This is a genomic window from Candidatus Ozemobacteraceae bacterium, assembly GCA_035373905.1.
GTDB lineage: Bacteria > Muiribacteriota > Ozemobacteria > Ozemobacterales > Ozemobacteraceae > MWAR01.
In genome coordinates this window covers 1-57,671 of record DAOSOK010000024.1, presented here as the reverse complement: position 1 = coordinate 57,671, position 57,671 = coordinate 1, and the positions used below count along the sequence as shown (strand labels likewise).

At 62.3% G+C, this 57,671-nt stretch carries 43 protein-coding genes and 1 other RNA gene (1 of these 44 running past the window's edge); 14 read left to right on the top strand and 30 right to left on the bottom strand.

The genetic code is table 11. The annotated features are described in order from the left end of the window. The 7 genes from PLU72_12820 to PLU72_12790 form a co-directional block, all read right to left on the bottom strand. Positions 1–9, bottom strand: the start of a protein-coding gene (locus tag PLU72_12820; GenBank protein HOT29060.1) for a methyltransferase domain-containing protein. It extends 657 nt beyond the left edge of the window; 9 of the gene's 666 nt are visible here — the first part of the coding sequence; the start codon lies at positions 7–9; its stop codon lies beyond the left edge, outside the window. A gap of 251 nt (positions 10–260) precedes the next feature. Continuing rightward, positions 261–1,424, bottom strand: a complete 1,164-nt coding sequence (locus PLU72_12815; protein HOT29059.1) for a hypothetical protein — start codon at positions 1,422–1,424, stop codon at positions 261–263. Positions 1,425–1,862: 438 nt separating this feature from the next. Continuing rightward, positions 1,863–4,838: a HAMP domain-containing protein gene (locus tag PLU72_12810; GenBank protein HOT29058.1), complete on the bottom strand. Its 2,976-nt coding sequence runs from the start codon at positions 4,836–4,838 to the stop codon at positions 1,863–1,865. Beyond that, a complete protein-coding gene (locus PLU72_12805; protein HOT29057.1) occupies positions 4,835–7,765 on the bottom strand; it encodes an adenylate/guanylate cyclase domain-containing protein in 2,931 nt (976 codons plus the stop codon). Before PLU72_12805 ends, PLU72_12810 begins: the two co-directional genes overlap by 4 nt. 273 nt (positions 7,766–8,038) lie before the next feature. Then, positions 8,039–8,698: a response regulator transcription factor gene (locus PLU72_12800; GenBank protein HOT29056.1), complete on the bottom strand. Its 660-nt coding sequence runs from the start codon at positions 8,696–8,698 to the stop codon at positions 8,039–8,041. A gap of 226 nt (positions 8,699–8,924) precedes the next feature. Then, entirely contained in the window at positions 8,925–10,901 is a 1,977-nt protein-coding gene (locus PLU72_12795) for a PAS domain S-box protein (GenBank protein HOT29055.1), read from the bottom strand. Continuing rightward, on the bottom strand, positions 10,882–12,903 hold the full coding sequence (locus tag PLU72_12790; protein ID HOT29054.1) for a PAS domain S-box protein: 2,022 nt from the start codon (positions 12,901–12,903) through the stop codon (positions 10,882–10,884). Before PLU72_12790 ends, PLU72_12795 begins: the two co-directional genes overlap by 20 nt. A gap of 204 nt (positions 12,904–13,107) precedes the next feature. Between PLU72_12790 and PLU72_12785 the strand changes: the two genes are divergently transcribed. Then, on the top strand, positions 13,108–13,908 hold the full coding sequence (locus PLU72_12785; GenBank protein ID HOT29053.1) for a TlyA family RNA methyltransferase: 801 nt from the start codon (positions 13,108–13,110) through the stop codon (positions 13,906–13,908). A gap of 123 nt (positions 13,909–14,031) precedes the next feature. Here the strand turns inward: PLU72_12785 and speY are convergent, their stop codons facing one another. The 19 genes from speY to lexA form a co-directional block, all read right to left on the bottom strand. Next, positions 14,032–15,225, bottom strand: a complete 1,194-nt coding sequence (gene speY, locus PLU72_12780) for a deoxyhypusine synthase (GenBank protein ID HOT29052.1) — start codon at positions 15,223–15,225, stop codon at positions 14,032–14,034. 46 nt (positions 15,226–15,271) lie between these two features. Next, the gene (locus tag PLU72_12775) at positions 15,272–16,177 is read right to left on the bottom strand and encodes a GAF domain-containing protein (GenBank protein HOT29051.1); all 906 of its coding nucleotides are present in this window, start codon (positions 16,175–16,177) and stop codon (positions 15,272–15,274) included. A 59-nt stretch (positions 16,178–16,236) separates the two neighbouring features. Next, positions 16,237–17,478, bottom strand: a complete 1,242-nt coding sequence (locus PLU72_12770) for a glycosyltransferase family 4 protein (GenBank protein ID HOT29050.1) — start codon at positions 17,476–17,478, stop codon at positions 16,237–16,239. Further along, positions 17,462–19,132: a heparinase II/III family protein gene (locus PLU72_12765; GenBank protein HOT29049.1), complete on the bottom strand. Its 1,671-nt coding sequence runs from the start codon at positions 19,130–19,132 to the stop codon at positions 17,462–17,464. The genes PLU72_12770 and PLU72_12765 overlap by 17 nt, the downstream gene beginning before the upstream one ends. Further along, positions 19,125–21,266 (bottom strand): bi-domain-containing oxidoreductase, encoded by a 2,142-nt coding sequence (locus PLU72_12760; protein HOT29048.1) that lies wholly within the window; start codon positions 21,264–21,266, stop codon positions 19,125–19,127. Before PLU72_12760 ends, PLU72_12765 begins: the two co-directional genes overlap by 8 nt. 15 nt (positions 21,267–21,281) lie before the next feature. Further along, positions 21,282–22,796, bottom strand: coding sequence for a radical SAM protein (locus tag PLU72_12755; GenBank protein HOT29047.1), 1,515 nt, complete (start codon positions 22,794–22,796; stop codon positions 21,282–21,284). A 37-nt stretch (positions 22,797–22,833) separates the two neighbouring features. Continuing rightward, positions 22,834–24,027, bottom strand: a complete 1,194-nt coding sequence (gene wecC, locus PLU72_12750) for a UDP-N-acetyl-D-mannosamine dehydrogenase (protein HOT29046.1) — start codon at positions 24,025–24,027, stop codon at positions 22,834–22,836. A 7-nt stretch (positions 24,028–24,034) separates the two neighbouring features. Then, positions 24,035–26,254 (bottom strand): 1,4-alpha-glucan branching protein GlgB, encoded by a 2,220-nt coding sequence (gene glgB, locus PLU72_12745; protein ID HOT29045.1) that lies wholly within the window; start codon positions 26,252–26,254, stop codon positions 24,035–24,037. 121 nt (positions 26,255–26,375) lie between these two features. Then, complete coding sequence (locus PLU72_12740) at positions 26,376–27,968, bottom strand: oxidoreductase (protein ID HOT29044.1); 1,593 nt, start codon at positions 27,966–27,968, stop codon at positions 26,376–26,378. A 21-nt stretch (positions 27,969–27,989) separates the two neighbouring features. Further along, positions 27,990–28,313, bottom strand: a complete 324-nt coding sequence (gene trxA / locus PLU72_12735) for a thioredoxin (GenBank protein ID HOT29043.1) — start codon at positions 28,311–28,313, stop codon at positions 27,990–27,992. Positions 28,314–28,478: 165 nt separating this feature from the next. Continuing rightward, the gene (locus tag PLU72_12730) at positions 28,479–29,042 is read right to left on the bottom strand and encodes a hypothetical protein (GenBank protein HOT29042.1); all 564 of its coding nucleotides are present in this window, start codon (positions 29,040–29,042) and stop codon (positions 28,479–28,481) included. 67 nt (positions 29,043–29,109) lie between these two features. Then, the gene (locus PLU72_12725; protein HOT29041.1) at positions 29,110–30,594 is read right to left on the bottom strand and encodes a hypothetical protein; all 1,485 of its coding nucleotides are present in this window, start codon (positions 30,592–30,594) and stop codon (positions 29,110–29,112) included. Continuing rightward, positions 30,591–31,160 (bottom strand): RNA polymerase sigma factor, encoded by a 570-nt coding sequence (locus PLU72_12720; GenBank protein HOT29040.1) that lies wholly within the window; start codon positions 31,158–31,160, stop codon positions 30,591–30,593. The genes PLU72_12725 and PLU72_12720 overlap by 4 nt, the downstream gene beginning before the upstream one ends. Before the next feature lie 63 nt (positions 31,161–31,223). Further along, a complete protein-coding gene (locus PLU72_12715; GenBank protein ID HOT29039.1) occupies positions 31,224–34,148 on the bottom strand; it encodes a SpoIIE family protein phosphatase in 2,925 nt (974 codons plus the stop codon). Between the two features lie 28 nt (positions 34,149–34,176). Beyond that, positions 34,177–35,847 carry a hypothetical protein gene (locus tag PLU72_12710; protein HOT29038.1) on the bottom strand — a complete coding sequence of 557 codons (1,671 nt, stop codon included), beginning with the start codon at positions 35,845–35,847 and terminating at the stop codon, positions 34,177–34,179. Then, complete coding sequence (locus tag PLU72_12705; GenBank protein HOT29037.1) at positions 35,844–37,346, bottom strand: diguanylate cyclase; 1,503 nt, start codon at positions 37,344–37,346, stop codon at positions 35,844–35,846. Before PLU72_12705 ends, PLU72_12710 begins: the two co-directional genes overlap by 4 nt. Before the next feature lie 176 nt (positions 37,347–37,522). After that, positions 37,523–38,476 (bottom strand): hypothetical protein, encoded by a 954-nt coding sequence (locus PLU72_12700; GenBank protein ID HOT29036.1) that lies wholly within the window; start codon positions 38,474–38,476, stop codon positions 37,523–37,525. A 535-nt stretch (positions 38,477–39,011) separates the two neighbouring features. Next, entirely contained in the window at positions 39,012–39,371 is a 360-nt protein-coding gene (locus tag PLU72_12695; GenBank protein HOT29035.1) for a hypothetical protein, read from the bottom strand. Between the two features lie 15 nt (positions 39,372–39,386). Next, entirely contained in the window at positions 39,387–40,007 is a 621-nt protein-coding gene (gene lexA / locus PLU72_12690) for a transcriptional repressor LexA (GenBank protein HOT29034.1), read from the bottom strand. Positions 40,008–40,306: 299 nt separating this feature from the next. Between lexA and PLU72_12685 the strand changes: the two genes are divergently transcribed. Together PLU72_12685 and PLU72_12680 are read left to right on the top strand one after the other, a co-directional pair. Then, on the top strand, positions 40,307–41,725 hold the full coding sequence (locus PLU72_12685) for an SH3 domain-containing protein (protein HOT29033.1): 1,419 nt from the start codon (positions 40,307–40,309) through the stop codon (positions 41,723–41,725). Then, entirely contained in the window at positions 41,722–44,013 is a 2,292-nt protein-coding gene (locus PLU72_12680) for a hypothetical protein (GenBank protein HOT29032.1), read from the top strand. Before PLU72_12685 ends, PLU72_12680 begins: the two co-directional genes overlap by 4 nt. An 11-nt stretch (positions 44,014–44,024) precedes the next feature. Here the strand turns inward: PLU72_12680 and PLU72_12675 are convergent, their stop codons facing one another. The 3 genes from PLU72_12675 to PLU72_12665 all read right to left on the bottom strand — a co-directional run bounded on the left by PLU72_12675 (position 44,025) and on the right by PLU72_12665 (position 47,969). Continuing rightward, complete coding sequence (locus PLU72_12675; GenBank protein ID HOT29031.1) at positions 44,025–46,325, bottom strand: AAA family ATPase; 2,301 nt, start codon at positions 46,323–46,325, stop codon at positions 44,025–44,027. Between the two features lie 22 nt (positions 46,326–46,347). Beyond that, complete coding sequence (locus tag PLU72_12670) at positions 46,348–46,815, bottom strand: YbjN domain-containing protein (protein ID HOT29030.1); 468 nt, start codon at positions 46,813–46,815, stop codon at positions 46,348–46,350. 290 nt (positions 46,816–47,105) lie between these two features. Next, entirely contained in the window at positions 47,106–47,969 is an 864-nt protein-coding gene (locus tag PLU72_12665; GenBank protein HOT29029.1) for a radical SAM protein, read from the bottom strand. Positions 47,970–48,787: 818 nt separating this feature from the next. On the opposite strand from PLU72_12665, the gene ssrA reads away from it, so the two are divergent. The 11 genes from ssrA to PLU72_12610 all read left to right on the top strand — a co-directional run bounded on the left by ssrA (position 48,788) and on the right by PLU72_12610 (position 56,743). Beyond that, positions 48,788–49,150, top strand: a transfer-messenger RNA (tmRNA) gene (gene ssrA, locus PLU72_12660). Positions 49,151–49,312: 162 nt separating this feature from the next. After that, positions 49,313–50,524, top strand: a complete 1,212-nt coding sequence (locus PLU72_12655) for an integrase arm-type DNA-binding domain-containing protein (GenBank protein ID HOT29028.1) — start codon at positions 49,313–49,315, stop codon at positions 50,522–50,524. A 124-nt stretch (positions 50,525–50,648) separates the two neighbouring features. Beyond that, positions 50,649–50,882 (top strand): hypothetical protein, encoded by a 234-nt coding sequence (locus PLU72_12650; protein ID HOT29027.1) that lies wholly within the window; start codon positions 50,649–50,651, stop codon positions 50,880–50,882. 64 nt (positions 50,883–50,946) lie between these two features. Further along, a complete protein-coding gene (locus tag PLU72_12645) occupies positions 50,947–51,498 on the top strand; it encodes a hypothetical protein (protein ID HOT29026.1) in 552 nt (183 codons plus the stop codon). A 103-nt stretch (positions 51,499–51,601) separates the two neighbouring features. Continuing rightward, positions 51,602–51,817, top strand: coding sequence for an AlpA family phage regulatory protein (locus PLU72_12640; GenBank protein ID HOT29025.1), 216 nt, complete (start codon positions 51,602–51,604; stop codon positions 51,815–51,817). Further along, entirely contained in the window at positions 51,814–52,236 is a 423-nt protein-coding gene (locus tag PLU72_12635; protein ID HOT29024.1) for a hypothetical protein, read from the top strand. Before PLU72_12640 ends, PLU72_12635 begins: the two co-directional genes overlap by 4 nt. Positions 52,237–52,342: 106 nt before the next feature. Then, positions 52,343–54,886, top strand: a complete 2,544-nt coding sequence (locus PLU72_12630) for a BT4734/BF3469 family protein (protein HOT29023.1) — start codon at positions 52,343–52,345, stop codon at positions 54,884–54,886. Beyond that, on the top strand, positions 54,883–55,566 hold the full coding sequence (locus PLU72_12625; GenBank protein HOT29022.1) for a hypothetical protein: 684 nt from the start codon (positions 54,883–54,885) through the stop codon (positions 55,564–55,566). Before PLU72_12630 ends, PLU72_12625 begins: the two co-directional genes overlap by 4 nt. A 102-nt stretch (positions 55,567–55,668) precedes the next feature. Next, positions 55,669–55,926, top strand: a complete 258-nt coding sequence (locus PLU72_12620) for a hypothetical protein (protein HOT29021.1) — start codon at positions 55,669–55,671, stop codon at positions 55,924–55,926. Between the two features lie 104 nt (positions 55,927–56,030). After that, positions 56,031–56,501, top strand: a complete 471-nt coding sequence (locus PLU72_12615; GenBank protein ID HOT29020.1) for a phage terminase small subunit P27 family — start codon at positions 56,031–56,033, stop codon at positions 56,499–56,501. After that, positions 56,501–56,743: a hypothetical protein gene (locus tag PLU72_12610; GenBank protein ID HOT29019.1), complete on the top strand. Its 243-nt coding sequence runs from the start codon at positions 56,501–56,503 to the stop codon at positions 56,741–56,743. The genes PLU72_12615 and PLU72_12610 overlap by 1 nt, the downstream gene beginning before the upstream one ends. A 732-nt stretch (positions 56,744–57,475) precedes the next feature. Here the strand turns inward: PLU72_12610 and PLU72_12605 are convergent. Continuing rightward, the coding region (locus tag PLU72_12605) for a hypothetical protein (protein HOT29018.1) at positions 57,476–57,671 on the bottom strand (196 nt) is incomplete at its 5' end.

Below are 57,671 nucleotides of genomic sequence, written 5' to 3'. Positions count from 1 at the left end.
AAGTCGCATATCACCTCATCTGTAACCGGTCTGTGGAAACCGGACGGCAATTTTCGAACAGGAAGGATTCCGGGGCTCAATGTAACAGGTCGCCCCGAATTCCTCAATTATAAATTCATCCATATAGATAAACAGTGAGAATCCCAAAGGTGGAACCGCTGGACTCAGGAAGATGCGTTCTCGCTCGCCAGGATCGGCACGAACGAAATCCGAGCGGCCAGTTTGCAATCCGACTGCAACACAGCCGGTCCCGGCCTCGACTACTTCGAGGTTTCCAGGTCGCGGATGCGCCAGAGGCCTTCGTTTGTGGCGATGAGGGTGACGCCGTCGGGGGCTTGGACGAGGGAGAGAATACCGGGCGAGAGAAGACCGGGGCGGAAGTCGAGGGAGACAGTGTCGGGGTCGGCCAAGCCGGGAGAGAGGCGGGCGAGGCGGTGGGGGCCGCTCGCGTGGGCGCATTCGAGCCAGAGGGTTCCGGAAGCGGCCGGCCAGATGTTGCGGATTTCGCCGTCGGGGAGTCGGTAGGCAAGCTCGAGGGATTTTCCGTCCCATGTTTTGAGTGTACCCGCGAAGTCGGTCACCCAGAGAACTCCGGAAGAGGGATCGACGGCGAGGTCCTGGAAATGGCCTTCGGCGAGGGTGTCGAACCGATCGTTCCGCCACCGGACGAGCTTTTTGCAGGCGCCGATGAAATACACGCCGCCGTCGGGGGCCATCGCAGCGTCGTATATCCAGAGCGGGGGCATGCGGCGTTCGGCCGAGCGGCCGCGGGCGGGACTGGCAAGGGGCGTCTTCGTCCAGTCGAGACGGCGGAGCTTTCCACCCTCGAGCATCACGACATCCGTCGACAGGACGATCAGCACCCGGCCGTCCGGCAGTTCGAACACGTTCAGAAGGTCACGGGAGAGGGCTGCCTTTTTCGTCTGCAGCCGCCATCGTTCGATCGGACGGCCGGACCGGTATCGGGCCAGAACCAATCCGCCATCATCGGCCGAGCCGGCGGCCAGCAGGGAATTCCCGGCCCCGGGCGCCAGGTGCGTGAGGCGATCGCCGTTCGCGTGCACGTCGATCCGACCGTCGGGCGTGACAATGCGGAGCCCGTCGTCGGTCGCGGCGGCGATTCCCGCGCCCGGCGCGGCTCTCAGGGCATGCACGCGCCGGACCGACAGGCCGGCGGCGGGAAAAAGCGTCGGAGAAGCCGTTTCGAGGCGGGCGATTCCCCAGGAGTCGAGGCCCTGCTCGTTCATAAACGAGGCCCAGAGACGGTTTTCAGAATCGAGCGCGAGAGTTCGGGCGTAGCGCGTCGGTTTGTCGGTCACGATCTCGGCGATCAGGTCAGCGGCAAAGGCGCGACCATCCAGGCATCCGAACAGGATGAACGCGCTCAGGACGGCCAGAAAATGCAATGTGCGAATTTCACTCATCAGGGGATTCCCCTACCCGGTCAAATGGGGTTATTTTCGCACATTGTCGAGAAAAAAAGAACCCCGGCTTAAAATAGCCGGGGCGAAAGTGAGAGGATCTTTTGAGAGGATACTTGAATCGTCGAAAGTGCTGCGACCCACAAGAACGATTTCCGGGCCCGGAAAGCAATGGTGGGTATGTGATACGAACGTTCATGGCGGTTGCGGTGGCTCTGGTGCGGCATGCTGCATCATACGGCGTGACCGGACGTGACAATTCGAACAAGCTCGCGCAGCGATTGTTCTGCGATACATCTGCAGATGTTAATCAAGGGGCCCGAAAATTGTTTTCAATGAACTGCGGTTATATATGCAACTGACGTGCCAAGTTGAAAACGGCTCTGAGAGCCGTTTTTCGTTTTCGGGCGTATGAGTCTTTTTCACTCTCGCGTGTGTTTTTCACACATCCTCGAGCATCAGCCAGGCCTCGACCTCCTGGGTCTTGCCTTTCACTTTCCTGAAGGGCAGCTTCTCGGCGTTCGGCGGCGTCTCGCAGGCGGCAAGAAACGCGCCCGAGAGGACGGTCCGGGTTCCCTCGGTCATGTGCGCGAGCAGAGCCAGTCGCGAGGCGAGGTTCACCGGGTCGCCGATGACGGTGTGGTCGAGCCGCACCGAGGTCGCGCCGAGAATGCCGGAGATGACCCTGCCGGTGTTGACGCCCATCGCCGTTTCGAGGCCGGCTGCAGCCATCCGGCGCCGGACGCCGTTCACGACGGCGAGAACGGCGGCGGCGGCCCGGGCATTCCCGCCCAGTCGCTCGTGGTCGAAGACGACCAGGATCTTGTCGCCGATGACCTTGTCGATCTCGGCCCCGGCGGCGAACGGCTCAAGTTCGGCGTTCAGAGCGCCCAGGTGAGCGCCGAGCGTGTCGAAGACCTGTGCCGCGTTTTTTTCGGCGCAGACCCGGTCGAAGTGGAACAGGCATGAAAAGAGCACGGTGACCTCCCGGTGCTCGCCGCGGCCGCTCTCGTCGGATTTTCGATCGCGCACGGCGCGCCGGACGGCCCCCGAGACGAACCGGCCCAGAATCGCCGCCTCTTCCAGAGCGCGGGCCATCGAGTTGAACGCGACGGCCAGCGTTCCGAACTCGTCCGAACGGTCCACTGGAATCCGGATCTGGTCGCGCCCCTCGGCGATCCGGCCCATGGCGAGGCGCAGGCGCTCGAGCGGCTCGAGCAGCCAGCGGCGCCCTTGCCAGGCGAGCACGAGAGCGATGACCACGAGGCCGACGGCAACGATGTTGCCGGCCGTCTGCAGACGCTGAACCCGGCGCTCGATCGAGTTCGTCTCGACCTGGCCGGCCAGAATGAACCGGGAGAGGTGATTCCCCAAAAATGCCTCGAAGACGGGCCGTCCGGGCGCGGCCATGTCACGCCCGGTCTGGATGATACCGGAGTTTCGGGCGCGCTCGATGGCTTCCTGCATGGCCTTCGGCATTCGCGCATGGCCGGGGGCGATCCAGCCGCCGAAGATGTGCTCTGCAAGTCCTGTAATGACCCATATCTCGGGCGCGTCGGGCTCGTCGTCGGGCGTCCCCGAGGCCTCCGAAACGGCCAGCCTGTGCCAGGCGCCGAAACGGCCCGAAAACCGTTCTTCAAAGACCCGACGCACGTACGCCAGCTCTTTCGAATCGTCCCAGATCGAAAAGAGCAACCAATCCGTGGGAATGCCAGTCGCCCGGAACACACGCAGGCCGATGATGAAAATGCGCATGAACGAGGTTTTCACGTCGATCAGTTCTTCCGGAAAGCTGATCTGACTGATCAGGGCGTCGATGCCGAAGATGGCGATGTACAGGTCGTACAGCATGTCGGATTTCATGGTTTCCCGGAGCTTTGTCGCTTCCGATACGGGTTCTCCGGGCGCCTCCTCCCTCCAGCTCCGCTTGATGCCGTCGCGCATTTTTTTCACGAGCGGACCGAAAACCTCGAGGAGAGGACGTTCCGAATTGGTGACGCTTTCCGAGTTTTTCGTCAATCGGCTGACGATGCTCGTCCGATCGTCGGGAGCCACGCAGAGAAGCAGGTCCGGCCCGTTCAGGTCGGGATATTCCCCCTCCAGGTCGCATGCGTCGATGAGGAAGCGCAGCGCGCTCCGCAGAGTGACCGGCGAGTCGCCTCTCTCGAGACGGGCCAATGTATCCGGGGTTCTCGAAAGACGGCGCAGCATGCCGATCAACGTCGCATGCAGCCTGTTCCCGCCGTTGTCGAGGTTCGTCAGATCCCGGTGAAGATCGTCGACTTTCGCTCGCAGTTCGGCCCGGCCGTATTCGGCAACCGCTCGTTTCACCACGACCCAGCCGGCGCCGGCGGGCACGATCGACATGCCGAGGCATGCCCCGAGAAGCATCCAGCCGACGGTCGCACGACGGCTGATGAACGCGGCCGTGCCGAGAAGCGCGAGAAAGAGCCCCGAGGCGAGAAGCGCGGCGAACGGCGTCGGTTGCAGACCGGACGCACGACCGATACCGGTCGTTTCGGGCCAGGGAACGGTCACGACGATTCTCCCGGCCATTCCCGACGGGGGAAGGGACGTCATCACGAACCGGCGTCCCACCACGGCAACGGCAGGCAGTTTGCCGCCGCCGAGCTTTCGGAGACGCTCGATGAGGCGATGCCCCCCCTTGCGCCATTCCCCGCCCCCGACGATCGGCCTGGCGCGATCGTCGGTGAAAATGACGCCCATCCCCGGCCCTCGCACCTGGTTCGCCATGATGTTCATGCCGAGATGCTCATCCAGGCCGGTCAGATCGAACCACGCGACGAGCCTGCTCGTCTGCAGCTTTCTCCAGTAGAAGCCGTTGATGCCGGACGTTCCGAGATACGACTGAACCTTGCCGCTCTTCGTGCCCGCCTGCAAGTCGAGGTTCATCGGCGACCCGATCAGTTCCGAAAGCATGGACGAGGTTCTCGCGCGCCGGAGCATTTCGGAGGAATCGGCCCATCCCCAGGAGAGGAAGAGATCCGGAAACTCCGGCGGGAACCGGCGACCATGCGCCGCGTCGAATCGAAGCCCCTCTGAGGCGGCCATGCCGCCACTCCATCTCATGCTCAGAGCGTGAGGGGGAAGCCAGCGCCTGACCAGGTTCGCATACAAGCGCTCCAGCCTTCGCCGTTTCAGGTCGACGTCCGCGCCGGGTTGTTCCGAGATCCGCTCGGCGCCGTCCTGGAATTGCTGCAGAATTCGGGCGACACCGTCCCTGGGAAGCGCGCACGACTGTGCCTCGAGCGTGAGTTCCCTCGCCCTCGCCCTGGCTTCGGCTCGTTCCGAGGCGAGCTTCAGGGCGAGACGCTCACTCCGGCCGATGCCGAGAACGAGGAACGGCATGAGGAGAACGAGCATCCAGAAGACCGTCAGCCATCGCGACGTTTTCATGCACCGTCCTCCGGCGGCAGTTCGACGAGCTCCCAGCCGTCGCTTCCCGGGATTTGTTCCCACCCCGTTGCCGGATTTCCGAGAAGGCGCATCATTTCGGAGGAAAGAACGATCGTCGTATACCTGCCTTTCTTGGAATCGGCCTCGAGACGTTCGGCTTCGTCGCGTGGCACGCCGAGCACGGCACGCTCCATCCGCTCCGCCGTTCCGAACGAGCCGACGAGGAGTTTCCCCGCGTCGATGCCGACGCCCATGCCGTAGGCGAACGCTCCCGCGGCCCGGCGCTCTTCGATGCGCCGCTCGTGGGCTCGCCGCATCGCGACGGCGGCGTTCAGGGCTCGGCGGGCGTTCTCGGCCGGCGGATTTCCGTAAAACGCGGCGATCACGGCGTCGCCGATGAATCTGTCGATCTTGCCGCCGGCCGTATGGATCGCGCCGGCCATCGCCTCAAGATGCGCGTTCAGCATGCCGACGACCTCTTCGACGGGCCGGGTCTCGGAGATCGTGGTGAAACTCCGCAGATCCGATACAAGAACCGCCCCGTCGACCTCACGCGGGCCGGCGAAGGTTTCGCGCTCCTGCGACACGTCCTGGTCGAGGGTCGCGGAGACAAACCGACCGAGCGCGCGCCGTTCGCGGAGACCGTCGATCATCCGGTCGAAGGCGTTCGTCACCTCGCCGATCTCGTCGGGCCGCTCGAGGCCCACCCGGGTCTCGAGATCGCCGGCCGCGGCCCGTTTCAACCCGGCCTCGAGCCCGGAAAGCGGCTGGAGGAGATGCCGGCCGACACCCAGACCGATCAGAAAAAGGATAGACACAATAATAGACAATATACATTCCAGCCGTAGCAGGGTTCCCGCCGCATCGCGCCGGATAGCGGCCGTTGAGAATTCCAGGCCGACGATGAAGCCGGGCATGCGTTCGCAGGGGCGGGCGATGAAGATCCGCTCGCCGCTCCGGGAGATCCTCATGTTCCCGGAGCGGGCAGCGTCGTTCAGGGTGCGCTCCAGGTCGGGCGAGGGCGCCATGCCGGCACCGCCGAACGGCTCGAAGCCGCCGGGCATCAGCTTCCCCCAGGCGATCCGGAACCCCGGGAGCATCATCTTCCATCGGGCGAGTTCGTCGCGGAGCAGAGAGGCGAACTGGCCGCCGGCGCGCGTCGCGAAAATCACGCCCAGCTGGAACTTCGACGCGTCGGCGATGATGTCGTAGGTCATGAAGAGCGGCTCGTTCGAGCCGCGGAACAGGTGCCCCCGCCGCCGGACGTCGTAGTAGTATCGCCCGAACTCGTCGGAGAACACGGCCCTGAATCCTTCGAATGAGAGACGCTCGCGTCCCTGCAGCGCCTTCGTATAATATTCGGCATTTTTCGGGTCTCCAAAGACGGCGGTCATGTTGATCATACCGCTCTGCAACTGGAACAGGGCCCGGTTCGGCCGGTCGCTCGCTCCTGGCGCCGTCGCCATGAACGAGTCGCGGCCGGGCCTGAACACCTGCATATACTCGGCGGGAAGGCCTGCGGCCCGGAGGGCGGCGAGCTCGCGATCGATTTCCCGCTGGCCGGCGTCGCCAGCCGGGGCGTCGACGAGTCGTTTCAGAAGAGACGAGTCTTCGAGGGCCCTGCCGCAGGTCTCCGCGAACCGGTCGACTTCGCGAATGCTCATCAGGTCGAGGCGCACAAGCCGTTCCTCGGCCATCCGCTCCATGTCGCCGGCGCGTCGCGCGGCGTTGGCGGAGATCCACCATGACGAAAGCACCCACACGATGCCGAGCGGAATGACCCCCGCAAGCACGACGTATCCCGTGAACCAGATCCGAAGCGACAGGTCGCTCTGCCCCGGATGCATCGCCCTGCGCGCGACGAAAACGAGAAAACCGCCGAACAGGGAGGCATACAACGCCTTTTCCCAGGGCGGAAGCGTCTCCCGGCGGGCCTGAGGGGGAACGGGACCGACCATCCAGAGTTCGAACGGGAGAGTGTTTGCGATAATGTCGCGCATCATCCAGAGACCGGGGATGGTCGTTCCGACCGATCCCGGGGGGGCAATCGCGTTCCGGCTTCCGCAGCCAGCGATCGCGCCGGAAATCCGCCGGAGTGTTGTCGCGGGAACCGTTCCGGAGGCGACGCGCAGCCGCACCCTGCCGCTTTCGGGATACAGCGGCACCAGCACCGGCCACATCCTGCCGCGGCACCTGGCGGTTCCTTTTCTGAGGGCGAGATCGACGGGCTTGGCGGCAATCGAGGCTTTTCGGGGGAACTGAGCCAGCCAGAGAATCGTACCGCGCGGGGTTTCAGCGGCGTTCCAGATCATCAGATAGTCGCCGCCGCGCCACCGTGAGCCCGTCAGCCGCCCTCGCCGCAGCCTCGCGAGAACGTCGAAGCCGATCAGTTCGCCGAACAACCCCGACGCCTGCCGGTCGAGCGACGGGCGGCGCGCCTGAGAAACCGCATCGGGGGCTAGAGCAGCGACGAGAAGGCTTCCGACGAGCCGGCTCATGGCCGATTCGAGCCCCGGCCCCTTCAGGGTCTCGTGAACTCCGGACGGATCGACCCGGAAGGCGAACACCTGCGTCCCCTCCGGCCGGTGCGAAGCCGGAAGGGCTTCGCGAAACAGTTTCGCGAACGTCGCGCCGGTCAGTTCCGAACGTTCGTCCAGCACCGCGGCGACGCTTCGCCGGAGCCGATCCATCGCCGTCTCGACCTGGAGAGCGTAGGTCCAGCCGCCGCGGAACCGCTCGATCTCGGCCCGCGCCTCCTGACGCCAGCGGCTCTCGGCGCTCATCGCGTCGAGTCGGGCCTGCTGCCAGCCGTACAGGCGGGCCAGCAGGGCTATCGCCAGACAGAGCACCAGCGGCCCGAGCAGTTCCCACCGGCTGCCGCCGAATCGTTCCCGGCTTCCCGGCGCAGGCTGTTCACCGGCCGGCATGATATGCACGTGTCACGCCCCCTGACGAGGAATGTACAGAACGAACGCAGGTGAGCAGTATAGCCGTTCACCCACCGCCGTGAAAACAAATTCCCCCCCTCGGAAGAGGGGGGGGAGAAAAATTATGAAGCTCCTAATGGGCACAGAACCAGACGATGCCTGATCCTGCTTCCGTATTCAGCATATCGAATCGGCTTCAAGCGCGGAATCGGGCAATTTCCTGATTTTTCATCGGGGAAATACCCGAATCTATAGATTCATTGGTGAAGCGGATCAGCGATGGGTGTTGCTGTTCTGGCGGATCGCTTGTCGCGACAACTCGCGCATCGTCTTCACGCCGAGCTTCAGTTTCAGATTCCCGCAGTGCGTTTCGATCGTCTTGTGGCTCAGCGAGAGCTTGCCGGCGATTTCCCGGATGGAAAAGCCCTCGCCGAGGAGGTTGAAAATATCCTGTTCGCGTTTCGAGAGTTGCGGCGTTTCGGCGGGTTCCGTCTTGTCGACGATCGTTTCGACGAGCTTGCCGGCGATAGACTCGCTGTAGAAGCGTTTTCCCGCGACGACCGCCCGGATCGCGTCGACCAGGTGGGTCGAGGCGTCGTCTTTGGTAACGTAGCCCTTCGCCCCGGCCGCCACGGCTTTCCTGACGTACAACGGGTCGTCGTACATCGAGTAGACGATGAGGCTGACGTCTGGAACGGCGGTACTGAGCTGTTCCAGAAGCGCCATTCCGTCGTCCCGGCCGAGCGAGAGATCGATGAGCGCGACATCCGGCCGGACGACGGCGATCCTCGACAATGCGTCTGCGGCCGTTTCGGCCTCGCCGGACACTTCGAAACCGCGCCTGACGAGGAGCTGCCGAAGCCCCATCCGCATGACGCCGTGATCGTCGACGAGGAAAACCTTGATTCCGATGTGCTGTGGCCCCGCGAACACTGTAACCACCTCTATGTATTGAGGTTTATTATAGCGGACTGAATGACCTTGCACCATTCTACCGTTTCAGCGCCGAACATTCAACTGTCGCCCCGCCTTCGGCTCTTTCGATGATCCGGAACGTCCCGAACATGTCCCGCGCGCGGCGAGACAGCCGCAGCAAACTCAGCCTCGACGCGCCTGATCGACGTTCCGGCTTCGTCGATACTCCATATACATGAAGATGTCATCTGGCGGGTTGCCGCCTCGGCGCCGAGCAATCGATCAGCACCCCGCCTTCTGCGCGGTCGATCACCCGGAGCGTTCCCGACATGGCCTGCATTCTATAGGCCATGATCTTCAATCCCATGCCCTTCGGATTTACCGGGGTTCCTCCACGCCCGATGCCGTCGTCCGCCACGCTCAGCCTCACGTATTCATCGTCGCCGCCGAGTTCGATCTCGATATTCCGGGCTTTTCCGTGACGAATTGCGTTATGGACGGCTTCCTGGGCGATGCGATACAGATTCAGCGCCTGATCGGGATTGCCGATGCCAATCTCGCTCGAGGAGGAAAAACGGCACCGGACGTTGAACAACTCCGATGTTTTCTCCGCGAGAAGACCGAGGGAACAGTCGAGGCTGCGAGGATCGGCCAGCAGGGGGTTCAGCCCCTTCGCCATCCCCCGGGCCTGCCTGACGGCGTCGGCGAGGAGATCCAGAATACTGGCGATGTCTTCGTTCGCGACGGCGTCGCGTCCCTGGAGGTTCTCCCTGACCACTTCGCAGAGGCACATCATGCCGACCAGTTCCTGGCACAACCCCTCGTTCAACTCCCTGCCGATCAAGGCCCGGTCACGCTCGGGGTGATGGAGCATGAAATGTTCCATCTGCTTTCGCCGTTCCATCTCGATGTTCAGCAGGGTGTTGATGTAGGAAAGTTTTTCGGATCTGTCCGCGATGCGACGCTCGAGTTCGCGCTGGGTCCGTTTCATCTCCTCCTCGACCGATTTTCGCTCGGTGATGTCGCGAGTGGCGCCGCAGATTCCGAGAAGCCGCCCGGAATCGTCCCGGTATCCGGTGAATACGAGTTCCCCCCGCACCAGAGCGCCGTCCTTTCTTCGGAAGGTCAACTCGCATCGCACCGTGTCATCGAAACCGTGAGAGGCCGGCTCCCGCTCGAGATACTCCCTGATCGCCGCCCGGAGCTGCCTGAAGGACTCAGGAGCCAAGGTCGAACCCGGAGCGAGGCGGAACATCTCCTCCGTGGTATAGCCCAGCATTTTGAAACAGGCGGGGCTCGTATAGACGAGCCGGAAATCGAGATCGAGAATCCAGATGATATCCGTGGAAAGCTCGATCATCATGCGATACCGCCGTTCGCTCTCCCGGATGGCGTCCTGGACGTCCTTCAACGGCGTGATGTCAGCGGCGGATCCTATGATGGAGGATACTGTATTCGTCTCGTCCGAAAGGAAGGTGAGCTTTTCGTACAGCCACCTGTATTGCCCCTGGTCGTTCCGCCGTCGGTATTCGATCGTGATGGAAGATTTCGCCGCCACCGGAGGATTCATGGCCTTCCGAATCAACGGGGCGATTCGCCCGATGTCGTCGGGATGGATATCGCACGTCAGCTTCCCGAGCGGGTCGCCGGGCTCCGGGCGTTCCCGGAATGCCGGAAATTGCTGGGCCGAACGGTTGGAATACCTGAAACTGCCGTGCTTCAGATCGAACCGGTAAAAGAGCACCGCCGCATTGTCGAGCAGTTCCCGAAACTGCCTCGCGCGCTTCCCGAGTTCTCCGATCTTCGTGAGCTTGCCGGTGATCTCATATCTGATCCCGACGGCGATATCCGGGGCTCCGTCTTCCGCCCTGGATGTGACGACCCCGTCGATCCTGAGCGTTTTGGGAACCATGCTCGCCCCGCCACCCTCCCTGATATCGGCCTGAAAGGTCGAGTCCTCTCCTGACAGCGCCGAAAGCGCATGTCGCAGGGCGGAGGCGTCACCGGTGTTTGCCGTCGCGAACACCGGCTCTTCGCCACGGCCCACGTGGAAGATGTCGATCCCACCACGCTCGGCAAGAAGCCCGGCATGCCTTTTCAGCGTTTCCACGACCGCGGCCGCCGCCATGCTCTCGTCGCGAACGACCGCAATCCTCCGCCTGAGGTTTTCCAGCCGGGCGACCTCTTTCTCGTGCATCGACTCAGACGTTCGTTGCGCCATCGTTCCCGTTCTCCTTGCGTCGAAGCGGCGCAACGCATCTCACGACCGTTCCGCCGCCGCGGCGATTTTTCACGATGACGCTTCCCGACATGATTCTCATGCGGTAATCGATCATGCAATGGCCGTATTCGGAAGAGGCGATCGATGTCGCCCGCGGAGAGCCGTCGTCGCTGACGATCAGGCTGACCGACTTTGAAGTGGTCTTCAGCAGGATGTCGACATGCGCGGCATTGCCCTCGTGAACGGAATTCTGAACCGCCAATCGGGCGATCCGGTACAGGCTCAGGGCCTGCTCCGGCTCCTCGACACGAGATTTCCCAAGCTGGGTAAAGCTGCATGAGACGCGGTACATTAGCGGTAGAGAGGAGGCAAGCGCCTCGAGGGAGTCGGACAACCCGTTGACGTCGATGAAGAGAGGGCTCAGACCGCGCGCCATATATCGCGCGTAGCGCACGGCGTCTGCGAGCAGGTCATGAATGCGTCCCATCTGGATCGCGTCGATGCTTCCGATCTCCAGAAGCCTGTCGCGAGCGGCCTCGCAGAGGCACATGACACCGGCGAGCTGCTGACAGAGACCGTCGTGCAGTTCGTGCCCGATCGTTCGCTGCTCCGCCTCGCTCATCTCGAGCAACGCCGTCTCGACCTGGCGCCGCCGCTCAATTTCCCGGCGAAGAACCTCGTTCGCGCGAAGCAACTCAGCCGTCCGTTCCAAAACGCGGTTTTCCAGCATTTCGCGTTCCGTCCGCAAGGCTTCCTTCATGTGATGAAACTCGGTGATATCGCGGGTCACCCCGCAAAATCCCTCGAGTCGTCCAGATTCGTCATGAACCACCGAAACGGCGACTTCCGTCAGAACGGCCATACCGTTTTTGTGCCGCTGCCAGAGCTGGACATAGCGGGGTATGAACGAACCCGGTCGTTTCGCCTCCTGCAACCGGATTTCCTGCGCCAGCCGTACGACCAGCCTGTAGGATTCCGGCAGTAATGTTTTCCGCGGCCCAAGCGCGATGACTTCTTCAGCAGTATATCCAAGCATATTCTTTACACCCAGACTGCAGTACCGGAAGTTCATTTCCAGATCCGTGGTCCAGATGATGAACGAGCTGAGGGTCGTCACCAGGCGGTATCGCTCCTCGGATGCACGGAGCGTCGCTTCGGCCTCTTTCAGGGCCGTGATCTCGAGAGCCGAGCCGAGCATCGTCTGCACGGCGTTCTTACGGTCGGGAATGAGCGTCACAATATCGTAATACCAGTGGTACTCCCCTTTCAAATCGGCACGGCGGTATTCCATCACACTCGTGACCTGACTGCCGTTGAGGCTTGCCATGTTCTGCCCCAGAGCGGCATCGATGCGCTCACGATCATCGGGATGAATCGACTCGAGACCTTCTTCGATGACCTTGTCGATTGATCCCGCGCAGCTGGGGACGGCGTGCAGATACAGCGGCGAGTTGAAATACCCGGCGCCATTCGGATTCGAGTCGTGCCGGTAGAGAATGGCAACCGAATTATCGAGCAGTTCTTCGAGCAAACGCTCATCCTCCGCAAGATTCTCTTCCAATAGTATCTCATCAGATATATTTTTTCCGACGCCAATGAGAAGCTGAGGTCGTCCATCGGAGTCGAACCGCTCGACGAGGCCGTCGAATCGGAACCAATCCCACCGCTCGCCGGGCCCCTTCATCCTCAGTTTCATCCGCACGTCGGGCTCGTCGGGACTCGATCGCGAGACTTCACGGAACATCGTTTCCACATCGTCGGGATGAAGACGCTCGTCGAGAGAGTGTACGCTCGACTCCGTTCCCAACATCAGTGTCCGGGCCTGAAGATCGATGTTCCAGACCGACACGCCCGCATGCTCGCGAGCGATCTCGAACGCGCGCCGGTAGTTCGCGGCTTCCGCCAGGAGGGCATCGCGGACGGCCTCGGCACGGGCGAGCTCCGCCTCGAGCCTCTCCGGATCGCTTTCGTCGCCGAGAGGGTCGAAAATGTTTTCGTTCATCGCAGAACCCGTCCGGTGCGGAAGGGAATCGGCATCGGCGGGAAATGGGTGTGGGTGTTGAGCTTCATGAAATGCGGCATCTGCATCTGTGGCGCAGTCGTTTTTTCTACGGCATGGGGCGGAATCATCGCCGTCTGGTGATATGATACGCCAGATCGCGGGATTCGTCACGCGTATCGACCACATCGACCGGAGAATGTTCCTATGGCCAAACGCATGCGAGTCGATTTGCTCGTCGTTCATCTCGGGCTGGCGCCCGATACCGATACGGCAAGGCGCCTCGTGATGGCCGGAGAGATCCGTATCGGCGACCGCGTCTACGACAAACCGGGCGAACTGGTTCCGTCCGGCACGCTCCTGGAGCGACGGGAAAAACGCGGTCCGTTCGTGTCGCGCGGCGCCGTCAAGCTCGACAACGCCCTCTCGGCCTTCGACATCGACGTCGGCGGTGCGACGTGCCTCGACATCGGGGCCTCGACGGGCGGGTTCACCCAGGTGCTTCTCCGGAGAGGCGCCGCGCACGTCACCGCGCTCGACGTCGGGTACGGCCTGCTCGATGCGCGTCTTCGCGACGATCCGCGGGTCACACCCGTCGAGCGCACGAACTTCCGCACGATTTCGGAAGGAGAGGTTTCCGGACCGTACGATCTCATCGTCGCCGACGTCTCGTTCATCTCCCTGAGAGCCATCGTCGCCCCCGCGATGCGGCGGCTGGCCCCCGGCGGCAGCATGTTGCTGCTCGTCAAGCCCCAGTTCGAGGCCGAGGCCGCTTCCGTCAGCCCGGGCGGCCTCGTCACCGATCCGGACGTGCATCGCGCCATCCTCGCGCACCTCTGCGCCGCCTTCGGCGAACACGGCCTTCTCCTGTTCGGCCTCGAACCGGTGCCGGTCGTCAGCGCGAACAAAAACATCGAGTATATATCCTGGTGGAAAACCGCCGGCGCGTCACCCCTGACCGAAGCCGACCGCGACCGCATCGTCGCCGCCGCCTTCGCCCGCGGTTGAATCTCCCCGTGACGTGTTTGCCGCTCCCTCATACGTCGTTGGGATCGTCCAGATACGCCGCAGGGGCTGGTTTGAAACCCGCCCCTACAGGAATATCGAATGCGATATTGAACGTGATGCGGCTCAGCGCAAGCCTTTTTTTCGGATCGCCTTGTATTCGGAGGTCAATTTTTCCATCAGCTTCGGAAGCTTGTCGTACAGGCGCTTTTGCTTGCGGGATTTCGTGCGGCTCAGCGCGTAACTGGCGACGATCGGCAGGGCGACGGTTGAGTCGAGGTAGCAGACGACGGTGTCGGGCAGACTGTCGGGCCGCACTTTCCCCCAGCTGACGGCTTCGGACGGCGTGGCGCCGGAAAGGCCGCCGGTGTCGGGCCGCGCGTCGGTGAACTGGATGAAGTAGTCGTGGCCTTCTTCCTTGATGCCGAGCACTTCCTGGATCTGGGGCTCGGTCTGGAGCATGAAGTTCTTGGGCGAGCCTCCGCCGCAGATGAAGACGGCGCTCTTGCCGCCGGTGCGCTTCGCGTTCAGCACGATCGAGGCGGTCTCGTTCACGTCGACGTTGGGGTCGAGAACAAGCTTGCCGCCTTCGAGCGCCAGCGCGGCGATGTTCATGCCGATCGAGCTGTCGCCCGGGCTGCTGGTGTAGACGGGAACGCCGGCTCGATACGCCGCCGACAGGATGCTGACGCCCTTCAGGCCAAGCGCCTTCTCGCGCTCGTGAATGAACTTGCCGACGAGATAGTGGAAATGCGCCGTACCCATGGGGCGCTGGAACACTTCGGAGCGCATGATCTCACGGAAGAACGCATCGGTGTTCAGCAGGACGTGATAATCGAATACCACGTCGTATATTCTGACGACGCCCTTGTCGCGCAGGTCGATGTCGCTGAAGAACGGCGAACCGGCATACAACTCCTCGCCGATGCCGAAATGCGTGTCGTGATACAGGTTCGCGCCGGTCGCGATGATCCAGTCGACAAACCCCGCCTCGATGAGCGGAACGATGGCCGACTGGCCGAGCCCGGCGGGCGTCAGGGCGCCGGCGAGGCTCATGCCGATCGTGACGTCGTTCGCGAGCATTTTCCGGGTGAACAGCTGGCAGGCCTCGCGAAGACGGCCGGCGTTGTAGGAAAGGAACAGCCTGTCGACCAGGTCGGCGACCCTCAGGTCACGGCAGGCCGGCTTCGGATCGATTTTGTTTCCCGCCAGATACGGATTGGCAGGCTTCTTCCGGGCGGCGGTCTTCGCAGGCCGTGCGGGGGTCGATGCTCCGGCCGCCTTGGCGGTCCTGGTCGTCTTGGTCGTCGCTTTCTTCATGAACGGGGCTCCTCCGGTGACTGGTGTGTATAATTAAACGTATATTTCAAGACAGCTTCTGGGGATCTTCCCCCGCCTGGTCGGCGATGTTGCTGGGCGGCACCTTGAGGATGAGGATGACCTTTTCGACGAGCTGTCGCGAGTTTTTCACGGTCAGGATCACGTACGGCTGCTTGCCGCCGAAGAACGACTTGTCGAGATTGTGCCCGACCAGCTTGTCGATCTCCTCCTTGATGCCGCCATACTGGGGAAACAGGTCGGTGAGCCTCTTCCCGATGGCACCGTTCAGCGTGACGCCGGCGGGGAGCTCCGCGATGGCGGGCTTGTTGAGATGTTCAACGCGACCGTCGCGGTCCTGGATGATCACCTTTTCGTCGATATGCTCGATGATGTCGCGGACGTTGGCCTGTTCCTCGAGAATTTTCATCATCAGCCGGGCGTTCAGAATGGCGATGCCCGCGAAGACGGAGAAGTTACGCAGGATCCGCTCGTCGTACTCGTCGAACTTGCCGCCGACCTTGTTCACGACCTGGAAAACGCCGATCAGCTCGTTGTTGACGATGAGGGGGTGGGTCAGGATGTCCTTCGTGCGGAAGTGACTCGCCTCATCGACGGCTTTGTTGAATCGAAGGTCGGGATGGATTTTCGTCAGATCGGCGTATGCATCGGGAATCATGAGCGTGCGCCGGTTGAGAGCGACAAACCCGGCGATGGAGGTGTTGTCGATCTTCAGCACGATCTCCTCGACGTGGTCGCTGAGGATGACCTGCGAAATCATCAGCTTCTCGACGGGATCGACGAGATACAGCGTTGCGCCCTCGACTTTCAGCAGCTCCTTGATGTTGTTGACGATCTGTATCAGCAGATCCTCGACGTCGAAGTTCGTCAGCAGCTTTTCGCCGAGGGAGATGACCCTCTCGAGACTCTCGATAACCTTGTTGATCTCAGACACGTGCTTTCCTCCCATGCGGGACTGGCGGGTGACATACGTCCCCAAACTTTTCAATTGTATCAGGAATGATCGCCGGAGTCATGCAAAAGCTTCTCGAACTCCCGGTCGAGCTCGTCCGTCATCGCCTCTCTCCGGAAGCGCGTCCGCACGAGATCCCGGTGGCCGCGCGCCGCCGCTGCAAACGCTCCGTATGCGCCCTTCAGCCGACAGGCCGCTTCCGCAAGCGAGCCGGGATCGTCTGCATCGAAGCCGATATTGCCGCCCGACGAGCCGAGAATCGAGCGGGCCTCGCCCTGGAGCCCGAACAGGATCGGTCGGCCGGCAGCAAGGTAATCGAATACCTTCGACGGAATCGTCTTGTCCATCGTCCCGTCGTCCTTGAGCAGAAGCACCAGGGCCGAGCTTTCGACCGAGATGCGAAGCGCATCCGCCTTGGAAACAGCGCCGCGGATCTCGACGTTCGTCAGCCCCGCCTCGCGGACGCGGGCTTCGAGTTTCGCCTTCTCGACCCCTTCTCCGACGAGCAGAAAGCGAATTCCCAACTCGCCCGCAGCCTGGAGTCTCTCTGCCGCCGCGACGACGACGCCGAGATTCTGACAGTAGCCCATGTTGCCCACGTAGGCGATCGTCAGGGCTTCGCCGTCCGACGGGGCTGCAGGTCCGCTGTTTTCGGCCGATTCAACGGCATCCAGATACCTGCCCGGGATGGCATTGTAGATGACCGCCGGCGGTTCCACGCCATAGCCTGCGATATATTCGGCCATCGGCCGGGCGACGCAGGTGATCCGGTCGGCGGCGCGGTACAGCCACCGCTCGGCGTGTTTTGCCATGCGATACAGAAAGCTGTCAGGCCGGATCTGCCCGGTCGTCGCGGCCGAGTCCGGCCAGATGTCGCGCACGTCGAGCACGAACTTCGCCTTCTTGAGCCGCGCGACGACCCAACCGGCGATGCCCACGAACAGCGGCGGACTCGAGGCCCAGACGATGTCGAATCTCGACGGGTGCCTCCAAGAGGCCCAGATCGACGACGCCATGAAAGACATATAATGAGCGATATAATTCCACTTCCCGCGACCGGTATAGGGAAAGATATACGACCTGGTCACCCGGGCGTCTCCGTCATCCACGGGCGCACCGTCGAGAACGGCCTTGTGGGGTTTGGCCGCGATGACATGCACCCGGTGCCCCTTCGCAAGGAGAAGATCGACCGTTTCCCTGATGCGAAACGCGGCCGCCGTGATGTCGGGATAGTAGAACTGCGACATCACCAGGATGCGTTTCGGGCTATTCGCTGATCTCATACTCGATCCAACCGCCCTTCTCCGATATGAACCTCAGCCGGTGACTCGCGATGCCCGGCCCGAATTCCGGATAATACATCGACGCCTCGATTTCCACCCGACACCCGGTCGAGATCGTGCAGAACGGCCTGCCGTCGGCCTCGATCAGGATCCGCTCGCCCGGAACCGGTCTCATCCCCGGGGCGAGGTGGAGAAGCGAGACGAAGCGCCCGTCCGCATACCCGACGTGCCTGATGTCGCGTATCCGCAGCCACGAATCGCCCCAGTCGATCTGGCGGATGAAGATGTCCTCGTTCATGTCGCGCCACTGGAGCCTGAACGTGCGCTCCAGGCATTCGTTCTTCATCACGTACGCGCGTTTTCCGACCCGGAAATCGCCCCACATATCGCTCTGTTCGCATCCCTCGGTCATCGGCACGTTGTGCGCCCCGGTCGAGCGGCACAGGCGCCTGATCTCCGGATCCTGGTACGAGCCGGTGCCGGTGTCGACGATCAGCCGGCGGCCACGAAGCGAGAGTTCGAACGAGCCGATGTCGCAGTGCGCGTGGCCCGGCTGGTGGCGCGGCGACGGGGCGTGCGCGCAGACGGCCAGATACAGGCCGCCCGGCCTGCGCAGGACGAAATACCCCGAGTCGGGAAGCCAGGTCGCGAGCCAAGAATGATATTCCTTGATATTCATATGCGCCCCGTGCTCCATCGCCGAGTCGTGAAACAGGGCGATGCGGCCGTCCGGATGCGTGAGCGCGTCCAGCCAGTCGCGCATCCTCGGCAGCACCTCGTCGCATCGGGCGACAAGGGAACGGCACGCCTCGACGGCTTCTCCGCCGTCCGACGTCGCGGCGAGCTTCCGGACCGTAGCGGCTATACGCGCGATCCCGTCGAGCATTTCGCGGTGGTACATCGGGCTCCGTTCCTCGTGCCCGCCGTCGGGAAGGACCTGCGCGACGATCTCGCGCCGCAGGGCCGCCGCGTGTCGCGAGAGCCTCCGACGCAGGGGCGCGGCGGCGGCGCCGTCGGCGGTCTCGATCAGCCAGGCGTCCGTCTCGACGAGGGCCAGACGGTTCATCAGCAGGTGGTTAGCCTGGATGTGGATCTCGAGGTCGGTCTCGAGCCTGCACGCCTGCGCCTCCACCGAACCGCGGACCAGCGCCATGAAAGACGCATCGGTAGCGGCGGAGGATGTTCTGCGGAGCCAGGCGAGCCAGCTCATGAGCCGTCGCGACACCGGGTAGGGCTCCCACGGTTCGGCGCCGTCGTCGGCGCACCGCGCGATCCAGTCGAGGATGAGATACGACGCGGTTTCCGGGTCGGACGCGATCTCGCCGTGATTCAGCCAGTCGAAATACTGGAGATTGTACCGCCACAACTTCACCGGGACGCCGTTTCCGAAGCCGGCCGAGCCTTCGGGGTCCCACGCGACCGCATCCACCGGGTATTCGCGGGGCTCCGAGAGAAACCGGAAGGCCACCCTCGCCCGCGAGGGCTTCCCGCGCGCATCACGCAGGCGCGCCGCCTCGGCGGCGAGATCGGCCAACCCTGGGATCCGTTTGAACCGGCGTCTCGCTGCCCATACGAGGCGGCCCCAGATCTGGACCGGCTTCAGGTGGACGGCCGTCCAGACCAGGCGTCGGAGACGGCTGACGAACTCAGGCATCACGGTCCGGGGCGATGCCGGCAGCCTTCAGCGTCGCTTTCGTCACCTCGACGATCTCTGCAAACGGGATCGGCGCCGCTCCGCCGGTTCGCACGGCCTCGAGAAACGCCTTCGCCCCGGCGGCATGCCCCTTGTCCTGCGCCCAGAGAGACTCGCCCTTGAATCCCGGCCAGCCGTGTCCGGAAAGCGAGCGGAAGTTGTCGAGGACCAGGATGCGGCCGCCCGAGAAGGCCTCGAGCCGCTCCTTGGGGTAGTCCTTGTGGCCGTTGGCGAAGTAGTTCACCACGCCCAGCGAGCCGTCGGAGAACGTGATCGTGACGGTGACGGTATCGGGGGGCGTCGCCGTGTCTTTCCTCCGCATCACCGCGGTGTGGACATCGAGGATCGGCGCCCCGACCAGGAACCTGATCAGGTCGATGAAATGGCAGGCCTCGCCGAGAATGCGCCCGCCGCCGGCCTCCTCGTCCTGTGTCCAGTGGTCGCCGGGAATCGCGCCGGCGTTCACCGTCATCACGATGCTTTTCTGCTCCTGCTGGCTGTCGAGCAGCCGTTTGACCGTTTGAACAAGCGGCGAGAACCGCCGGTTGAAACCGACCATCAGGATGCGGGGCTTCGCCGCGCAGGCGTCCTGATACGCTTTCTCGATCTCGGCAAGCTCGTTCCACGTCAGGCAGAGCGGCTTTTCGACAAACACGTGTTTTCCCGCCGACAGGGCTTCGCAGACGAACTTCGCATGCGTGCCATGCTGGGTCGTGATCGCGATCGTGTCGATCTCGGGATCGTCAATGATCGTCCGGTAGTCCGTCGTGCTGATGCGGAACCCGCTTTTCCTGCCGAGGTGCGTCCCCGACACGCCTCCGGAGCTCGCGATCGTCTTCAGCCCGGCGCCGGCGGCCGCGAACGCGGGAACGAGAACCCCCGAAGCGAAGTTCCCCGCCCCGATGAATCCCGTGATGCCCTTGCCGGGGGCCGCGGCAATGCCGGCGGCCGGCTGCAGGATCACGCTGCGCCGCTCCAGGTTGATCTGCTGCCCGTAATCGAGCACCAGGCCGAGCACGTTCTCGCCGGCCGCGACGGCTTCGTAGGCCTTCTTCGCCTCGTCCATCGCGATGACGCGCGTGACCAGCTTTTCCGTCCTGATCGAGCCGGCCGCCATCATGTCGAGCACGGCCTCGAAGTTGCGCTGTTCGGTCCAGCGCACGAAGCCGATCGGGTAGTCCAGCCCCTTCTTCTCGTATTCCGCCTCGTACCGGCCGGGCCCGTACGAGCACGAGACCTGGAACGTGATCTCCTTCTTGTAGAAATCGTCGCGGGAAAGGTTCAGCCCGACGACCCCGACCAGCACGACGCGGCCGCGCTTGCGGCACATCTGCGGGGCCTGGTGGATGGGATCGTCGCTTTTTGTAGCGGCAGTTATTATAACGGCATCGACACCATGCCCGCGCGAGAACGCCGTCGCGGCCGCCACCGGGTCGATCCCGTCTTTCAGGTCGTGGGCCTCTGCGCCGAACTCGCGCGCCAGCGCGACTTTCGACGGGTCGAAATCGAACCCGATCACCCGGCAGCCGTTCGCGCGCAGCATCTGGACCGTCAGGAGGCCGATGAGGCCGAGTCCCATCACGGCGACGCTCTCGCCCAGGGTCGGCTGGACGAGCCGGATGCCCTCGAGGGCGATCGACGCGATGACCGTGAACGATGCCGTATCGTCGCCGACCCCGTCGGGGATCTTCGCGCACAGGTTCTCGGGCACGCAGACCACGTCGGCATGGTTCCCGTTCGAAACGACGCGATCGCCGGCCGCGAAGCCGGTGACGCCCTTCCCGACCGCCACGACCCGGCCCGCGTTCGAGTAGCCGAGCGCGAGCGGCTGGTCGAGTTTGCGCATCACCGACTCGGCCGTCGCGAGAAGCCCGTCGGTGCGGATCTTCTGGAATACCTGCCGCACCTTGTCGGGCTGTTGCCGCGCCTTGTCGATCCAGCCGGCCCGGCCGAAATCCAGCAGCATCCGCTCGGTTCCGACCGAGATGAGACTTCGGGCGCTTTGAATCAGCAGGTGCCCGGCCTTCACGGTCGGCACGGGGATGTCGGCGATCTCGATCTCGCCGGTTTTCAGACTCTGCAGGATCTGCCGCATGGCGATTCCTTTCCGTCAGGGATGTGTCGCGAAAAACCCGAACTTCGAGCGGATCATCTCCCATGCTTTCGACAGGTCGCGCCAGAGGAGGGAGGGATCGGCCATGTAGGTCCTGCGCCGCGCAAAGCCGCGCCGGATCATGCTGAACGGGTTCGTGTTGTGGGCATGAAACACCTGCATCGCCTCGGCGACGATCTGCTCGAACCGCTCGTGCGGAACCTCGACGACGCGTCGCCTCGGATCTTTGAAAAACAGGTCTTTCGGGTTCGTCTTCAGGAAATGCTCCAGCGGCGGCTGCGGGTCGAGCAGGCCGAGCTCGACGCCCTGGTCGAACAGCTTGGTGCGCGGGAACGGGTTGTAGACCCCCAGTCCGCCGTAGTACGGGCGCACCTTGCGCAGATACTCGATCGTCAGCCGCATGTCCTGCTCGGTCTCGGTCGGCAGGCCGATCATGAAGTAGCCGCTCCAGAAGATGCGGTGCCGGTTCAGCATGCGGGCCGCGCGCTCGATCTGGGCGTGGGTGATGCCCTTGTCGGTCTCCTTCAGGATGCGCTCCGAGCCGGTCTCGATGCCGACGCTCACCTGCACGCAGCCGGCGTCTTTCATGATCTCGAGCAGTTCGTCCTCCATCAGATCGACGCGCGTCGTGCATGACCAGCTGATCTTGAACGGAAGTCGCCCGATCGCCTCGCACAAGTCGCGCACGTGCTTCTTCTTCACCGTGAACGAGTCGTCCTTGAACGAGAACTGCGTCGTTCCGTAGGCGTCATGAACCTGCACGATCTCCTCGATGATGTTCGGGATCGAGCGGTACCGCACGCGCCGTTCCCACATGTGGAAACAGTAGCTGCACGCGAACGGACAGCCGCGCGAGGTCAGGATGACACCCATGTCTTCGGAAGAATAGTTTTCCGGATGTAATAATGCGTCGCGGGCCGGCAGGGCGAGGGCATCGAGATTCTGAGCGAACGCCCGGTCGGGATTGTGGACGACCTTTCCGTCGCGACGAAAGCTGAGCCCGCGGATGCCGCCCACGTCGCGGCCGTCGCGCAGGGCGACCAGGAGTTCGGGCAGACTCTCGTCGGCCTCGCCACGCAGCACGTAATCGACTTCCGGCATGCTCATCGTGAGATCGGGCATCGTCGAGGCGTGCGGGCCGCCGACGATGATGGGGACGCGCGGCAGAACCTCCCGGCAGAAGCGGATCGTCTGCATCGTCGTGCCGAACTTCGTCGTCATCGCCGTCACGCCGATCACGTCGGGCTTCTGGTCGAGAACGAGCGTACGCAGCAAGTCCCAGGTCGGGTGGCGCGGGTCGTTCAGCGCCTCGATATACGTGGCATATCGCTCGTATTCATGCGCGAAATCGAGCGTTCCGGTTTTTGGCTCGGCCGCATCCATGTCGAGGATCGAACAGTCGAACCCGGCTTTGCGCGCGGCGCCCGCCAGGTAGGCCAGTCCGAGCGGAAAGTAGAAGCCGAAGATGCCGGTGAAGCTCTTGAACGGCGGATCGATGAGTAACAGCTTCATTGCTGGATTGTCTCCCGCGGGCCGGCGTACGGAACGGTCACCAGACGCCGCATGTGTCGATGACGACCTTGGGCTTGAGCAGCTCGCGGTCGATGTTGCGGAATACCGTATGCGGAACCAGCAGCACGACGATATCGGCCCGGCGCATGACCTCGTCGAGCGGCGCCAGCGCGAACTCGGCATGCGATCGCACGAACGGCTCGCAGACCAGCAGGTCGACGCCCGGATCGTTCCTGAACTCGCGGGCTATCTCGACGGCGGGTGACTCGCGCAGATCGTCGATATCCTGCTTGTAGGAAAGGCCCAGCAGGCCGATCGTCGGCTTCTTGAACCGCGCCGCCGCGTCGCGGATGCGCGCCGTCACGTGATGAGGCTTGGCATCATTGACCTCACGCGCGGTGCGGATGAGCCGGGCCTCCTGCGGGCAGACGTCGGCGATGAACCACGGATCGACCGCGATGCAGTGGCCTCCGACCCCGCAGCCGGGCCGCAGGATGTTGACGCGCGGGTGTCGGTTCGCGAGGCGGATGAGCTCCCAGACGTTGAGGCCAAGCCGGTCGCAGATCATCGACAACTCGTTGGCGAACGCGATGTTCACGTCCCGGAACGAGTTCTCGACGAGCTTCACCATCTCGGCCGTCGTCGCGTCGGTCAGAAAGATCTCGCCCTTGACGAACGCCGAGTACAATTCTTTCGCCTTCGCGGCGGAAGCGGGGTTGATGCCGCCGATCACGCGGTCGTTTTCGACGACCTCGCGCATGATCTGACCCGGCAGGACGCGCTCGGGACAGTGCGCGACGAACACGTCGGCACCGACCTTCAGGTTCGACTCGGCGAGAATCGGTGCGATGATGTCCTCACAGGTGCGCGGCGGCGAGGTCGACTCGAGAATGACCAGGTTGCCCGGCTGCAACACCGGCAGGATCGAACGGGCCGCCGCCTCGACGTACGACATGTCGGGTTTGTGACCGGCCTTGAACGGCGTCGGAACTGCGATGATGAAGACGTCGGACGGCTCCGGTTTTGTCGCCGCCCGCAGTTTTCCCGAGCCGACCGCGGCCTTGACGAAAGCGTCCAGGTCGGGTTCGGTGATGTGGATACGGCCGCCGTTGATCGTCTCGACGACGGAGGGATTCACGTCGACGCCGAGGACCGAGAAGCCCTTGGCAGCAAGAATGCTGCTCGTGGGCAACCCGATGTAACCCAAGCCGATGACGCAGATCTGTTTCATGCCGGTATCAGCGCTGCAGTTTGAACCCGACGAGCGACAGCGGCGGGATATTGATGTTGCCGCCGAACGGCTTGCCTTGCCAGCCGTGAGGCTCGGCCCAGAAGCCTCCATAGTTGCCTATATTCGACCCGAAATACATTGCCGAATCGGTGTTCAGCACCTCGCGATAATACCCCCCGACGGGAAGCCCGATGCGATAGTTCATGCGCGGCACCGGCGTCATGTTCGCCGCCACCACGATCAGTTCGTCCGGGTTGTCCCCCTTCCGGATCCAGCTGATGACGCTGGAATCGGCATCCTGGAAATCGATCCATTCGAATCCCCTGTCCTCGCAGTCGTTCTGGTGGAGGGCCGGCTCGGACCGATACAGGTGGTTGAGATGCGCCATCAGCCGGTTCAGACCGGCGTGCGACTCGAAGCCGAGCAGGTGCCAGTCGAGGCTCTGGTTGCAGTTCCACTCGTTCCACTGGCCGATGTCGCAACCCATGAACAGCAGCTTCTTGCCCGGCATCGTCCACATGAAGGCCAGCAGCAGACGCAGATTCGCGAACTTCTGCCAGAAATCGCCCGGCATCTTCCCGATCAGCGAGCCCTTCCCGTGTACGACTTCGTCATGCGACAGCACCGAGATGAAATTCTCGTGAAACGCGTAGATCAGCGGGAAGGTGAGGTTGTTGTGATGATACCGCCGGTAGATCGGGTCCTTGGAGTAATACATCAGCGTGTCGTGCATCCAGCCCATGTTCCACTTGAAGCCAAAGCCCAGGCCGCCCTGGTCGCACGGCTTGCTGACGCCGGCGAACGCCGTCGACTCCTCGGCGATCATCATGATGCCGGGGAACTGCTGATAGGTGATGCTGTTCAGGTATTTCAGGAACTCGATCGCCTCGAGGTTCTCGCGGCCGCCGTATTTGTTCGGCACCCACTCGCCGGCCTTGCGGGAATAGTCGAGATACAGCATCGAGGCGACGGCGTCGACCCGCAGGCCGTCGATGTGGTATTTGTCGAGCCAGAACAGCGCGCTGCTGATCAGGAAATTCTTGACCTCGTTGCGACCGAAGTTGAAGATCAGTGTCGACCAGTCCTTGTGCTCGCCCTGGCGCGGGTCTTCGTGCTCGTACAGCGCCGTGCCGTCGAACTGCGCGAGGCCGTGCCAGTCCTTCGGGAAGTGTGCCGGCACCCAGTCGAGAATGACGCCGATCCCCTGCTGGTGTAAATAGTCAACGAAATACATGAAATCCTTCGGACTGCCGAAGCGGCTGGTCGGGGCGAAAAAGCCGGTCACCTGGTAGCCCCAGGAAATGTCGAGAGGATGTTCGGTCACGGGAAGCAGTTCGACGTGCGTGTAGCCGGTCCGCTTCACGTAGTCGGCCAGCTTGTGGGCCAGCTCGCGGTAGTTCAGGAACCGGTTGCCCTCTTCACAGACCCGCATGAACGAACCCAGATGGACTTCGTAGATCGAGACCGCCTCCTTGCGCCAGTTGCGGCCGGGCCGGCGGGTCATCCAGTCGTGGTCATTCCATTCATAGCCATTGATATTATATATCTTGCTCGCCGTCTTCGGCCGCACTTCGGCGTAAAAAGCGTAGGGATCGGCTTTTTCGACCATGCTCCCATGCTTGGTCTTGATCTCGAACTTGTAGTTCTGCCCGGTCTGGAGGCCCGGAATGAAGATCTCCCAGATGCCCGAGCTGCCGAGCGAGCGCATCAGGTGCCGCCGGCCGTCCCAGTGGTTGAAATCGCCGATGACGCTGACGCGGCGAGCGTTCGGCGCCCATACGGCGAACCCGACGCCGCCGATCATCTGATCGTGGTATTTCATGACGCACTCGTGCGCCCCGAGCTTCTCATACACCGAGTGGTGGTTGCCCTCGTTGTACAGATACAAATCCATCTCGCCAAGCGTCGGAAGGAACGCGTAGGAATCGTGAAATTCGCTCGTCGCGCCGCTGGCATACTCGGTCGCCAACCGGTAGGGAAAGACGTCCTGCCGGGAGGGGATCACGGCCTCGAAAAAGCCCTTGTCGTGCAGTTTTTCCATCGGAAACTGGTCGCCATGCCGGGCATCGATGACGTATGCCTTGACCGCATCCGGCAGAAACGCCCGAACCACGGCCACTTTTTTTGCCTTTTCCTCGACGAGGTGCATCCCGAGAATCTGGAACGGGTCATGATGCTCCGTCCGGATGATCGCTTCGATCGCTTCTTTGTTGATGGACTTGTGCATGATTCCTCCCGGCGCAGGGTGAATTGAACCGCCACATGATACCACAACCGGGATATATCACCGAGACGCAACGAACGTTTCACCATGGCGATACGAGTCCCGAATGGGTGCCGATGCGCCTTTACACGAGGCTGCGAATCCGCACCTGGAACAGGCGTTCGAGATCGAGGATCAAGCCGGCCGAGATGCGCACCGACTCGACGGTGTCGCCGGGTTCGCCGCGGGAGATCTTCTCGGCGATCGTCGCATACATGTTCTGGTAGCTAAACAGCTTGTTGATCGACGCCCGGCGGATCACCCGGTCAGGCCCCTCGGCGACGTAGGTCGAGCCGTCCGTCATCCGCACGGTCGAGTCGGCCGTGCGCAGTTCGATGTAATCGCGCAGTCCCACGCGCTCGCTGCCCCGGTCGGTGAGAACCATCGTGAAGAACGCGCCGTTCGCGGCCGTGACCGACACGTTCAGCGTCCCGTCGGGCGCGATCGCGAGATCGAAGGAGCGGACCTCCGGGAAGCCGTTCAGGAAAAGGAAATGGTCGATCCAATGGCAGCCGTTCGAAACCAGCCGGCTCTTCGCGTTCGGCCAGCGATACCAGTGCAATGTCGGCAGGGGAACCTCATACACGATACACGAGTAGGAAACAGGCGCACCCGGACGAATTCCAAGGTCTTCGACTGCGTATGTATTAAATGGTATATATCTTTTATGGTAACAGGAAAACAGTTTCGGGCCGGCCGTTTTCAGCGCCTCGAGCAGCTCCCCGAGCTGTCGGTCATCGACTGCCACGGGCTTTTCGACCACGGCATACGCTCCCTGACGAAGCGCCGCGAGGGCGACGGGAACGTGGGTGTGATGGTAGCCGGCGCCGAAAAACACGTCGGCGCGTTCGTCCGGCCGCGGCAGCGGCGAGGTGTCCCACGCCCATCCGCGCTCCTCGAGCGGAATCTGCGTCGGGTCGATCTCGTGAATTTTCCTGATCTCGATGAACGGCGACGCATTCGGAATCAGAAAGGTTTTCGCGTAATTCCCGTAGCCGTATACGATGCCGGAAGGCCTTGCGGGATCTTTTGAGCCGCCCGCGTTCTCAGCCGCCACCGTTTCAGAAACGGAAGACATGCCGTCTCGATCGGGAAGGGCATGCGCCGTGCATTTCACCCACGTTTCCGCCGCGACAGCCCGTCTCAGCCTGTCGTGCAGGTCGGCCAGAAGCGTCGGCTCGAGCACCCTGCCGGCATGTTCGCTGAAGCCGGCGAGGCCGGTCCAGAAATCGGCGTCAGGCCGCGCTTCGGCAGGGCCGCCGTGGAGAACCGTCCGTTCGTCGAACCGGTGTTCGCCCTCCAGCGGAGCGACCAGCCCGTCGTCCAGGACGATCCGTTCGACGCAGGCCGGGTGACACGGCGCGAGAAACGCGACGAAGCGCCCGGCGGCATGCACGGAACCGGCATCGGCCTCGAGGACTCTTCCAATACCGAAAGATATATATTTTTCGTTACGGAGTCGTTCCCCGAGGCGAGACCTGACTTTTCGAAACACCCCGCGCAGGCCGAACTCGAACAGGTAGTTGACGAGCAGCCGCATGCTTCGCGGGCGCACGAAATACAGTCCCTCGATCCGCGCGAGGTTCCGAAACGCCAGGACCCGGATGCGAACCTGGCCCGGCCCCCTGAAATAGTCGGGAAATCCGGACCGCCACTCCCCCCCCGCCAGAATGTTCATGCCGTGGGGAGTTCCGTTGAATCAGAGACCGAAGTGCTGCTTCAACTGGTTCTCGAGATCGACTTCGGTGGTGGCGCCGAGATGGGTGTGAACGACCTTCCCGCCCTTGAAGAAGACCAGGCTCGGAATCGACATCACGTTGAACTGGCCGGCGAGGCCCTGATTGTCGTCGACGTTGACTTTCGCGATCTTGATCTTGCCTTCGTATTTCTTCGCGAGGTTGTCCACGATCGGCCCCATGACCCGGCACGGGCCGCACCAGGGGGCCCAGAAATCCACCAGCGCAGCGCCGGCGTAGTCGGAGATTTCGCTCTTGAAGTTCGCTTCGTTCAGTTCTTTGGACATGACAACCTCCTGAAAATACTCGCCCCGGTGTCGGGGGGTTCATCAAACGCGGCAAGTGTACACGCTCGTCGTCCCGATGACAAGCTCGATGCGTTCAACATCACAAGGTACGCTGCCAACGGGATTCGACACGGCAGGCCCCGACCTGGACATCGTCCCGGGCGCTCATCGCACGCCGGCGATCTGCCAGCTGTCGCCATGCTCCGGTTTTTGAGCGATCAGGCTTGCCCGGAGGTTGCAGGACTCTTCCCCGCCTCCTCCCGATCCGGTCCAGACGATCCGGATGTGGCCGTCCGAGCTCCGCCAGGCGCCTTCGATGTCGACAGATGCCGGCACGGCCGGAAGCAGGCTCACGCATACCAGATGGAACCGCCACGCCCGGCTCCCTGCACTCTCGGGGATCGGCCACAGGGTCAGCGACATTCTTTGGCAGCCGACGCGCTCGTCGTCGATCCAGCCGGTCAGATACCAGCACCGTTCGTCGGGATCGTATGCCGACGATTTCCAGCCCCCGTATCCGGCAAGGGCAGGGAGTGAATCGGCAAGCGCATCGCACCGCACGCCTCCAAGCATCCCGTCTGCGATCTCACGGTTCAGAATGTCTCCCAGCTCGATCCGGGCAGGAGAAATGTCGCACCTGTTTTCAACATCCGCCCAGGGACCGGCAAGCAGAAGATACCCGAACGTCACGATTCCGGCATACAAAGCCATGAGACAGCGACACATCATAAAAACGCCTCCGATGGAAGTTGTGGTTCCATGGAGGCATCAGCCGGGATCGGGGGTCGGGGAAAAATTATTTTTCGATGCGCCGTTTCGAACGAATCTCAGCCTTCCAGGAGGTTCCGCTCCGGACGGCGACCCATCTCATCCCTTCCGGCGGGGCGAGTTGGATGCGCTCTTTCACCGTGATCCAGCCGGACAGGACCCAGTGGTCGATATCGAGCGGTCCCTCTCGCATCTCGGCGGCATGCGCGGCCATGAGTTCTTCGATGCGGGCCTGCTTGCGCGGCGAGACCCCGATCGTGGTTTCATCGATGAAATCCTGCCGGAATCTCTCGGCGGCGGCTTTTACCGGCGGCGGCGGGGCGAAACCGGCTTCATAATCGGGCGCGAGATCGTCCGCCGTCTTTTCCGTTCCCTCCGCATCCGCCTTCCGGAGCAGGATGTCGCCCACTTCAGGCTCGATGCGTTCCGAAGCGAACCGTTCGCCGCCTGCCGGGGCGCTTTCCGTCTCCTGGGGGGCGATCGCGGGACTCACCGACGGGCTTGCCCGCCGCGCGGCGCCACCGACGATCAATCCCTTGGATTGGACGGCAACGGGAGCGACAGGGGCTGCCGGCTGCTGTTTGGCGAGCACGATCCGTTCTTCCGGGACGGTGTCTTTCTCGCCCTTTTTCTTCACCAACGGCTCGCCGACGACCTTCGGCGGGCTGGCGGAGGCGGCGGGGCGAGCGGGTTCCACGGCCTTCACGGGTCCCTTTTCCTCATTCGCAGGAACGGCGGCAAGACGCTCCGCACCGGAATCCGCCGAAGGCTCGGCAGGCGCCGCGGCGATCTTTTCCGTGGGGTTCTCCGGCCCGGGGGAAACCAGGGATTGCATCCCCTCCGGCGGCGCGCTTTTCGCCTCGAAAACCGGTGGCGGAGGCAAGGGGACCTCCGGAACCGCGACCGGTTCCTTCGCCTCTTCGGGCACGACCGGGGCCGCGGCCATCGTCATTTCCTCGGAAGACGGCGCGACAGCCGGTTGGGGAGCGGATTTCACGTAATCGAGCGTTTTCTCGAGAGCGACGTCCGTTCTGCCGCGGTCGACCGACGAACTCGTCGTCATGACCTGCGAAACACCGATCGCAAGAAGGAACCCGGCGGCCGCAAACGAAACGCCGGCTCTGAACCAGAACGCCTGCCACCACGGGATCTCCCGGGCAGGGCGTTTTTCAGGAACACGCGCAGCCGAACTCTCGTCGGGCTTGCCGGCCGGTTCAGGCGCGATCACCAGGGTTTCGGGCACGGCCGCCCGCCCCTCCTGACGCCGCGAGCCCGTGACCGACCGTTCCTCGGCCGTCACGCATTCCGGGATGTTGAGCACACGGCCGGCAAGCTCGATCGGCGGCTCTTCGGTGACGATGGCATGGAATCCGGCGGCCAGACTGCGCTCGAACTCGAGGCGCTTGCGGCACGCAGGGCAGCCTTCGAGATGCGCCGCGGCCTCGGGGTCGGCCACGGTCTGCTCGAGCAGCGCGTGATCGAGAATCTTTTCGGTGCATTCGTTGCAGTTCATTGCGCCTCACCTGCCGATCTTCCGTGCATCTGGTCTCTCATGTGCGATTCGAGCCTGAGCCGGGCCTGCCTCACCCTCGTCTTGGCTGTACCCAGCGGAATTTCCATCACCTCGGCCAGCTCCGGGAACGACAGCCCGCCCAGGTAGACCAGCCCGATCACGAGCCGGTCGTCATCCGACAATTTCGTCAGCGTCGCGTCGATCAGCTTCGCCGCCTCATCCTGCTCGAGCCTGTCGATCACCGTCGCCTCGACGTGCGATTGCGGATCGACATTCTCCGGCACCTCTTCCACGAGCACCTCGCTCCGGCCTTTCCTGCGCCACTCGTCGATCAGCAGGTTCCGCGCGATGCGGAAGATCCAGGTCTGGAGCCTGCCGGTCCGAAAATCCGCACGATGACGCCAGATGCGCTCGAACACTTCCTGGGCCATGTCCATGGCCTGGCTTGTCCGGCCGGTGTTCTTCAGGAAAAACTGGTACAGCCGACCGCCGAACAGGCGATACACTTCCGTCCAAGCTTTCTGGGAACCCCCAGCCGCTTCCTTCCAGATTTCTTCCGGAGTCATCCTCCACCCTTCCGAAACGGCGGACACGCCGCCGGGATTTAGCCCGAACCGGGCGTCATTACCCTACACGTTCCCGGCGCCGGTTACAAGGGGGCGGCGGCGCAGGCACACGACCGTGACGTCGTCTCCGGCCAGCTCGGCGCCGATGAACTCGTCGAAGGCGGCGAAGATTGCGCCGACGACCTGTTTCGCATCGTTCCCCGGCTTCGAGGCCTGCCTGGCAACCCACTCGGCGACCCGCTGGTAGCCGATGATGGCCCCCGAGGCGTTGCGCGACTCGATCAGACCGTCGGTATACAACACGAGAGCGTCGCCCGGCGCCAGGTCGACCTGACCACGCTTCAATGCGATCTTCTTCTTGACGCCCAGGGGATGCCCGACGATCTCGATCTCTTTCGCGGCGCCCGTCTCGACCTTGAACAGGAAGGGAAAATTGTGGCCGCTGTTCAGCACGTCGAGATGCCCCGTTTTCATGTCCAGAGCGAAGCAGAACATCGTCATCATGTGCTTGCGCTTCACGCCCTGGCTGACCAGCAACTCGTTGAAGGCCGTCACAAAGGTGTCCAGCGGCTGGTCCGACTTCGCGAGCAGCGAAAAGGCGCTCTTCGCCATTCCCATGATCAGGGCGGCCGGCACCCCGTGCCCGGCAACGTCCCCGACCAGACCGACCAGATACCGCTCGTCGATCACCTTGTAATCGAAGTAGTCGCCGCCGATATCGGTCATGGCCCTGCTTATGCCGGCAATTTCGAACTCTCCACTCGTGATTCCCGCCATCGGCAACAGGCTTTCCTGGACGACGCGCGCGACTTCGAGATCGCGCATGCCCTCCGTGACACGATTCATCAGCCCGGCGATCTCGCCCAGCTCGTCCGCGGAGCGGACCGGCACCCGGTGCCGGAAATCGCGCCGCGCGATCGCTTCGATCCCGGTCGCGACGTCCCGCAGAGGCAAAAGAACCTGCTCCGTCAGCAGCCAGGCCATGAGCGCGCCGGAGCAGAGAAGCATGCCGGCCAAAAGCCAGAGTTGCCGCCAGAGATGGTCGATCGCAACCGTGACACTGCCCAGCGAGGCTTTCGCCACCAGGGTGTAATTGTCGAGAATCCGGCAGGGGAACGCAATCCAAAGGATGTCTTCTCCGTATTCCTGCCGGACTTCTCGTGCGATAACCCGTCCGACGATCGCAAGCGAGGCCATGCGGTGAGTGTTCCGTATGTCCATGGTTTCATCGAAAACGTTCCAGGGCGACTTCACGACGCTCACTGCGCTGAGGCGTATGGGAAGGTCGCTTGCCCGACGCAGGGCCTGGTATTCCCTTTTGCAGTAATTGAACTGGAAATTGTTCCGGTCGATTCCGACATGAACCAGCCATTCCGGCTGTCCGCCTTTTCCCAGGAGCGTGTTTTCATAAAACATGCCGCTCCCGGCCCCTAACCGGACATTCTGGAACCGCTTCATGCCGCGAATGATCTGATCAGCGCTCAAAAACCCTTTTCCCATGAGGCCGCCCGCGAAATCCGAAACGGCATCGACGGTAAGCGACGTCGCATCGACGTCGGAGGAACCCTGCATTCGCCGGATGACTTCCTGACCTATCGAAAACACCAGCTTTTTCTGGGACTGGGGCACGGACTCTTCCTTTTTGAAATAGGCGACGTTTCGCTCGCCCTTGCCGTTGATGACGATCAATTGATCGACCATATCGACGCTCTCCAGCGTGCTGAAGATCGCCGCCCGAGCCTCCAGATTGTCCGTTTTCTGTGCTTTCTCCACGACCTTCGCAAGGGCATTTTCGAGCAGGACGAACCGTTCCCCGACACGCTCGTCGAACGTCCTGACCCGTGAAATCACGAAATCCTCGAGCATCTGCCTCCGGACGTTCGCATGGTCGCGCAAGGCATACGACCCGCTGACGACGAGCAGAACGGAGGGAATGCCCGCCGCGAGAAAGAACAGGCCGCCGAGTTTGATGGGCAGTCGGGTGCCGAAGCCGACCCCGATCCGGTCGCATTTCCAGAAGATCAGCAGAATCCAGCCGGCACCGAACAGCATCAGCGCAAGCCGAAGATTCGGGGAAATCAGCCGGGGCCGTTTCGAGACCGCGACCAGATACCCGCCGTTCCGCCGGCTGATGACGGTCGCAAGCGAGTGCTCCGTCAGAACCCGTCTGTCGAACCGGGAAAACGCCGCCAGGGTTTCCCGCATGATGTCCGGGTCCCGCGCGATGCTGTCAGGCGTGAAATGCAGCGCTCCGGAGGAGTCCTGGCGGCACCACCCCACGGTGACTTCTTTCTGGAAGCTATTCATCCGTTGAACCGCCCGGCGAAGCGGCCGGTCGGGATCCGCAGGCCCGTCGTGAAATATCGCGATAACGCCGAAAACGTACGATGGATGTTCCTCGTTGAATTTCCACATCATGCCGGAGTCGCGCGGACGGGGAATCAGGATTTGATAGTTCCCGCGCCCATACGGAAGCGTATCCGCGGAGTTCACCCGAAACAGGGCGCACAGCAGGCCGTGTTCCGCTCCCGTCATCCGCCCGCGAACATACCCATTGTGAAGAGCCCGGAATCCCCGTTCGAGAATGCCTCTGGTTCGCGGGCCCCGGCTGATTGCGGGAAGATACCCGTCCTCTGAGAAGAAGTAAATCTCCAGTTGGTCGGGAAACAGGCGAAACAGCCGCTCGAGTAGCCTCTTCGCCTTTTCCGGGGGTCTTTCGGCAGCAGAAGCGTCGGGAATAAGCTTCTGCATGCGCTGAAACACGTTTTTCAGGGTTTGCGCCCGAAGCACCTCATGGTCATCAGCCTCATGAGCCGATGTCACCATCTGCTCCTGCCGCGAGACGAGCGAAGCCGTCGTCCGTTCTTCCTCGAGACTGCCGATCTGGCGCAGGCCGTAGCCGACGGTCAGAACGGGAAAAGCACCGAAGACCAGGACGATGAACAATCCTCGAAAAAATCTGCCGGCGTTTGGGAAAAACTCCGTCATGAAGGCACCGTTCCTTGCACCGGCGGGTTCAAGCGCGGCCGGGCCTGAACTTCTCGATCAGCTCTTTTCTGAGCGAGCCGGCTCCGCTCTTGTGAATCAATAGCAAGGTCTGGTCGGACCGAATGCAGGCGCGCGTCTGGAACAGGTGCAGGTGCCCCGCATACGCGGTAACAACCACGACGACGTCGCACCGGCCGACGATCTCGCAGGTTCGCGACTGAGGAATGGTGTGATACCCGTCGTACCATTCGTAATCGCCCTCCATGACGCCGGCCTCGCGCAAAACAGGCCAGTAATGGTCGACGCCGACGCCTCCGAAGATGGCCACGCGCTTGCCCCGCAGCAGCCCCTCGACCGACTTCGCGTTCTCGTCGGGCAGCGCGTGCAACTCGCGCAGCTGCCTCGTCAGCGCCTGGTTCTCCTCGTCGAGCTCGCGCAGGGCCTTCCGCAGCTCCGCGTCCTCCTCGAGCGTCGCCTGGAGTTCGCGCTGGGCCTGGCTGACCTTCGCCTCCATCGCCCGCTTCTGGCGCTCGACCTCGACGGGATCGAGTTTCCGCAGCTTCTGCATCGCCTCTTCGGCGAGTTGTCTCGCGACGCGGGAATCGGCGGTCGCGGCATCGGCGGCGGCCTGAAGACGCCTGTTCTCCTCGCGCAGCGCCACGCCCTCCTGCCGCATGGCATCAATGCGCCCCTGCAACTCGAGACGCATCGCTTCGACCTCGCCCCGCGAAAAGCTCGGCCGGGTCTGGTGATAATGTTTCAGCACGAAATGATGGTGCGTGTAGACCTCCAGCAGGTCGTACAACGCGTCGATGATGGTCTCCTGCTTCGCCGCATCGGGCGGAAAGGCCGTCTCGAACTCGGCGATCACCTGCTTGAGCCGCTTCTTCGCTTCGCGGTAGGCCGCGTCGAGATCGCCGTAATAGGTCGGCCGGACGAGATTCAGCGAGCGGGTCTCGAGGAACGCCGTCTCGAGCTGCGCGAACTCGTCCGCGGCCAGCAGTTCCCAGGCGAGAAGGACATCGGCCTGGGTGATCTCGTTTCTCAACCGCTCGAAACACTCGCGCAACGCAGTATTGCGTTCGGCCGGCGTCGTCGGAATCGGGGTTTCGTCGGCTCTTTCGCTTTCGCACACCCGCTCGATCTGCTCCAGCAGTTTGCGGAAGCCAGGATACTCGTCGGGATCGAGAAACAACGTGGCCAGAAGCGTTTTGCGGCGGAGGTAGTGGCGCGGGTGCTGGTACGGCTCGCCGCCCAGCAGGACCTCTTCCTTTTCCTTCGAGCCGCTGAACGGGACGCCCGTCGAGGTCGTCCGGCATTCGCGGGGGCCTTTCCGGCGGCGGATGCGCGCGAAGCTCTCTTCGAGCAGTTCGCGGATGAGCCTGGTCTGGAGCGTACCGCTCAACAGAATGTCGAGCAAGTCGCCGACGAAGCGCAGGAAGGGCTTCCCGTGGCGTTCGTGCAGTTCGGCGAACGTCTTGTGAATCCGCCAGTCGCGGTCCCGGTCGTGATCTTCGGCGGGCGGAGCGGTCGGAGCGCCGCCCGGGGTCTTCGCGCCTGCAGGGTTGCCGAGGCCGCGCGCAACGCGCGATGCCAGATCGTCGGCAGGACGTCCTGCGACCGGAAGGCCGCCGAGGCGGTCGAGATCGTCGCTTTTCGTCCAGAACCGGCCGGTATCGATATCGCCTGGTTTTTTCATGAGGATTTCTCACCGGCGGCTGCCGACCGCCGCCGCGACTCCGCCGGCGCCAGAACCTTGTTTCCGCCTGTCTCGCGGGCACGGTTCATCGCCTGCTCGGCGGCGACGAACAGGTCCATCGGCTTGTTGATGCCGGCTTTCAACGTTGCGACGCCCAGGCTCGCCGTCACGTGCATGGCGCGCTTGCCGGACCGGAACGACGTCTTCTCGATCATTTCCCGCAACTTCTCGGCGACGATCATGGCCCCGTCCGACGGGGTCTGCGGAAGCAGCAGGGCGAACTCGTCGCCGCCGAATCGAGACACGAGGTCGTGGACGCGCATGCCGCCGCGGAACATCCTCCCGACGCGCTTGAGCACCTGGTCGGCGGCCGATTCCCCGTACCGTTCGTTCAGGTCCCGGAAATGGTCGAGATCGAGGAGCACGAGCGAGAGCGGCTCCTTGTGGCGCTGGGCCCGGCAGAACTCTTCCAGGAGTCGCTGGTGAAAATGCTTCTGGTTCGACATGCCGGTGAGATTGTCCGTCGTCGCCAGGTAGAACAGCCGCGCGCGATGGATCGCGAGCGAGGCCTGGGCCGCGAATACCTTCAGCAATTCCTGGTTGTGCTCGTTGAACACGACGCCGGGATCCTTCGAGTCGAGATAGAGAACCCCTATCGTGGCATTCTGATTGCGTAGCGGAGTGACGGCGACGGCCCGGATGCCGCGCTCGATCGCCTTCTTGGCCTCGGTCGAGGTCGCTTCGTTGCCCTCGTGCTCGACGATCGTCTTGCCGGTGCGAAAGCACTGCATGACGAGCGAGGAGGTCGCAAGGATATCACGAGCTATTTCACGAGCGCCCATCTGGCGCTGAACGACCGTTTCCAGGCGGTCCAATTCTTCGTTGAACAGCATGATGAAACCGCGGCCGGCGCCCGTCACCTTCATCGCCATTTCGATGGTGAACTCGAGCAGTTTCTGGAAGCTGAAGATCGAGTTGAGGGCCATGCTCACTTCGAGAATGCCCGACAGATCGCGCACCTTCTCGGCCACCTCGACCTCGGTCGCCCGGACGGCCGGGTGGAGCTGCGACGGGATTTTACCCCGGAGATCGTCGAACATGCGCCGGACGGACTTTTCGTTCTGCGTCAGGAAAAAAGGGAAGATCACCGGCAGCGACTCGTCGATCAGACCGGCGTTTCCCGCACCGCTCCCGCTTTCGTCGAGCACGAGGAAGATGTCGTCGCTCAGCTTCACCCGGTTGCCGACCCCGATCGTCACGAGAAAGCCGGGCGGGATGCGCTTGTCATCGACCCAGGTGCCGAGCGGGCTCTGAAGGTCCTGGATGGTGACCTCGCCACGCCGGTTCACCTGAAGCTGGACATGCTCGACCGCGATGCCGCGGGCCTTGATTCTCACGCCACACAGTTCGCTGCTGCCGATCGTGACGCCGTTCGAATCGGGCTGGAGCTGCCCCGTGTACAGAGTCTTTCCGGCCAGATCGATGATGCGAAAATCCATGATTCATTCCTCGACTGGGGTCTCGTATCTTCCGCGCGCCCGTTTTCGACGCGCCTTTCTTCCGCCTCCAAGTATACCTCACCGCCCGCTGCCGGGCTATCCCGTATTATTCATTGAGACGCATCACCCCGGCTCTTCGAGCCGGGGTGATGATCGCCAGCGGACGAGGACGGCCTTTACTTGAACTCGTGTTTCTCGAATTTCAGGTTCCCGTTCGGCGCCTCGTTATAATCGCCGACGCCGAGATACCAAGTTCCGTCGGTGTCTTGGGCGAGATACCGGTTCATGACGACGGGCGGCTTCACGCGCCCCGACGAGGTGACCTTGCCGAATTTGTCGCAGATCACCCACGCGTATTCGCCTTTGAAGCCCTCGGGCGGGATATAGGTGACGAGCGACGAACCGTCTTTCCCGACCATCCACAACTTCGGGTTGGTGTGCTCCTCGATCTGAAGACCGATGTCGTTGATCTTCTTTCCGGCCGGGGTCTCGATGACGAGATGACCGATCTTCGCCTTGTCGTCCCACTGGAGGCGGGCGAGGTTGCCGGCCGGGTCGAGAGCGAAGCCCGACCATTCCCAGTGCATTTCGCGCAGAACGCTTCCGTCGGGGTTGAACACGCACAGCACCTGGCTGCCCGTGTCGGCGACGAAGACGTTGCCTGAGGGAGAGACATCGACGAACGTCGCCTGCAGGAATTTGCCCGGCCCATCGCCCTGGCCGCCGTATTTCGTCAACACCTTGCCGTCGAGACTCATCAGAACGGCTTCCTGGGTGTCGGAGCGGAGAGCGAGCACGCCTTCCACCTTCCCGGCGGCATCGAGTTTGAGGGCGATGTCTTCGAGCATGGCGCTGGTCGTTCCGATGTCGAGTTCTCGGAGGAGCTTCGCATCGTTAGAGAGGTGCAGAATGCGCCCTCCGACCGTATCGGCGACCCAAAACTCTCCGCCATGCACTCTGAACGACAGGGGACCCCAGGGCTGGAGTTCTTCGATCCCGGGCTGGTTGTTCTGGTTGATGAACCCGACCTGGGTCTTTCCCGTACCATAGCTGAGCGTGATAGCATCAGCTGGAATGGCCGGGGCAACCGTGAAAGCAAGAACCGCAAAGGCGAGGAACATGATCTTCATGTCGCGAGTTCCTTTCGTATCTTTTCGATCGATCAAACCATCATGGGCATGATTTCGAAGGGGAGCCTCCTGACGGGAAAAATCCCTTCCGGGAAATTTTACCATCATCCGCCTCTTCAGGCACCGGCTAAAGTTCTTATTGAGTCCTGGGGAGGGAAAATCAACCATCCGTCCTGTAAGGGATCGAAGGGCGAACATTGGAAACACGGGGCGAGCGCTGGTTCGTAATCGCTGCCCGGCACGAACGGAGTGAACAACGTGGCTTTCAATTCGGAGAAATCAACAAGAGCAAGACGGCCCGGATCGCTACTCCTCGTCTCATATGTCTCATATGTTAGGCAACAACTATCACGAGTAAAATATATTTCCACCAGGCCGACATGACACAGCCATTCGCCCTGAGCTTGTCGGAGGGCGAGTGCATTCGTGCTTCGACAAGTTCAGCACGAACGGTATCGAGTATGCGGGTGATTGTGTGTTATTTCTGAGACGAGAAGTAGCCGCCGCGTATTCCCCGACATGGAAGGCCCCTTCGTCATCCCAGGATCGCCAGGAGAAGCTGTCTGTCGATCGCCAGCGCGTCGAGCAGTTCGAGCTCGGCGTGCCAGGCTGCGGCCTCTTCCTCTGATATCGCGAGGCTGCGCCGCGCGAGAGCCGAGTCGAGTTCGGCCTGCGTGAGACCGAATCGCCCTTCGATCGCATCGACGCGATGCCGACAGGATTCGATCCGAGACTCGGTTTCGGCCAGCTTCAACAGAAGCGCCTCGCGCAACAGCCGGGCCGTCGCCACGGCGTCTCGGCGCTTTTCATCGGCACGTTCGATGCGGTGCGCGTTCACGGAGTTCACCTCTGCGAATGTATACAGTTGTCTATATTCCGACAAACATGCGATCACACGAAACCTCCCTCGTCACATCGGCCGGTAACGCCGCAGGATACCGATCACGACGCCCTTGATCGTGACGTCGCATCCCTCGACGACGATCGGCGGCATCGCCGGGTTCGACGGCTGGAGCCGAACCCGGCGCCCTTCGTGATACAGCCGCTTGAGCGTCACCTGCTCGTGGTCGAGGCACGCGATGACCATCTCACCGTTCGGAGCCGTGTCACGCTTCTCTACAACGACGAGGTCTCCGTCCCGGATTGCCTCGTCGATCATCGACTCGCCCCGAACCCGCAGGACGAACGTCTCGCCCCGGCCGATCATGCACTCGGGCAGCGTGATCGTCTCGTTCCAGTCGGACATCTCGATCGGCCGGCCGGCGGTGACCGTTCCCAGAAGCGGCACGTCGATCCCGCGCACCGAAGCCGCCGGCGCCTTCACCTGCAGGCCCCGGGACCGCCGCGGAAGGGCGTCGAGATGCCCTTTTTCGACGAGCATGCGCAGATGCTTGTGCACCGTCGCCGATGACGACAGATGCAGCCCGGCGCAGATTTCGGCGATGGTGGGGGCATACCCGTGCGAGGCGAAAAACGAGCGAACGAACTGCAACACGGCCTGCTGTTTCGGTGTCAGCGGATCAGGTGACATGGCGCGCCTCCAATCATCGTTCGTTGCCTTGATCATAGGCGAACAAAAGGCGAATGTCAAGCGAAAAGAGGACGAACGCCAGAACAGCCCATGATGCGAATTTTCGTGATTGCTCCGTGAAACACGCGGTGACAACCTGCTATACTTCCAACGGCAGACTCCGGGTTTCATCTTATTAGTTCCTGCAGAATGCAAACCCCCCGTTCGCCCTGAGCCTGTCGAAGGGCGAGAGCATCTGCGTCATCTGCGGATGAGCGTTCTGAGCTGAATCATATCCAGAACCGAGAGGAACCTTCGTCATGAAACAATTTGCCTTGGCCGCCGCGTTCTCGATGTCGCTGTTTCACGGAGGGGCGCCCAGTTTCGCCAGCGACGCCCCGGTACCGACGTCCTTTTCCTATACCGTCCCTGCGGGCGGGTTCTCCCGGACGATCCGGATCATGCACGTCGCCAGCGGCACGCCGCGGCTCGCCCACATGGGCCTTCACAAAGGAGGCGAGGTCATCAGGCTCGAACTGGCGGCATGGCCCGGCGATCGTGTCCAGATCATGATCAACGGCATCCTGAAAGAGGAACTGCCCGTCGAGCTTGCCCTCCAGGCCCCGGAGCCGCCCGCCACGCCGGCGGTTTCGTCAACCCCCATTTTCGCTCCTGCGACAGCCTCGATATCCTCCTCTCTTCCCCTCGCCTCCACATCCGAGACCATTTCGGTCGTTTCCGCGGTCGAGCCGCCCCCGGTCCCTCTTGTTGCATCGCCGACGCAAACCATCGCTCCGGGAAAGCCTCAACGCATCGTTTCCGGTTCCGGCGTCCGTCTCCGCGCAACCCCTTCCGTCTCTGCCGCCGAAGTCGGGAAACTCGCTCTCGGCACCCTGGTCGACGAACTGGAAATCGGCGCGAAGGAAGAAAAGATCGGCTCCCGATCCGGCAGATGGTATCGGGTCGCACTTCCCGACGGCCGTGACGGCTGGATATTCGGCGCGTTCACCATCCCCGTTTCGGGGACCGACCGCGACGCCGCGTTCATGACGCTCGCGAACGCGCGCCTCGATCTCGAGAAACAAACCCCGAACGAACTCCTCGAACTGCACCAGCTCCTTCGCGGCGCGATCGGGCAGGCGTCGTCCGAGGCTTCGCGCGCCGGCCTCGAATTCTGGGCTCTCCTGGCCCTCAATCGATATCTCCGCGAATCCGGCCGTTCTTCCGTTCCAGACGCTGTTCCGGCCGCCGTTTCCGCATACGCCGACGAACTCGTCTACTCCGAGCCGGCCGCCATGTATATGTGCAAATACAATATATTCTGGGACCTTTACGAAAAATGCAAGGGACTTCCCCAGGCCGACGAGATGGCGTGGAAAGCGGCGCATCAGCCGACTCCCGGCGAGACCGAGGGGTTTTACGACCTGATGCTCTCCCGGGTCGACGACACGTCCGGACGGTATCTCCGCGCCCAACCGACGGGCGTCCACGTCGGCGAGGCTCTGAATAATATCAATGAGTATTTATTTGTCGCGGCGACGGACGAGACGCTCCGCGAACCCGAGGACATCCCCGAAGAAGAGCTGAAACAGCGACTATCGGATGAAAGCCGGCAGGACGCCCTCGACGCTCTCGCGAGGCTTCGCGCGGCCGTCGAGGCGGTGACGCATTCCGACAGGGACGCGCTCCTGCGGCGGCTCGACGGGCTCGCCGAACGCATCAGGGGCATGGCCAAGTGAGCGTCCTGCGCAGCCTGGCGGTCGTCCTTCTGCTCGTCATCGCCCCCCTCGCCGCGCAGGCCGGCCCAACCTGGGTCAGGCTCGAACCGCCCGCTCCCGATCTGAAGCGGGCCCTGTGCGCCCTGATCGACGGCGACGACGTCTGGGTCGGGTATGAAAACGGAGGGCTGACGCTCCATGACGAGTGGGGCCAGCCGAAGCTGCGCCTCACGACAGCTCAGGGGCTGCCCGGCATGACCGTGACGGCCCTGGCTCGTCGCGACACCGACCTGCTGATCGGCACGTCCGACGGACTCGCGCGCCGCGACGAGGGCGGCACCGTGAAGGTTTACACCACCGACAACGGGCTTCCAGACAACGGGATCACCTGCCTCGCGGTCCACGACGGCACGATCTTCGCCGGCACGATGAAAGGCCTGGCGAGGCTGCGCGGCGACTCGCTCGACGTTTTGACCGAGGAACGCGGTCTGCCGGGGGCGCACGTCACCGCCCTCTGCAGCTCGCCCCTGGGGCTTCTGGCCGGCACGACCAAAGGCTGGGCCATCATCCGCGGCGAGGCGATCGAGGCGCACACGACCGAGCGCGACGGCCTCGCCTTCGAATGGATCTCCGCGATCGCCTACTACAAGAACCGGCCGCTGAAGATGGAACTCAGCTCGACGCTCGAAGACTGGGTCGTCCTCGGAACGGCTGGCGGGGGCCTCCTGCGCTGGAGCGGCGGGGCGTATCACCCGTATGAAGCCGAAGAGGGCTCGCCCGGCTCGACCTGGGTCACCGGCCTCGCGTGGCAACAGAACACGTCCCAGCTTTGGGTCGGCACCCGGGAAGGCGTGTATATCCAGGACCTGAACCCCAACCTCGGCGGGAACGCCTGGCAGAGCTTCTCGACCCGCAACTCCGGCCTGCCGTCCGACGACGTGACCGCGCTGACCGTCGAGGGCCGGGACGAGGCGCTCCACGACTACGAACTGATGAACGCCTCGGGGCTGCCCCAACTGCGGGGGCGCGGCTCCTGCCCCTGCGCAACCTGCACCCGGCTGATCGCGCAGGGCGGAAAAAAAGCCTGCCCGGACTGCCATGCGCGCCCCCCCGTCATCAAGCCGCGCACGATCCATCAGGAACTGACCTGGGCGGCGTTCTGCACCTCCGAGGGCGCGGCCCGCTACACGCACCGCGAGGTTCCCCATATCGGCCAGGGCAACTTCTACGCCTACATCGTCAACCAGGGCCACGCCTCCGTCGGAACGGCGGTCGGCACAACCGTCTGGACCGGCATCCGACCGCCTTCCGTTGGCGGATGCTTCCTGTACGCGTTCAATCGCACCCAGGCCCGGTTCGATCCGTGGCCCAATCTGCCCGGCACGCTGGATTTCACGAGCGAGATCAACACGTTCGGCCTCTCGCCCGACGGCTTCCCCGCCGCCGGTGGAGGCGGCCAGGGCGGCGGTCTCGCCCTGCTCGACACGCAAAACGACGCCTGGAGGTTCTTGCGCGGGAAAGACGGCCTGTCCGACACGAACGTCACGGCGATCTGCCGCGACGGCTCGACGCTGCTCGTGGGAACGGGCGGCGTCGCCGGCATGAGCGGCTCGGTCTTTCGGCTGAGCGAGGGCCGGTTCGAACGTCTGCCCGCCGACGGGCTTCCGGCCGATGCGACCGCGGCCGGCCGCGCCATGTTCCCCTCGCCGGTGACCGTGATCTGCGCCGAAGGCGACAACGTCTATGTCGGCACGAAATCGAGCGGCATCTTCATCTGGAACGGCTCGGTCTGGACCCGCATGGAATCGTTCGGAACGAAGGCCCTTTCCGACGACGCGATTGCGGCCCTCGCAGTGAAGCGCGGCATTCTCTACGTCGGCACGAGGAAAGGCCTCGACGTGTTCGCGGGCGACCAGGCCCAGCACGTCGACGTGACATATTTCGGATGCTATACGAACGACGTTCAGGCGTTGCTGTGGGACGAAACGGCGAACGACACCGACCAGCTGGTGCTCTGGATCGGCACGGCCGACGGCGTGACGCGGCTGAGCCTGTTCCAGGGCGTCATGAAACACGGCGGAACGGCGGCAGTCATGGTCGACAGCGTCATGAAACCGCTGATCTGGCCGTCCGACCCGCCCCAGGCGGTGCCCGTCTCGGCCTGGTCCTGGCCCGGCAACCCGAACGCCGGCATGCTCGACGTCTGCCCCTTCGACGGCCTGCCCGGCAACCGCGTGAACGGCCTCGCCGTCGACGACCTCAACCTCTGGATCTCGACCAACAACGGCCTCAGCCGGCTGAGAAAGTAGCCGAAAGCGCCTCAGCCCTTGAAAAGCTGAACGGTCCCCTTCTCCGCGGCGATCCGCAGGGAATGGAATTTCACCCAGTCTTCCCGGCAGGCGGCTTCCGAGAGGAGCTGGGTGATCATGCCCTCGAAATTCCGCGTCAGGTGGCGGGCCCCCAGGCGCGGATCATATCCGCTGTCGATCAGCAGGGGGATGATCTCGTCGCCGAACGTGAGCGTGTATCCCCTCTTCAGCCAGCGCTCGGTCTCCTCGTCCAGCATTTTTCTGGCGATCTCGGCGAGGTGCTCTTTCGACAGCGGCTGGAAGGGGACGATCTTGTCGATCCGGTTGATGAACTCGCTCGGCAGGATCTTCAGCAGGTAGTTCAGCGTCTCGATGGAAGCCGGCGCGCCTTCGCCGTCTGACGGTTTGAGGAACCCGAGCTTCGGCTTGCCTTCTGCATACAGCTCGCGGCCAAGGTTCGAGGTCATGATCATGACGCACCGGCTGAAATCGACCCGGCGGCCGCGCCCGTCGGTCAGGAACCCCTCGTCGAACACCTGAAGGAACATCTTGAGAATGGCCGGGTGCGCCTTCTCGATCTCGTCGAGAAGAATGACGCCATGCCCGAGACGGGCGACGGGACCGGTCAGATGGCCGTCTTCGCCATGCCCGACGTACCCGGGCGGGGCGCCGATCAGCTTGCTGTACTCGTGCTCGCTCATGAACTCGGACATGTCCAGCCGGATCAACCGCGTCAGATCGTTGTACAGGGAAAGGGTGATCGCCTTGGCGAGTTCGGTCTTGCCGACCCCGGACGGACCGAGGAAGAGAAAAACGCCGTCCGGACGGTTGGGATTGCGGTCGAGCTGCAGACGGGTCATGCGGATGCGCGGGGCAACGGCGCGGATGGCCTCGGACTGGCCCTTCACCCGTCGCGCCAGTTCCTCCTCGAGGTTGGCGAGCCGTTCCTGCGCGGAAACGTCAGGGGCCTTCTGCTCACGCTGATATGCCAGGATCAGGTCGTCCGGGGAAACATCAGGCCGGCCGGCGAATTCAGCCAGGATGCAGGATGTCTCGACGGTCTTCAGGACGTCTCCCACGCAAACCTGCGCGCGGCCCATGTCGCCGTGAAGTTCGAGGGCCTTGCCACCAAGGGCGGCCGGAACGGTCTTCCGGTAGGTCCTTCCGATGTTCTGCAGGCCGATCTCGACCGTTCGGGAAAGGGCCTGGCCACTCAGGAAACCGAGGGATATCCTGTGCAGGGGCGTCAGCACGAGATTGTCCTCGATGATTTCCTTCTGGAATTTCGGCGCCATGACGAACAGGACGCGAAGCGTCCGATGGAGGAGGACGCCGCGGAAGTCGGACAACAGGTCGTGGAACCCGCCGGGGCCACCGAGGCCGAACAGGATGTGGGCGGGGTCGACGACGAGAATCGCCCGCGGATTTTGGGCGACCTTCGTGATGGTTTCGATGAAATCGGCGTGGGATATGGTTCCGGCGGGGATGCCTGAGACCAGGGTCGGCATGTCGAGGCCATAGAACGTGAATCCTTCCAGCGGCTTCCAGCACCCCTTGCGGACCATGCGGGCGAACGACCGGACGAGGGTCGTCTTGCCGCTCTTCGGCGGGCCGAGGATGATGATCCCCGACGGGGTCCTCCGTGACAGTTCGATGGCCAGGCTCTGGACTTCGAGTTCCCGGCCCGGCAGTTCTTCCGGAGCATCATTCAGGAATGCGTCGTCCCAGATCACGGTATAGGGCGGCCTGATGATGGCCGGCCCCGCGGCCGGTGGCTCTGCCTCAGGTTTTTCGCTGGCTTTCTCCGTGGCCGGCTGCTCGGGCGCCGGTTTCGCCGGCGTGTGGGTATCCTCCTGCGGCAGCTTCCCTTCCACGCGTGCAGTCGGCGGAACGGCGGTCGACCCAGGCTCCCGGGCAAGCCAGAAATCGAGTTGTCCGGGAAGATGGGCTTCCAGGACAGTGAGGAAATCACCTCCCGCATTGCCCATGCCGCCGACGTCATACGCCCGGATGGCCGCTGCCAGCGGTTCCGGCAGGGAAACGCCGCTCACGTCGGGGGAAAACTTCGCCGACTCTTTTTCCAGGCCTTTCAGAAGAGAGTCCTCGAGTTTCCCCCGCTGGTCGGCGGAAATCTTTGCCTGGATCAGCTGGGGGCAATCGCGAAGAATTCCCAGGAGGAGGTGCGGCAGGTCGAGACATGTGTGGCCGCGGCGCTTGCACTCGGAGGCGGCTGTATCGAGCGCGCTCTGGAACCACCGCGGAAGCGAGGCGGTCAGGACATTCGTGAAGGGAACCAGCCTGGCGTCAGTCATTCAGGAGCCCTCCTGGGGGCGTTTACGCGTCGATGAATCGCTTGCCGCCGTATTTTGCCTTGAGTTTGTCGTCGATCTCGTCGGCGACGTAGCACAGGCACCCGATCGCGGCAGCCAGCTCCTCGAAGTCGAGGAACTCGGCCAAAAGGTTGTGCTCGACCATGATGCAGCCTGTTCCCGGGGTTTTCTCCTGCTCCAGCCAGTAGATCTTTCCGAAAACCCATTCGTTGTTGAGACTGGAGAACTCCTCGAACATCGCCTCGTTGCCGGCTTTGTTCACGTCGCGAAGAACGTGGGACAGGAGACGGACGAAAGGCTTGCCGTTCCCGAGGAGATTCACCGAGATGAGAACCTGCGCAGACCCGCTGCGAACACGATAAAAGTTTTCCTCGAGGATCTCGAAGGGGCCGCCTTTCCGGAGATACCGCTCGACCTTGGCGACGCTGTCACCGATGATTTTCGCTTCCTGTTCAGGGGTAAGTTCAGACATGATCTCTCCTCGCGTTTGTATAGTAGGTCATTTGTTTTGATCCCATACCGGCGCAACCAGACCCGATCGTCCCAACAATATTTGTCTCTATGACAACAACAGTAACAGGTCGGTCCGTGGTTGTCAAAAGAATCAGAACACGTATTTCGCCCATTGGCGTTCGCCGGCAGCCTCCCCGACGTTCCTGAATCCTGCATTTCCCCGTTCGCCCTGAGCTTGTTGAAGGGCGAAGGCCTCTCGTGCTTCGAAAAGGTCACTCCGAACGGGAACGCGAAACGGGTGGAACCCAGTCAAAGCCCCCGCCAGACTTCCGGCACGAGGCGGCGGGAACCGGCGATCGCGGCGTCGAGCTCGGCGAGCAGCCGGTCGCGGTCGCGCGGCAGGGCGCCTTCGAGGGGGAGATACGACGAGGCGTGGTTCGCCGTGAACACCGTGCGGTTCAATTCCAGGCCGGCGACCAGGTTCCGGAGTTCGCACAGCATGCCCCGCGCATCGGGGAGGGCGAACGAACCTGATTCGATGCGCGCCCAGAGAGGCGTGCCGGGAACGGGGATCAGCGTGAGGAAGCTCAGCAGGCGCGGCTGCATGCGGTTGAGGACGGCTGCCGTGGCCTCCGCGTGCTCCTTCGAGTGCGTCGTTCCGCCCAGGCCGAGCAGGGCCATGACAGACACACGCAGGCCCGCGTTCTGGGCCGAGACGACGGCCTCCGTCATCTCAGCCGCGGTCGCGTCTTTTTCCATGTTTCTCAGAATTTCTTCGGAACCGCTCTCGAGGCCGAGATACAGGGTGTTGAACCCAGCCTCCTTGAGCCGCGCGAGCTCCACCCCGCTTTTTGCCAGGATTCCGCGGGCGCCCGCGTAGAGCGAAAACCGGCGCGCATCGGGGAACACGCGCTTCGCGATCTCGACCAGCTCGAGCAGTCGGGCGGTCGGAAGGCGCATCGTGTCACCGTCGGCGAGAAATACCCGCGCCCCGCCGTTTCCCTCGAGCGCCGCGATCAGCCGGGCGTGGGCCTCGAACTCGTCGGGACCGCGGACGCGGAATCCGACGCCTCGGTAGGCCGCGCAGAATGCACACCGGTTGTGCGGGCACCCGGTCGTCGCCTGCAGAATGACGCTCCCCGCCTCGGCCGGCGGCCGGATCGGATCACCCACATACCCTGCGGGCAGCGGACCAGGTTGCGAATGCTCGTTTCCCATCTCCCGATTCTACACCATCCCCGTCACGCCCGCGTCTCCCGCTCACACCTCACGCAGATCCGTCGCTACTATATTATTTGCTATTTTCAGCTCGAATCGCCCGCAAGATCATACGATCGCGGTCATGACATGCAGATTGGCGGGTTTGAACGAGTGGGCAGGGCCGGAAAGATCGTATCTGTAGGCCCGAACGGCGTATTTTACATACTACTCGTCTTGTATGTTCAGTGGGGGTGTTATCGATTTCTACATACCAAAAGCCCATTTCCCGTTCCCGTTCCCGTTCGCGCTAAGCCTGTCGAAGCACGAACTGCTCTCGCCCTTCGACAAGCTCAGGGCGAACGGGTGATTTTCGTTCTGCAGGACGCAATACCATATGAGACGAGTAGTAATGCCTCCAAAGCCCATACGCGCGCGAAAGAACGCGGAGAAAACGAGAAATCGGCAAAACCGCCGCCGGCGGCCGCCTCGTGATGGAAACACGGCAGGATCAGCACGAACCTCTCACAACAAGGCAGTCCGCCCCGGATTGCCCGAATACCGCTGTATCTGTCCGTTCATGCTACCACCCCCGCACGCCCCCCGCAATACGCCGCCCTGCCCGGGCCACGGATCAGGGCAGCTGGGAGCGTTTCTTCATCGTTCGGACAATCGGTGACCGAACTCTTTTTGAACCGGCCGATTTGTGATACATTTAAAGATAGGGACGGCCGCCACCCTGCGACCGGGTTCGTTGAGTCGAACCGCCCGATGCTCTTTGGAGTGCCCTTCCCGGGGGTGACCTGGTTTCGACGGGGAGTGCGATCGATCGCTTGCCATTCGAGGTTGGTCGAACGGCCTCGTAAAAATTCGACCGCAAAAACAAAGGCCAACGAAAACGTTGCGCTCGCGGCCTAATTAGGCTGCGCGGTTCCCGGTAGATTCCGCCGGTAAGATACCGAAGAACCGTCGAATAAACTGGCTGGAAGTTGCGTGGGGCCCCTGGCGCGCCGCTTCGAGACAAACCAGACGGATCGGGTGAGTAGAGACCCCCCTGTGGGTTACGAAAACCTTAAACCTCTAAACGCAGGGAATAATGGTAGCATGGCGCTCGTGACCCTCTTCGGACGCGGGTTCGATTCCCGCCACCTCCACCGTGGGACAATTTGATATTGTCCGAATTTATCTGAAAACCCGCCTAGCAAGCGGGTTTTTTTGTTCTCACCGCCCGATATCGTCCATTTTGATACCTTGTCATCCGGGGTTTTTTGGGGGTAACTTTAGGGGTAACAGGACATTTCACGAGAGGAGTTACCCCCATGTCATTATCAGACACGCAGATACGTTCTGTGAAAGCCTCTGCCAAGACTCAGAAACTTTTCGACGGTGGCGGGCTGTTCCTTCAAGTTACCCCCGCCGGGGGTAAGTGGTGGCGTCTCAAGTATCGTTTCGCCGGCAAGGAACGGCTTCTCTCCCTGGGGACTTACCCCGACACCGGCCTGAAAGACGCACGGGAACGCCGTGACGCGGCCAAGAAACTACTCGAGGCCGGCGTCGATCCAGGCGCCGAACGGAAGGCGGTGAAGGCGACCGCGACCGAGAACGCGACGAATAGCTTCGAGGCCGTGACCCGGGAATGGTTCGCCAAGTTTTCCGCGAACTTGGCACCGAGTCATTCCCTTCGGATCATGCAGCGCTTCGAGCGGGATATCTTCCCGTGGATCGGTGGGAAGCCCATCGCCGAACTCGCCACGCAGCCCCGCGATATTCTCCAAGTGCTGCGCCGGATCGAGGAACGCGGCGCGATCGAGACAGCCCATCGTGCACGGTCGAATTGCAGTCAGGTTTTCCGGTATGCCATCCAGACGGGGCGGGCCGATCGTGACCCTTGCGCCGATCTTCGGGGCGCCATTCCGCCGGCGAACAAAGAACACCTTGCAGCCGTGACCGACCCCGACAAGGTGGGTGATCTGCTGCGGCTCATGGACGGATACCATGGTGATCTGATCGTCCGTTGTGCCTTGAAGCTTGCCCCTCTCGTCTTCGTTCGCCCTGGGGAACTGCGGAATGCACAATGGGCCGATATCGACCTCGAAACGGCGGAATGGAAGTTCCTCGTCACGAAGACGAAAACCCCACACGTCGTGCCGCTGTCGCGTCAGGCCGTCGAGATCCTGCGGGAGCTGCACCCCCTGACCGGCGCCGGGCGGTATGTATTCCCGAGCGCTCGATCGGCGGAGCGGGCCATGAGCGATAACGCCGTTCTCGCAGCGATGCGCCGGATGAACATCCCGAAGGCTGAAATGTGCGGGCATGGCTTCCGGGCCATGGCTCGAACGCTGCTTGACGAGGTTCTCCATTTCCCCGTGGACATTATCGAGCATCAGCTTGCCCATACCGTCCGTGATCCCCTGGGGCGGGCATACAACCGGACCCAGTTCATCGACGACCGCCGGCGGATGATGCAGGAATGGGCCGATTATCTCGACGGCCTAAAAAACGAGAACGTCCGACCCGGCCGGGTGGCGTGAAAATCTGAAAACGGTCAAGTGACCTACTGCCAATACTGACGTTAGAGATTCCCCGAAAATCTGAAAAACCCCAAGTGACCTACTGCCAATACTGACGTTAGAAAATTCACCCAGGAGGAACGACATGGACAGGATCGAACTCGAGGATTTTTCCGACAACGCCGGCCGGGCCGCCGAACGGATCAAAAGCCTTACCGGGATTGCGTGGGACGAACTTCAAGCGCTGCGGCAACGTGGCGCCTTCACCCCGGCCGATGTTCAAAAAATCTCTCACCTTGTGGAATCGGCTCTGGACGTTGCCCATGCTGTAACGATCGACTATGCCAACCTGAAGCGCAGCCAAAAAAGCGCGGCATAAACCGAACAGGGGGCCGGGGGCAAGCGCTCCCGGTTCCTCTGGAATCCGCTGGGGGAGGTGTGTGATGTTTGATCCATGGACGGCAACGGCTGATGAGGCGGCGCTTGAACAGACAAAGATCGACGGGGAGCCGCCGGAGTTGAAGTCTGCTGCTCGTTGGCTTACCTGGCATTCGCCGTATTACCAGTGGGAGGTTGCCCAACGAATCAATAAGCGGCGGGAAGCCATAGAGGGCGGAGACGGCCTTGCAATACTTTCATGTATGCGTGACTGTGCCAGGAGCGGAATGATTGCGCCTGGGTGGTTGGCCGAGGCATTCGTCACTCGTTGCGATTCAGTTTTCGACTTCAAGGCGAGAAGTTGGGATGAAGTTTTCGGGAAGCCATTCCCAAAAAGGCGAAAGATTGAAACCGCACGGGAAGAACACGAAAAGATGTTCTTGGTTTACGCTGTCGCGCTGGGACGGCACAAGGACGGAGAGAGAATCGACAAGGCGTTATTTGAGAGCGTTGGAGATTTATTTGGTATGTGCGGAACAAGGGCCGAAGAACTTTACTACAAGGCACGTAAGCTTTTCGAGGAGCCAATAGAGGACAAAACGCCGTCTAGGAGCTAATTACCGGGTTATTTGAAAATTGCCGGGAATACTCGCGCTCATCGCCCGTGTTTGAATACCTTCGTGTTAAGCAACACAATTTAATACGGAGGTATTTTTTATTATGTTACCTGTAAGCGGGTTTTTGCGGCTCCGTCAGATTATCGGAGACCGAAAACATGGCGTCCCGGGTCCGATCCCCGTTTCGCCCTCTACTTGGTGGCTGGGAGTGAAGACCGGCAAGTTTCCCAAGCCCGTCAAGCTGGGCGAAAAAATAACCGCTTGGCGCGTTGAAGACATTCGCGCACTGATCGAAAAAGCCGGCGGGGTGTCGGCATGACCTCGAAGCCTGATCTTGTGGAGGGCCTGAAAGAACCGGAAATCAACCCGGAAGAAGAGGCCAAGCTCGAAGCGGCGTTTCTGAAGATGAACACCTCAGCAGACGACATTGAGACGATGCGGGAAATGTTCGGAAGCCTTCGGGGCTTTCAACTGGCAATGAGAGCGGCGCGAACCCAAGAGCACGAAGCACAATACGCCATCATGCACGCGTTCGGATTTGCCCGCTTCGCGGCACGCCAGGAAAAGGCGCTCTTGGATTGCATCCGGCAACAAGCCGAGTTCATCCAGGCGGTCAACGAATTGACCATGAGCGACAACCGGCACGCGATGATATTTGCCTCAATGCTGGTAAAACGTTATCGAGGGCCGAATCTGGTCGTAACCACGGCCGGGGCCGCTTCGGGGGTGGTGTCATGAAAAAAAGAAGCCGCACGCCGAAGCGCACGACTCACCATACCGAAAAGTATTCTACCCGATACCCTCACCGCGTGCAACCGTTCACGCGGGGCCGGGAGGTGCGGAGATGAACGAGACAACGCCGCACCTTTCCATCTTCAAGAGCGCCCGGGCGATCGTGCCGGCGGAGTCTGTTACCGTTGCCGAGGCCGTCGAACTGATCCGGTCCGACCGACTCAAGGCCGATATCGAACGCTTGCGCGGTTGTCTGACCGCCGGGAATCGAGCCGCTTACGACCAGGGCAAGAAAGACCTTCCAGCCGTCACCTGGTCCGGGACGTTCAAGGCAAGGAACAAGGCCGGTCTTGTCGATCCGTCCGGGCTTCTCGTCGTCGACCTCGACCATCTCGGGGATAAGATGCCGGCCGTTCGCGCCGCTCTGACGATTGATCCCGCCGTCGCGGTGTGCTTCACAAGCCCATCGGGTGATGGTCTGAAGGCCGTGGCGGCCGTCTCTGACTCTTCCGACCATGGGCGCGCGTGGCGGGCCGTTGCCGATCGGGTGAAGGCGGAAACGGGGATCGAGCCGGACCCGTCCGGGAAAGACGTATCAAGGCTGTGCTTCCTGTCGCACGATCCGAATGCTTACCACAACCCCGCGCCGGTGCCCGTCGTCGTTCCCCCCGAAGCCCCGAAGGCTGAACAACCCCGGTCGACGGCGACCATCTCGAGCACGACCAGGGCGAACAAATACGCACGCGGGGCACTTGAAAAGGCCGTGGCGGCTGTCGTCCAGGCGTGTGATGGTTCGCGGAATCAGACCTTGAATGATGAAGCCCATTCCCTCGGGCAATTGATCGGCGGCGGCGCCCTGGATGAGGCGGAAGCACGGGAAGCCTTGCGCCGGGCCGCGATCGGGGCGGGCCTGTCGGATGACGAGATCCGAAAGACGATCGAGAGCGGCATCGAGGCCGGGAAGGCGAAGCCGCGTGGCGTGCCGGAATCCAAGACCGAACCGGCCGGCGCGAATGGGCAACCCGAGAACCAGCCGGACAACCACCGGAACCAACCGAGGCCGGAACCGGCGATGCTTTACGGCCTTGCGGGAGACGTGGCGCGCGCGGCATCAAGAACAACTGAGGCGAACCCATACGCCGTATGTGCGGGCTTTCTGGCGTTCCTTTCGGCCGCCGTTGGGCGAAATGCTTACCTTTCCATCGGGAACACGCGGCATCACGCCCGCCTGTTCATGCTGCACGTCGGGCGCACCAGCCGAGGGCGAAAGGGTGACGCCCTTTCCCTGGTGAAGAGAATCCGGCAATACCTTGTAGGAAACGAGACCGAAGCGACCGCGACAGTGGACATCGGCGCCGTCCCGTTCCCTGGACAGCTTCACACGGGCGGGCTTTCCACCAGGGAAGGGCTTGCCATGATCCTTCATGACGCTATGATGCAGGGCAAAGACGAAATCCCCGCCATTGAAGACAAGCGTTTGTGGATCATCGAACACGAGTTTGACAACATCCTCCAACAAGGGAAACGGGACGGGAATACTCTTTCGTCCGCGCTTCGCGACGCATGGGACGGCGAAAGCATCCGCCCGGCCATCAAGGGCGCGCGGGTGTGGGCTTCTGATCCTCACGTTGCAGTATCGGGAGCCATCACGCCGGGGGAATTGCGCGCACAACTCGACACGAAGGCGATGACAAACGGCTTTGCAAACCGCTTTCTGATCTTCTGGGCCGAACGCGACAAGCTGGTATCGAGGCCGAAACCGACCCCGAAAAGCGTGATGGAAGCGCTTGCCGAAAGAACGCGGGCCGTGATCGAGTTCGCGAAAGGCGACTATCCCAGAGAGAAAGACGGGCTTTTGTTTGCCTTTACCGATGAAGCCTCAAGCCGATACGATGAATTATATCAGGGTGAATTGAATCGTTGCGGGTATGGTTCGCTTGTCGATGCGCTTCTCGAACGCCGCGCCCCGAACCTTTTACGGCTTGCCATGCTTTTTGCCCTGGCAGATAGAACCAGGTTCATTGAGCTTCACCATATAGAAGCGGCGTGGTTATGGATTCGATATTCCAGGGATTCGGTCCGGTTCATTTTCAGCGATGAGGGCGAATTTGAGGCCGAAGAAAAGCGGGAGGTTGCCGAGAAGATCATCGAATACTTGCGCGCCCATGGAGAGACAAGCCGAGCGGCGATCAACTCCGACTGTTTCGCGGGCCACGTGGGGAGCGATCGAATCGACGCGGCGCTGTCCGATCTTCTGGCAGAAACCCCGCCGAGAATTGAAGTTCGAGCGGGGCCAAAAGCGGCGAACAACAAACGGGCGAAGTTATATACATTGTGCGAAACTCGCGAATCTGGCGGAATTGAAGGATTAGAGCCGTTCTCGGGAACTTCGCGGGCTTGCGGAGTTCGCGAAGTTGAGGCCGTCGGTCAGGAACGCGAGGGGTCAAGTTCGCCAAGTTCGCAACTGCGCGCAATTCCCGAAACCCCGATCAGTTCATCAACTGCGCCAAGTTCGCCAAGTTCGCACAGTATTACAGAGAAACCCGAGGGGCGAACCGGCCATCAATACGGACCGACCGAGGACGGATTCAAGGAAGTCCTTTTCGATGACCAGGCGAAGCCGGCGGCGGATGACGACGGATGGGAGGCAGTATGAGGCCGGCCGCGATACTTGAGGAACTTCATTCTGCCGGGGTCATGATCGAGTTCCGGGAAGGTGGGTTGCGTTGCCGACCGAAGCCGACCGGGCGCCTGCTCGAACTGATCCAGGCGAACCGCGTAGCACTTGCGGCCGATCTTGTCGCCACCATGACGCGCACCATGACGGATGACTCGGTGTTACGTGGCCAGGTTCACCGGCTGCTCGATCGAGCCGACGAACTCGACCGGGCCGGTGACGAGGCCGGGGCGCTTCGCATACTGGACGATATAAGACGAACGATACAGAACGCGACGGCCGCCACGGTGCCCGATAAAGCCTCTCGGAACGACGGGGCGGGCAAAGATGAGGTGTCGGCTGTCTCGACCTCACCACGGGCATCTAATGCGGAATCCCCGAGAAAGCCCGTTCCCGTGCCGGTTCTCGGGGCGGGGCCGGCCATCACTCCACCATCCGACCATGCCGACGTGGTGAGCGAACGGGCGGCCATGGTCGAGACTGACGCCGGGACGAACCGCGTGGATGCCGAGGCGGCGGCGGTGCGGGCGGTGGGGCCGTGCCACGTCTGCGGCGGCGGTCGGTTATGGGTGAGCCGCTGGGGCGTGATCGTCTGTGAGCGGTGCCATCCTCCCGCCAATTCCAAGCTGATCGAAAGGAATATCTCGATCCATGTATAACGAGAACGAACTGATGACCTGGGGCTGGGGCGTGTTCCCTCTCGTGGCGCTGTGGTTCGCGCTGTCGTGAGGAACAAGACAATGAACAGAAGGAGATTCAATATGGACAAAAACATCACGCGCCTGGGAGGCGCCGATCAAGACGACGAGCAGACGACGGACCCGGCGAAGGAAGCGCTTGAAGCGACCCTTGCGGCGCTCATGCGTGGCGATAACGAAGCCGCTTGGCGAGCGATCCGCGAAGCAAACCAGGCGATGATTGCACTGAGCGAGGCCGAAATTCTCGACTATGAGCAAAGAATCGAGGGGCTGAAGGAGATCATCAGGCGGTGCCAGGTGGCGAACTCCGCCCGGCACTGACGGGGGGCGGGAGGGGGGGACCGAATCCCTCCCGCCTTATGACGGGAGACCGTTGGGTGGAATCAAATTTTTATACGGCCAACTGTAGAAAAGGGGGGTATCTCATGCCAAGACGTAAACCTACCGCGATGAAGAAGCTTTCTGGAACGCTCCGGAAGCACCGGACCAACCCGAACGAGCCGACGTATCCCGACCTTGGGGCCGAACCGCCGGCGTTCCTCGATCAAACAGGCCGGGATGAATGGAACAGGCTATTCCCGATGCTTCGTGACCGTGGGCTGTTGACCGCCGGGGATGCGGCGGCGTTCTCTGCTTACTGTGGCCAGTATTCAATCTGGACGGCGGCCATGGAAGCGGTGAAGCGGGAGGGACTGGTTATCACCCTCACGAACGGCGTGCTTGCTCAGAACCCGAATCTGAACATTGCGACGAAGGCGTCAAAGGAAATGCGGGCGTTCCTGGTGGAGTTCGGACTAACCCCGGCGTCACGCTCGAGGGTGGAGGCGGCCGGACCGAAGGACACGAAGCGCAACCCGTTTGCAGAGCTTGACGACCCGTTCGCGGAGTTCAAATAATGAACCGCCGGCATCTGCTTGCCATGGCGGCGGGCCTGATCGAGACCCCGCCGTTCCTGGTGGCGACTCTCGAGCCGCTTCGGGCCGTCGTCCGTGGCGACCAGGTGAACCATCCGCCGGCGGGGTGGGAAGCTCGACACTCGACCGGGAAGCGCTGCGGGCATCTCCACCGGAACCACGAAAAAGCCTGTGCCTGTGCTGATCGGCTGGGGAAGGGGTGGGCCGTCGTGCCGGTCGGGTGATGCGGCGGGTCCTTCCGGGGCGTCGTTCAGTCAGGGGTCAGGGACGCGCACCGTTCGCCAGAGATCAAATTTTGTAAACCGCCTCTTGCATGAATCCCGGCTGGGTGGAAGCGCTCACAACCTTTGTTGTGGGCGTTTTTCCTCAGTAAGTCGCTGGTTGACCACCGAGTTCACGGGGCCGATATCTGGCAAGCCCCGCGCGTTTCTGACCCCCGCGCAACCGGGCACCGAATAGGACACAGAGGGCAACACGCGACGGCCGCCACCATCTTTCTTTCTCTCCGTTGTTCTCCACCGCCGGCTGGCCGGCACGTTGCGCCGTCCGATCGGCTTGTCTCTGCTCGAGCGCCACCCTCGATGAACCCCTCGAGCTGATCGACTCGAGGAACCCCGGACGGGGCCGGGGCGGTCGGGCGGAACCCGCAGGGTGAAGCCGTGCCGACCTGGACACGGTAGGGGTGAAGGGGCCGCGATGATGGCGGCTGATCCGGTGGCGGCCGGTTCCTGTTCGCCCTGGTGGTAAGCGGGGGCTGTTCTTTTCGGAAGGGTAAAAAATGGCGGCCGCCGTTGTGATATCGTCGTCTTAGAATTGCTCTTTGACTTTTTGTGTGAAGGTGGCACCGTCGCCTTTTCGGGGGTAACTTTGGGGGTAACTCGACTCCCGCCGAAATACATAACCCTCTTCCCGCGCTGGTTTTATATACCCAATTCGGTTGACGCCACCTCCACTGTTCACGATTTCCGGGGACGTGATATCAAATTCTTTGGGCGTTGAAAATCTTTCAGCACCGAGTTCGGGCTGGCATCTCCCCAAACCCCAAACGGCTTTTCACCGAGCTCATCGGTGAAACTGGTATCACGTCCCCCGAATTCAGGTTCATCCGAATCTTGCGTACTTTTCACGACAACTTGAAAAAGTGGACACGGA

Excerpts from the sequence above, each read along its gene's own strand:
- PLU72_12620 (HOT29021.1), top strand. The coding sequence starts at position 55,669 with ATGGACAAAAACATCACGCGCCTGGGAGGCGCCGATCAAGACGACGAG.
- PLU72_12725 (HOT29041.1), bottom strand. The coding sequence starts at position 30,594 with ATGAACTGCAACGAATGCACCGAAAAGATTCTCGATCACGCGCTGCTC.
- PLU72_12615 (HOT29020.1), top strand. The coding sequence starts at position 56,031 with ATGCCAAGACGTAAACCTACCGCGATGAAGAAGCTTTCTGGAACGCTC.
- PLU72_12685 (HOT29033.1), top strand. The coding sequence starts at position 40,307 with ATGAAACAATTTGCCTTGGCCGCCGCGTTCTCGATGTCGCTGTTTCAC.
- PLU72_12755 (HOT29047.1), bottom strand. The coding sequence starts at position 22,796 with ATGAAGCTGTTACTCATCGATCCGCCGTTCAAGAGCTTCACCGGCATC.
- speY (HOT29052.1), bottom strand. The coding sequence starts at position 15,225 with ATGAAGAAAGCGACGACCAAGACGACCAGGACCGCCAAGGCGGCCGGA.
- PLU72_12740 (HOT29044.1), bottom strand. The coding sequence starts at position 27,968 with ATGAACATTCTGGCGGGGGGGGAGTGGCGGTCCGGATTTCCCGACTAT.
- wecC (HOT29046.1), bottom strand. The coding sequence starts at position 24,027 with ATGAAACAGATCTGCGTCATCGGCTTGGGTTACATCGGGTTGCCCACG.
- PLU72_12810 (HOT29058.1), bottom strand. The coding sequence starts at position 4,838 with ATGAAAACGTCGCGATGGCTGACGGTCTTCTGGATGCTCGTTCTCCTC.
- PLU72_12715 (HOT29039.1), bottom strand. The coding sequence starts at position 34,148 with ATGACGGAGTTTTTCCCAAACGCCGGCAGATTTTTTCGAGGATTGTTC.
- PLU72_12815 (HOT29059.1), bottom strand. The coding sequence starts at position 1,424 with ATGAGTGAAATTCGCACATTGCATTTTCTGGCCGTCCTGAGCGCGTTC.
- PLU72_12765 (HOT29049.1), bottom strand. The coding sequence starts at position 19,132 with ATGCCTGAGTTCGTCAGCCGTCTCCGACGCCTGGTCTGGACGGCCGTC.
- PLU72_12635 (HOT29024.1), top strand. The coding sequence starts at position 51,814 with ATGACCTCGAAGCCTGATCTTGTGGAGGGCCTGAAAGAACCGGAAATC.
- PLU72_12655 (HOT29028.1), top strand. The coding sequence starts at position 49,313 with ATGTCATTATCAGACACGCAGATACGTTCTGTGAAAGCCTCTGCCAAG.
- trxA (HOT29043.1), bottom strand. The coding sequence starts at position 28,313 with ATGTCCAAAGAACTGAACGAAGCGAACTTCAAGAGCGAAATCTCCGAC.
- PLU72_12675 (HOT29031.1), bottom strand. The coding sequence starts at position 46,325 with ATGACTGACGCCAGGCTGGTTCCCTTCACGAATGTCCTGACCGCCTCG.
- lexA (HOT29034.1), bottom strand. The coding sequence starts at position 40,007 with ATGTCACCTGATCCGCTGACACCGAAACAGCAGGCCGTGTTGCAGTTC.
- PLU72_12805 (HOT29057.1), bottom strand. The coding sequence starts at position 7,765 with ATGCCGGCCGGTGAACAGCCTGCGCCGGGAAGCCGGGAACGATTCGGC.
- PLU72_12645 (HOT29026.1), top strand. The coding sequence starts at position 50,947 with ATGTTTGATCCATGGACGGCAACGGCTGATGAGGCGGCGCTTGAACAG.
- PLU72_12650 (HOT29027.1), top strand. The coding sequence starts at position 50,649 with ATGGACAGGATCGAACTCGAGGATTTTTCCGACAACGCCGGCCGGGCC.
- PLU72_12610 (HOT29019.1), top strand. The coding sequence starts at position 56,501 with ATGAACCGCCGGCATCTGCTTGCCATGGCGGCGGGCCTGATCGAGACC.
- PLU72_12625 (HOT29022.1), top strand. The coding sequence starts at position 54,883 with ATGAGGCCGGCCGCGATACTTGAGGAACTTCATTCTGCCGGGGTCATG.
- PLU72_12795 (HOT29055.1), bottom strand. The coding sequence starts at position 10,901 with ATGGCGCAACGAACGTCTGAGTCGATGCACGAGAAAGAGGTCGCCCGG.
- PLU72_12760 (HOT29048.1), bottom strand. The coding sequence starts at position 21,266 with ATGCGGCAGATCCTGCAGAGTCTGAAAACCGGCGAGATCGAGATCGCC.
- glgB (HOT29045.1), bottom strand. The coding sequence starts at position 26,254 with ATGCACAAGTCCATCAACAAAGAAGCGATCGAAGCGATCATCCGGACG.
- PLU72_12730 (HOT29042.1), bottom strand. The coding sequence starts at position 29,042 with ATGATGTGTCGCTGTCTCATGGCTTTGTATGCCGGAATCGTGACGTTC.
- PLU72_12630 (HOT29023.1), top strand. The coding sequence starts at position 52,343 with ATGAACGAGACAACGCCGCACCTTTCCATCTTCAAGAGCGCCCGGGCG.
- PLU72_12670 (HOT29030.1), bottom strand. The coding sequence starts at position 46,815 with ATGTCTGAACTTACCCCTGAACAGGAAGCGAAAATCATCGGTGACAGC.
- PLU72_12785 (HOT29053.1), top strand. The coding sequence starts at position 13,108 with ATGGCCAAACGCATGCGAGTCGATTTGCTCGTCGTTCATCTCGGGCTG.
- PLU72_12705 (HOT29037.1), bottom strand. The coding sequence starts at position 37,346 with ATGGATTTTCGCATCATCGATCTGGCCGGAAAGACTCTGTACACGGGG.
- PLU72_12710 (HOT29038.1), bottom strand. The coding sequence starts at position 35,847 with ATGAAAAAACCAGGCGATATCGATACCGGCCGGTTCTGGACGAAAAGC.
- PLU72_12770 (HOT29050.1), bottom strand. The coding sequence starts at position 17,478 with ATGAGATCAGCGAATAGCCCGAAACGCATCCTGGTGATGTCGCAGTTC.
- PLU72_12720 (HOT29040.1), bottom strand. The coding sequence starts at position 31,160 with ATGACTCCGGAAGAAATCTGGAAGGAAGCGGCTGGGGGTTCCCAGAAA.
- PLU72_12640 (HOT29025.1), top strand. The coding sequence starts at position 51,602 with ATGTTACCTGTAAGCGGGTTTTTGCGGCTCCGTCAGATTATCGGAGAC.
- PLU72_12700 (HOT29036.1), bottom strand. The coding sequence starts at position 38,476 with ATGAAGATCATGTTCCTCGCCTTTGCGGTTCTTGCTTTCACGGTTGCC.
- PLU72_12790 (HOT29054.1), bottom strand. The coding sequence starts at position 12,903 with ATGAACGAAAACATTTTCGACCCTCTCGGCGACGAAAGCGATCCGGAG.